At 67.4% G+C, this 55,881-nt stretch carries 58 protein-coding genes and 1 pseudogene (1 of these 59 running past the window's edge); 39 read left to right on the top strand and 20 right to left on the bottom strand.

What is annotated here, in order from left to right; all coding sequences use genetic code 11:
• On the bottom strand, positions 1-1,176 hold the 5' portion of the coding sequence (locus TX88_RS21710; protein WP_044519979.1) for a lipid-transfer protein. 15 nt of this gene lie to the left of the window's left edge; only the first 1,176 of its 1,191 coding nucleotides appear in the window; the start codon lies at positions 1,174-1,176; the stop codon falls past the left edge of the window.
• 15 nt (positions 1,177-1,191) lie between these two features.
• Positions 1,192-1,581 carry a hypothetical protein gene (locus TX88_RS21705; RefSeq protein ID WP_044519978.1) on the bottom strand — a complete coding sequence of 130 codons (390 nt, stop codon included), beginning with the start codon at positions 1,579-1,581 and terminating at the stop codon, positions 1,192-1,194.
• A 69-nt stretch (positions 1,582-1,650) separates the two neighbouring features.
• Here TX88_RS21705 and TX88_RS34575 point away from each other — a divergent pair, with 69 nt between their 5' ends.
• Positions 1,651-1,791, top strand: coding sequence for a hypothetical protein (locus TX88_RS34575; protein WP_167333305.1), 141 nt, complete (start codon positions 1,651-1,653; stop codon positions 1,789-1,791).
• Between the two features lie 30 nt (positions 1,792-1,821).
• Positions 1,822-2,874, top strand: coding sequence for an NAD(P)H-dependent amine dehydrogenase family protein (locus tag TX88_RS21700; protein WP_044519977.1), 1,053 nt, complete (start codon positions 1,822-1,824; stop codon positions 2,872-2,874).
• 26 nt (positions 2,875-2,900) lie between these two features.
• On the opposite strand, the gene TX88_RS21695 is transcribed toward TX88_RS21700, so the two are convergent.
• Positions 2,901-3,956 (bottom strand): zinc-binding dehydrogenase, encoded by a 1,056-nt coding sequence (locus TX88_RS21695; protein ID WP_044519976.1) that lies wholly within the window; start codon positions 3,954-3,956, stop codon positions 2,901-2,903.
• Between the two features lie 65 nt (positions 3,957-4,021).
• Between TX88_RS21695 and TX88_RS21690 the strand changes: the two genes are divergently transcribed.
• Positions 4,022-4,876 carry a class II glutamine amidotransferase gene (locus tag TX88_RS21690; RefSeq protein ID WP_044519975.1) on the top strand — a complete coding sequence of 285 codons (855 nt, stop codon included), beginning with the start codon at positions 4,022-4,024 and terminating at the stop codon, positions 4,874-4,876.
• 35 nt (positions 4,877-4,911) lie between these two features.
• Positions 4,912-5,769: a patatin-like phospholipase family protein gene (locus TX88_RS21685; protein ID WP_044519974.1), complete on the top strand. Its 858-nt coding sequence runs from the start codon at positions 4,912-4,914 to the stop codon at positions 5,767-5,769.
• 1 nt (position 5,770) lies between these two features.
• On the opposite strand, the gene TX88_RS21680 is transcribed toward TX88_RS21685, so the two are convergent.
• Entirely contained in the window at positions 5,771-6,820 is a 1,050-nt protein-coding gene (locus tag TX88_RS21680; protein WP_044519973.1) for a patatin-like phospholipase family protein, read from the bottom strand.
• An 18-nt stretch (positions 6,821-6,838) separates the two neighbouring features.
• On the opposite strand from TX88_RS21680, the gene TX88_RS21675 reads away from it, so the two are divergent.
• The gene (locus tag TX88_RS21675) at positions 6,839-8,548 is read left to right on the top strand and encodes a SulP family inorganic anion transporter (RefSeq protein WP_044519972.1); all 1,710 of its coding nucleotides are present in this window, start codon (positions 6,839-6,841) and stop codon (positions 8,546-8,548) included.
• On the opposite strand, the gene lpqV is transcribed toward TX88_RS21675, so the two are convergent.
• Positions 8,545-9,003, bottom strand: coding sequence for a lipoprotein LpqV (lpqV, locus tag TX88_RS21670; RefSeq protein WP_044519971.1), 459 nt, complete (start codon positions 9,001-9,003; stop codon positions 8,545-8,547). The genes TX88_RS21675 and lpqV overlap by 4 nt on opposite strands.
• A gap of 118 nt (positions 9,004-9,121) precedes the next feature.
• Here lpqV and TX88_RS21665 point away from each other — a divergent pair, with 118 nt between their 5' ends.
• Together TX88_RS21665 and TX88_RS21660 are read left to right on the top strand one after the other, a co-directional pair.
• Complete coding sequence (locus TX88_RS21665) at positions 9,122-9,640, top strand: cysteine dioxygenase (RefSeq protein ID WP_044519970.1); 519 nt, start codon at positions 9,122-9,124, stop codon at positions 9,638-9,640.
• A gap of 2 nt (positions 9,641-9,642) precedes the next feature.
• Positions 9,643-10,011, top strand: coding sequence for a rhodanese-like domain-containing protein (locus TX88_RS21660; RefSeq protein WP_044519969.1), 369 nt, complete (start codon positions 9,643-9,645; stop codon positions 10,009-10,011).
• A gap of 11 nt (positions 10,012-10,022) precedes the next feature.
• On the opposite strand, the gene TX88_RS21655 is transcribed toward TX88_RS21660, so the two are convergent.
• Genes TX88_RS21655 through TX88_RS21645 form a run of 3 tightly spaced genes read right to left on the bottom strand, consistent with a single transcriptional unit; the run spans position 10,023 to position 13,555 of the window.
• The gene (locus tag TX88_RS21655) at positions 10,023-11,723 is read right to left on the bottom strand and encodes an alpha/beta hydrolase (protein ID WP_044519968.1); all 1,701 of its coding nucleotides are present in this window, start codon (positions 11,721-11,723) and stop codon (positions 10,023-10,025) included.
• A gap of 9 nt (positions 11,724-11,732) precedes the next feature.
• Positions 11,733-12,509 carry an enoyl-CoA hydratase gene (locus tag TX88_RS21650; protein WP_044519967.1) on the bottom strand — a complete coding sequence of 259 codons (777 nt, stop codon included), beginning with the start codon at positions 12,507-12,509 and terminating at the stop codon, positions 11,733-11,735.
• Positions 12,506-13,555 carry an enoyl-CoA hydratase/isomerase family protein gene (locus TX88_RS21645; protein WP_044519966.1) on the bottom strand — a complete coding sequence of 350 codons (1,050 nt, stop codon included), beginning with the start codon at positions 13,553-13,555 and terminating at the stop codon, positions 12,506-12,508. Before TX88_RS21645 ends, TX88_RS21650 begins: the two co-directional genes overlap by 4 nt.
• 174 nt (positions 13,556-13,729) lie before the next feature.
• Between TX88_RS21645 and TX88_RS21640 the strand changes: the two genes are divergently transcribed.
• Both TX88_RS21640 and TX88_RS21635 read left to right on the top strand, forming a co-directional pair.
• Positions 13,730-14,578, top strand: a complete 849-nt coding sequence (locus tag TX88_RS21640) for a Bax inhibitor-1/YccA family protein (protein ID WP_044519965.1) — start codon at positions 13,730-13,732, stop codon at positions 14,576-14,578.
• 208 nt (positions 14,579-14,786) lie between these two features.
• Positions 14,787-15,662, top strand: a complete 876-nt coding sequence (locus tag TX88_RS21635) for an endonuclease domain-containing protein (RefSeq protein WP_044519964.1) — start codon at positions 14,787-14,789, stop codon at positions 15,660-15,662.
• 37 nt (positions 15,663-15,699) lie between these two features.
• Here the strand turns inward: TX88_RS21635 and TX88_RS21630 are convergent, their stop codons facing one another.
• Both TX88_RS21630 and TX88_RS21625 read right to left on the bottom strand, forming a co-directional pair.
• Positions 15,700-16,917: an acetyl-CoA C-acetyltransferase gene (locus tag TX88_RS21630; RefSeq protein WP_044519963.1), complete on the bottom strand. Its 1,218-nt coding sequence runs from the start codon at positions 16,915-16,917 to the stop codon at positions 15,700-15,702.
• 44 nt (positions 16,918-16,961) lie between these two features.
• The gene (locus tag TX88_RS21625; protein ID WP_409365888.1) at positions 16,962-17,936 is read right to left on the bottom strand and encodes an SGNH/GDSL hydrolase family protein; all 975 of its coding nucleotides are present in this window, start codon (positions 17,934-17,936) and stop codon (positions 16,962-16,964) included.
• A gap of 192 nt (positions 17,937-18,128) precedes the next feature.
• On the opposite strand from TX88_RS21625, the gene TX88_RS21620 reads away from it, so the two are divergent.
• From TX88_RS21620 to TX88_RS21600, 5 genes and pseudogenes are all read left to right on the top strand, one after another.
• Positions 18,129-19,166 carry an alpha/beta hydrolase gene (locus tag TX88_RS21620; protein WP_044521573.1) on the top strand — a complete coding sequence of 346 codons (1,038 nt, stop codon included), beginning with the start codon at positions 18,129-18,131 and terminating at the stop codon, positions 19,164-19,166.
• Positions 19,167-19,195: 29 nt separating this feature from the next.
• Positions 19,196-20,590 carry a cystathionine beta-synthase gene (locus TX88_RS21615; RefSeq protein WP_044519961.1) on the top strand — a complete coding sequence of 465 codons (1,395 nt, stop codon included), beginning with the start codon at positions 19,196-19,198 and terminating at the stop codon, positions 20,588-20,590.
• A 269-nt stretch (positions 20,591-20,859) separates the two neighbouring features.
• Positions 20,860-21,945, top strand: a complete 1,086-nt coding sequence (locus TX88_RS21610; protein WP_044519960.1) for a DUF2189 domain-containing protein — start codon at positions 20,860-20,862, stop codon at positions 21,943-21,945.
• A gap of 130 nt (positions 21,946-22,075) precedes the next feature.
• On the top strand, positions 22,076-22,612 hold the full coding sequence (locus tag TX88_RS21605; protein ID WP_044519959.1) for a TM2 domain-containing protein: 537 nt from the start codon (positions 22,076-22,078) through the stop codon (positions 22,610-22,612).
• Between the two features lie 61 nt (positions 22,613-22,673).
• A pseudogene (locus TX88_RS21600) lies at positions 22,674-23,829 on the top strand (cystathionine gamma-synthase).
• 12 nt (positions 23,830-23,841) lie between these two features.
• Here the strand turns inward: TX88_RS21600 and TX88_RS21595 are convergent.
• The 3 genes from TX88_RS21595 to TX88_RS21585 all read right to left on the bottom strand — a co-directional run bounded on the left by TX88_RS21595 (position 23,842) and on the right by TX88_RS21585 (position 25,706).
• Positions 23,842-24,513 carry a GOLPH3/VPS74 family protein gene (locus TX88_RS21595; RefSeq protein ID WP_044519958.1) on the bottom strand — a complete coding sequence of 224 codons (672 nt, stop codon included), beginning with the start codon at positions 24,511-24,513 and terminating at the stop codon, positions 23,842-23,844.
• Positions 24,514-24,549: 36 nt separating this feature from the next.
• Complete coding sequence (gene greA, locus TX88_RS21590; protein ID WP_044519957.1) at positions 24,550-25,044, bottom strand: transcription elongation factor GreA; 495 nt, start codon at positions 25,042-25,044, stop codon at positions 24,550-24,552.
• Between the two features lie 239 nt (positions 25,045-25,283).
• Positions 25,284-25,706: a DUF4307 domain-containing protein gene (locus TX88_RS21585; RefSeq protein WP_044519956.1), complete on the bottom strand. Its 423-nt coding sequence runs from the start codon at positions 25,704-25,706 to the stop codon at positions 25,284-25,286.
• 111 nt (positions 25,707-25,817) lie between these two features.
• On the opposite strand from TX88_RS21585, the gene mca reads away from it, so the two are divergent.
• From mca to TX88_RS21565, 4 genes are read left to right on the top strand one after another with little or no spacing between them, the layout of a single operon-like run.
• Positions 25,818-26,684, top strand: a complete 867-nt coding sequence (gene mca, locus TX88_RS21580) for a mycothiol conjugate amidase Mca (protein WP_044519955.1) — start codon at positions 25,818-25,820, stop codon at positions 26,682-26,684.
• A complete protein-coding gene (locus tag TX88_RS21575) occupies positions 26,681-26,968 on the top strand; it encodes a hypothetical protein (protein WP_044519954.1) in 288 nt (95 codons plus the stop codon). Before mca ends, TX88_RS21575 begins: the two co-directional genes overlap by 4 nt.
• Entirely contained in the window at positions 26,949-28,958 is a 2,010-nt protein-coding gene (locus TX88_RS21570; protein ID WP_167333304.1) for a thioredoxin domain-containing protein, read from the top strand. Before TX88_RS21575 ends, TX88_RS21570 begins: the two co-directional genes overlap by 20 nt.
• 10 nt (positions 28,959-28,968) lie before the next feature.
• Complete coding sequence (locus TX88_RS21565; RefSeq protein WP_044521572.1) at positions 28,969-29,343, top strand: nuclear transport factor 2 family protein; 375 nt, start codon at positions 28,969-28,971, stop codon at positions 29,341-29,343.
• A 47-nt stretch (positions 29,344-29,390) separates the two neighbouring features.
• Here TX88_RS21565 and trhA read toward each other — a convergent pair whose 3' ends face one another.
• Positions 29,391-30,134: a PAQR family membrane homeostasis protein TrhA gene (gene trhA / locus TX88_RS21560; protein WP_044519952.1), complete on the bottom strand. Its 744-nt coding sequence runs from the start codon at positions 30,132-30,134 to the stop codon at positions 29,391-29,393.
• Positions 30,135-30,190: 56 nt separating this feature from the next.
• Here trhA and TX88_RS21555 point away from each other — a divergent pair, with 56 nt between their 5' ends.
• The 6 genes from TX88_RS21555 (at position 30,191) to TX88_RS21530 (ending at position 35,664) form a co-directional block, all read left to right on the top strand.
• Positions 30,191-30,982 carry a (2Z,6E)-farnesyl diphosphate synthase gene (locus tag TX88_RS21555; protein ID WP_044519951.1) on the top strand — a complete coding sequence of 264 codons (792 nt, stop codon included), beginning with the start codon at positions 30,191-30,193 and terminating at the stop codon, positions 30,980-30,982.
• 15 nt (positions 30,983-30,997) lie between these two features.
• Positions 30,998-32,371 carry a hypothetical protein gene (locus TX88_RS21550; RefSeq protein ID WP_044519950.1) on the top strand — a complete coding sequence of 458 codons (1,374 nt, stop codon included), beginning with the start codon at positions 30,998-31,000 and terminating at the stop codon, positions 32,369-32,371.
• A 134-nt stretch (positions 32,372-32,505) separates the two neighbouring features.
• The gene (locus tag TX88_RS21545) at positions 32,506-32,931 is read left to right on the top strand and encodes a hypothetical protein (RefSeq protein WP_044521568.1); all 426 of its coding nucleotides are present in this window, start codon (positions 32,506-32,508) and stop codon (positions 32,929-32,931) included.
• 119 nt (positions 32,932-33,050) lie between these two features.
• Entirely contained in the window at positions 33,051-33,464 is a 414-nt protein-coding gene (locus TX88_RS21540; protein WP_044519949.1) for a hypothetical protein, read from the top strand.
• A gap of 67 nt (positions 33,465-33,531) precedes the next feature.
• On the top strand, positions 33,532-34,104 hold the full coding sequence (locus TX88_RS21535) for a hypothetical protein (protein ID WP_044519948.1): 573 nt from the start codon (positions 33,532-33,534) through the stop codon (positions 34,102-34,104).
• A gap of 87 nt (positions 34,105-34,191) precedes the next feature.
• Positions 34,192-35,664, top strand: a complete 1,473-nt coding sequence (locus tag TX88_RS21530; protein WP_044519947.1) for an FAD-dependent oxidoreductase — start codon at positions 34,192-34,194, stop codon at positions 35,662-35,664.
• Here TX88_RS21530 and coaA read toward each other — a convergent pair.
• Entirely contained in the window at positions 35,636-36,574 is a 939-nt protein-coding gene (gene coaA / locus TX88_RS21525; protein ID WP_003884290.1) for a type I pantothenate kinase, read from the bottom strand. The genes TX88_RS21530 and coaA overlap by 29 nt on opposite strands.
• A gap of 30 nt (positions 36,575-36,604) precedes the next feature.
• On the opposite strand from coaA, the gene TX88_RS21520 reads away from it, so the two are divergent.
• The 13 genes from TX88_RS21520 (at position 36,605) to TX88_RS21460 (ending at position 48,901) form a co-directional block, all read left to right on the top strand.
• Entirely contained in the window at positions 36,605-37,837 is a 1,233-nt protein-coding gene (locus TX88_RS21520) for a hypothetical protein (protein WP_044519946.1), read from the top strand.
• Between the two features lie 213 nt (positions 37,838-38,050).
• Positions 38,051-38,458, top strand: coding sequence for a hypothetical protein (locus tag TX88_RS21515; protein ID WP_162563193.1), 408 nt, complete (start codon positions 38,051-38,053; stop codon positions 38,456-38,458).
• Positions 38,459-38,694: 236 nt separating this feature from the next.
• Entirely contained in the window at positions 38,695-39,006 is a 312-nt protein-coding gene (locus TX88_RS21510; RefSeq protein ID WP_162563188.1) for a hypothetical protein, read from the top strand.
• A 43-nt stretch (positions 39,007-39,049) separates the two neighbouring features.
• Positions 39,050-39,568 carry a hypothetical protein gene (locus tag TX88_RS21505; RefSeq protein ID WP_044519943.1) on the top strand — a complete coding sequence of 173 codons (519 nt, stop codon included), beginning with the start codon at positions 39,050-39,052 and terminating at the stop codon, positions 39,566-39,568.
• Positions 39,569-39,578: 10 nt separating this feature from the next.
• Positions 39,579-41,042: a glycine hydroxymethyltransferase gene (locus tag TX88_RS21500; protein WP_044519942.1), complete on the top strand. Its 1,464-nt coding sequence runs from the start codon at positions 39,579-39,581 to the stop codon at positions 41,040-41,042.
• A gap of 67 nt (positions 41,043-41,109) precedes the next feature.
• Positions 41,110-41,937, top strand: coding sequence for an acyl-ACP desaturase (locus TX88_RS21495; RefSeq protein ID WP_044519941.1), 828 nt, complete (start codon positions 41,110-41,112; stop codon positions 41,935-41,937).
• 200 nt (positions 41,938-42,137) lie between these two features.
• Positions 42,138-43,451 (top strand): RNA 5'-3' helicase PhoH2, encoded by a 1,314-nt coding sequence (locus TX88_RS21490; protein ID WP_044519940.1) that lies wholly within the window; start codon positions 42,138-42,140, stop codon positions 43,449-43,451.
• An 81-nt stretch (positions 43,452-43,532) separates the two neighbouring features.
• Entirely contained in the window at positions 43,533-44,417 is an 885-nt protein-coding gene (locus TX88_RS21485; protein WP_044519939.1) for a polysaccharide deacetylase family protein, read from the top strand.
• Positions 44,418-44,487: 70 nt separating this feature from the next.
• A complete protein-coding gene (locus tag TX88_RS21480; protein ID WP_044519938.1) occupies positions 44,488-45,471 on the top strand; it encodes an Acg family FMN-binding oxidoreductase in 984 nt (327 codons plus the stop codon).
• Positions 45,472-45,493: 22 nt separating this feature from the next.
• Positions 45,494-45,943, top strand: coding sequence for a universal stress protein (locus tag TX88_RS21475; RefSeq protein ID WP_049925249.1), 450 nt, complete (start codon positions 45,494-45,496; stop codon positions 45,941-45,943).
• Between the two features lie 10 nt (positions 45,944-45,953).
• The gene (gene dosR, locus TX88_RS21470; RefSeq protein ID WP_044519937.1) at positions 45,954-46,592 is read left to right on the top strand and encodes a hypoxia response regulator transcription factor DosR/DevR; all 639 of its coding nucleotides are present in this window, start codon (positions 45,954-45,956) and stop codon (positions 46,590-46,592) included.
• 83 nt (positions 46,593-46,675) lie between these two features.
• Positions 46,676-47,134 (top strand): pyridoxamine 5'-phosphate oxidase family protein, encoded by a 459-nt coding sequence (locus TX88_RS21465; RefSeq protein WP_044519936.1) that lies wholly within the window; start codon positions 46,676-46,678, stop codon positions 47,132-47,134.
• A 42-nt stretch (positions 47,135-47,176) separates the two neighbouring features.
• Positions 47,177-48,901: a sensor histidine kinase gene (locus tag TX88_RS21460; protein ID WP_044519935.1), complete on the top strand. Its 1,725-nt coding sequence runs from the start codon at positions 47,177-47,179 to the stop codon at positions 48,899-48,901.
• 86 nt (positions 48,902-48,987) lie between these two features.
• Here TX88_RS21460 and TX88_RS21455 read toward each other — a convergent pair whose 3' ends face one another.
• Together TX88_RS21455 and glpX are read right to left on the bottom strand one after the other, a co-directional pair.
• Positions 48,988-50,403 carry a class II fumarate hydratase gene (locus tag TX88_RS21455; RefSeq protein ID WP_044519934.1) on the bottom strand — a complete coding sequence of 472 codons (1,416 nt, stop codon included), beginning with the start codon at positions 50,401-50,403 and terminating at the stop codon, positions 48,988-48,990.
• An 18-nt stretch (positions 50,404-50,421) separates the two neighbouring features.
• Positions 50,422-51,450 carry a class II fructose-bisphosphatase gene (gene glpX / locus TX88_RS21450; protein ID WP_044519933.1) on the bottom strand — a complete coding sequence of 343 codons (1,029 nt, stop codon included), beginning with the start codon at positions 51,448-51,450 and terminating at the stop codon, positions 50,422-50,424.
• Between the two features lie 55 nt (positions 51,451-51,505).
• Between glpX and TX88_RS21445 the strand changes: the two genes are divergently transcribed.
• Together TX88_RS21445 and TX88_RS21440 are read left to right on the top strand one after the other, a co-directional pair.
• Positions 51,506-52,144 carry a DUF4245 domain-containing protein gene (locus tag TX88_RS21445; protein ID WP_044519932.1) on the top strand — a complete coding sequence of 213 codons (639 nt, stop codon included), beginning with the start codon at positions 51,506-51,508 and terminating at the stop codon, positions 52,142-52,144.
• A 23-nt stretch (positions 52,145-52,167) separates the two neighbouring features.
• Complete coding sequence (locus tag TX88_RS21440; protein WP_044521559.1) at positions 52,168-52,971, top strand: dienelactone hydrolase family protein; 804 nt, start codon at positions 52,168-52,170, stop codon at positions 52,969-52,971.
• Here the strand turns inward: TX88_RS21440 and TX88_RS21435 are convergent.
• The 3 genes from TX88_RS21435 to TX88_RS21425 all read right to left on the bottom strand — a co-directional run bounded on the left by TX88_RS21435 (position 52,968) and on the right by TX88_RS21425 (position 55,826).
• Positions 52,968-54,155 (bottom strand): AI-2E family transporter, encoded by a 1,188-nt coding sequence (locus TX88_RS21435; RefSeq protein ID WP_044519931.1) that lies wholly within the window; start codon positions 54,153-54,155, stop codon positions 52,968-52,970. The genes TX88_RS21440 and TX88_RS21435 overlap by 4 nt on opposite strands.
• Positions 54,156-54,219: 64 nt before the next feature.
• Positions 54,220-55,065: an SDR family NAD(P)-dependent oxidoreductase gene (locus TX88_RS21430; protein ID WP_084622050.1), complete on the bottom strand. Its 846-nt coding sequence runs from the start codon at positions 55,063-55,065 to the stop codon at positions 54,220-54,222.
• Positions 55,062-55,826, bottom strand: coding sequence for an SDR family NAD(P)-dependent oxidoreductase (locus TX88_RS21425; RefSeq protein WP_044519930.1), 765 nt, complete (start codon positions 55,824-55,826; stop codon positions 55,062-55,064). The genes TX88_RS21430 and TX88_RS21425 overlap by 4 nt, the downstream gene beginning before the upstream one ends.
• Positions 55,827-55,881: the final 55 nt, after the last annotated feature.

The raw sequence follows: 55,881 nt of genomic DNA, 5'->3' as shown, positions 1-55,881 counted from the left end.
CTGGTAGGCGGTCACGACCGCCGCGCCGCCGAGGCCGATGTTGTGCTGCAGGGCCGCGTTGACGCCGTCGACCTGACGCTTGTCGGCGGTGCCGCGCAACTGCCAGGTCAGCTCGGAGCACTGGGCCAGGCCCGTCGCGCCGAGCGGGTGGCCCTTGGAGATCAGCCCACCGGAGGGGTTGACCACCCAGCGGCCGCCGTAGGTGGTGTCGTTGTTGTCGATCAGCCGCGGCGCCTCACCCTCGCCGCACAGGCCCAGGGCTTCGTACAGCAGCAGTTCGTTGGCCGAGAAGCAGTCGTGCAGCTCGATGACCTGGAAGTCCTCAGGCCCGAGGCCGGACTGCGCGTAAACCTGCTGGGCAGCTTTGACATTCATGTCGTAGCCGATGATGTTGGCGGCGCTGCCGTCGAAGGTCGAGGCGAAGTCGGTGGTCATCGCCTGCCCGACGATCTCGACGGCCTGCGAGGCGAGTCCGTGCTTGTCGACGAAGGCCTCACTGGCCACGATCGCCGCACCCGAGCCGTCCGAGGTGGGGGAGCACTGCAGCTTGGTCAGCGGGTCGGAGATCATCTTGGCGGCCAGGATGTCGTCGAGCGTGTACTCGTCCTGGAACTGCGCGTACGGATTGTTCACCGAATGCTTGTGGTTCTTGTAGCCGATTTTCGCGAAGTGCTCGGCGGTGGTGCCGTACTTCTTCATGTGCTCGCGGCCGGCCGCGCCGAACATCCACGGCGCGACGGGGAAGGCGAACTCGTCGATCTCGGCCAGCGCCTTGACGTGCTTGCCCAGCGGGGACTCGCGGTCCTGCGCGCCGCCGCCGAGTGAGCCCGGCTGCATCTTCTCGAAGCCGAGCGCGATCGTGCAATCCGCCAGGCCGCCGCGAATCGCCTGTGCGGCAAGGTAAAGCGCGGTCGATCCGGTGGAGCAGTTGTTGTTGACGTTGACGATCGGGATCCCGGTCATGCCCAGTTCGTAGAGCGCGCGCTGCCCCGAGGTGGAATCGCCCGAGCAGTACCCGACATAGCCCTGCTGCACCTGGTCGTAAGAGATGCCCGCGTCCTCGAGTGCCTTGGTGCCGGACTCGCGCGCCATGTCCGGGTAGTCCCAACCCTCGCGCCGCCCTGGTTTCTCGAATTTCGTCATCCCCACACCGACGACGAACACTTTGTTAGCCATGCAACGGAACTTACTTCATCGCGAAACTGGGTCAACCGTCTTCAACTGGAGTTGCCGCAGCCGCACCACCAACGCCGCCGCGGCCAGCAGTGATAACACCCCAAGCTGCCACCAGTTCGCCGGATTGCCGCCATCGCGGTCGAGGAAGTGGTTGACCGCGTGCAGGGTGTTGGCGACCAGGAATCCCGTCAGCACCACGGCGATCACGTCGCGCCACCAGAGCGCGAACAGCATCGTCACGGCGATCCCGATCTGGAACACACCCGCGTCGTGCAGGAAGTGGACGTGATTGGGCCAGTTGGCCCACTGCGCGAACGACGCCGGGTCGATGCGCATCCACACCCCGGTCACCAGCATGCTCAACGCCGCCACCACCACGACGGCCTGAATGAATTTCGTCTGCATATCCGTCAGACGGGGTAGGCGGTGCAGATGTGACAGTCACATCTGGCCGGCCTGCCTCGTCGAAGTGCTATGACCTATCTCGCCGACCATTCCCTTTTGCTGACGGTGCCCGCGTTTCTGCCCGCGGTCCTGGTGGTGCTTCTGATCTCGTACGTGGCGCGGCGCGAACATACTTCCGCTGACGACGACGGTGGTGTAGACCTGAAGTAGAACGTGTTCTAGTTCTGCCGAGGAGGGTCTGTGGCGTTACGCGTCGTGCAGTGGGCAACCGGTGGGGTCGGCGTGGCCGCGATCAAGGGTGTGCTCGAACACCCTGACCTGGAGCTGGTCGGCTGCTGGGTGCACTCGGACGCCAAGAACGGCAAAGACGTCGGCGAGATCATCGGCACCGACCCGCTGGGTGTCACGGCCACCAACAGCGCCGAGGAGATCCTGGCGCTGGACGCCGACGCGGTGATCTACTCGCCGCTCATTCCCAACCCCGACGAGGTCGCGGCGTTGCTGCGCTCGGGCAAGAACGTGATCACCCCCGTCGGCTGGTTGTACCCGAGCGAGAAGCAGGCCGCGCCGATGCGGGCCGCCGCGCTGGAAGGCAACGCCACGCTGCACGGCACCGGCATCGCGCCCGGCGGGATCAGCGAGAAGTTCCCGCTGGTGCTCTCCGCGATGGCCACCGGGGTGAACTTCGTTCGCGCCGAGGAATTTTCCGACCTGCGCACCTATGAGGCACCCGACGTTGTGCGCCATGTCATGGGATTCGGCGGCACCCCCGACACCGCGCTGAGCGGACCGATGCAGAAGATGCTCGACGGCGGTTTCATCCAGGCCGTCAAGATGGTCGTCGACCACGTCGGGTTCAAGATCGACCCGCGGATCCGCGCCACCCAGGAGATCGCCGTGGCCACCGCGCCCATCGACTCGCCGATCGGCGTGATCGAACCCGGCCAGGTCGCCGGCCGCAAGTTCCACTGGGAGGCCCTCGTCGACGGCGAACCCGTCGTGCGGGTCACGGTGAACTGGCTGATGGGCGAGGAAAACCTCGACCCCGCATGGAATTTCGGCCCGGCGGGGCAGCGTTACGAGATGGAGGTCCGTGGTAACCCGGACTTCACCGTCATCATCAAGGGCTTCCAGTCCGAGGCCGGTGAGGAGGGCCCGGAGTCCGGCGTCGTCGCCACCGCGGCGCACTGCGTCAACTCGGTCCCCGCGGTCTGCGCCGCGGCACCCGGTGTGGTGACCTACCCCGACCTGCCGCTGATCAGCGGTAAGGCCGCTCCAAAACTCGCCGGCTGAGCCGGCCATCCGGCCCGAGCTAAGGCTCAGGGCCGCACCAGGATTCGGATCGGATTGCCCTCCTGGCGTTCCAGCTTGTCGATGCCCAGCGCGATGTCCTCCAGGGACACGATCTCGCTGATCGAACGGGACAGGTCCAGCCTGCCCAGAGACACCAGCGTCGCCAAGGTGGAGATGTCGACGTTCTGGTAACCCAGGTGCCCCAGCACCCGCTTCTGGGTCAGGCCGAACATCGACGTCGGGCCGATCGTGGGTTCCTGCGCGCTCATCCCGACCGCGACCAACCGCCCGCCGACCGTCAGCTGACCCAGCGCCTGCTCGAACGTCGACTTGAGGCCCACCGCGTCGAACGCCACATCCAGCCCGCGGCCCCCGGTGACCTCGGCGATCTTCTCGCCGAGCCGCTCGTCGCCGGCGTCGAACGCATAGTCGGCACCGAGTTCCAGGGCCCGCTCCAGCACCTCGGGTTTGATGTCGACGGCCACCACCGGCACCGCGCCCACCAGCCGGGCCAGCTGGGCGATGTGGGTGCCGACCCCGCCCAGGCCCCACACGCCGACCGACTCGCCGATCCCGACCTTGCCGGTGCGCACCACCGCGCCGTACGGCGTCGACACCGCATCGGCGAGGATCGCGGCCTGCTCCAACGGCACGTTGTCCGGCACGCGCGTGAGCCCGACCGCCTGAGCCAGCGTGTATTCGGCCCACGCCCCGTCATAGGCGAAGGCCATCAACCGGATTCGCATGCAGTTGGCGATATCGCCGCGCCCGCAATTGGGGCATTCCATGCAGGGCCGGCCGGCGGCGACGATGACGCGGTCGCCTTCGGCCCAGCCCGTGACGTCCGGGCCGAGCCTGGCGATGGTTCCGGACGCCTCATGGCCCTGTGTGACCACCGGGGCCTGCGCGGGGAAGGTCCCGTTGATCAGGCTCAGATCGGAATGGCAGATCCCGCAGAACGCCACCTTCACCAGAACCTCGCCCGGGCCTGGCTCGGGAATCGGAACATCTTCCACCACAACCCGTTTGGTGTCGGCGTAGAAGCGCTCCGCCCGCATGGTAGGCCCGAGGTCGGATGTCATGGTGTCTCCCTCTCTCGCCCGGCTACTATCGGAAATCATGGCACTTCATCGGGTGGGCTGAGGTCATGTGCCGATTGTTCGGTCTGCACGCCGGTCGCCGGCTGGTGCCGGCGACCTTCTGGCTGCTGGATGCGCCCGACAATCTCGCCGAGCAGAGCAGGCGTAACCCCGACGGCACCGGCCTGGGCGTGTTCGGTGCCGACGGCGTCGCCGCGCTGCACAAGGAACCCGTGGCGGCATGGCAGGATTCCGAATTCGCCACCGAGGCACACGATGTCACCGCGACGACCTTCATCGCGCATGTCCGCTACGCCTCGACGGGGGCGCTCGATGTGGCGAACACCCATCCCTTTCTCCAAGAGGACCGGATCTTCGCGCACAACGGTGTCGTCGAAGGCCTGGATACGCTCGACGAGCGGATCCGCGAGCTCGGGGTGGCGGACCTCGTCGGAGGCCAGACCGACTCCGAGCGCGTCTTCGCCCTCATCACCGCCGCCGTCCGGGCTCATGACGGTGACGTCGGCGCTGCCGTCGTCGACGCCATCGGCTGGCTGGCCGACAACGTGCCGATCTACGCCGTCAATCTCCTGCTCAGCACCGCCACCGACATGTGGGCCCTGCGCTACCCGGACACCCACGAGTTGTATGTGCTCGACCGCAGGCACCCCGATCAACGGCGCCTGCGTCTGCGCAGCTCCCGGATCCGGGCCGAATCCGAGCACCTGACCTCGCAGCCGTCGGTGCTGTTCGCCAGCGAGCCGATGGACGGCGAGGACTGGCGGCTCATCGCCCCCGGCGAACTGGTGCACGTCGACGCGGATCTGCGGATCGACACCCGGGTCGCGTTTCCGGATCCGCCTCGCCACCTGCTACACCGCGACGACCTGTCCGCGCAGGTGGCCGCATCGCAGCACGCTTAGCTGCGACTTTCGGGGCCCTGGCAGACTCGACCTTCGTGACTTCCAAACGTGCACTGGTCCTCGCCGGTGGCGGTATCGCAGGGATCGCCTGGGAGACCGGCATCCTGCAGGGCATCGCCGACGAATCTCCCGAAACCGCCGACGCGCTGCTCACCGCCGATGTGCTGGTGGGTACGTCGGCGGGTTCGACAGTGTCCGCGCAGATCGGCAGCGGCGTGCCCCTGGCGGAGCTGTTCGAGCGCCAGATCGGTGCGGAATCGGCCGAGCTGGACCCCGCGATAAGCATCGACACCGTGACCGACCTGTTCGTCAAAGCCGTGCTGACGCCCAACATCACCAAGGCGCAGAAGCTGCAGCAGATCGGTGCCGTCGCGCTCGACACCGCCACGATCGACCCGGCGGTCCGGCGCAAGGTCATCGAAGCCCGGCTGCCGTCGCACGACTGGCCGGACCGGGTGCTGCGGATCTCGGCCGTCGACATCGACACCGGCGAGCTGGTGACGCTGGATCGCGACTCCGGGGTGTCGCTGGTCGACGCTGTCACCGCCAGCTGTGCGGTGCCCGCGGTGTGGCCCGTCGTCACGATCGGCGGCCGCCGGTTCATGGACGGCGGCATCGGCAGCGCGGTCAACATGGCGCTGGCCGCCGACTGCGACACCGTGGTGGCGCTGGTGCCGCAGGGCCGCTCGACACCGTCGCCATTCGGTAGTGGCGCGGCGCAGGAGGTCGACGGCTTCGACGGACGGTCGCTGGGGATCTTCGCCGACGACGACGCCCTGGCGGCCTTCGGTGAGAACCCGCTCGACCCGGAGTGCCGGGTGCCGTCGGCGCACGCCGGGCGTGCTCAGGGCCGGCGGGTGGCCGCTGAGGTCGCCGCCTTCCTCAAGGGTTGATTCAGCCGTCGAGCGCCCGGGCGGCCAGCTGCCGCCCCACCTCGATGACCTCTGCGGCGCGGTGGAATTCCAGGCTGCGGCACGCGGTGCGCGGTACCTCGATCAGCAGGTCGGGCGGGTAGGCGGCGAGTGTGTGCCGGGCCAGTGCGGCCTGGGCGATGTCGATGGTGCGGTTCATCACCTCGAAGCTGCCCAGCTTCGGCACATCGGCCGGCTCGGGTACCTCAGGCCCATCTGGATCGTCGACCGGGCTGTCGGGGTCCTCATCGGCCGGTTCGGAACTGTCCTCGGGCGGGATCGACGCCCCGAACCGGCTGAGCACGGCCCGAGCGGTCGGCCGGTCCAGCATGGCCCGCACCGACGCCGTGTCCAGCACGGCCGAGGTGCTGCGCATCATGCGGTTCAGCCACTCGGTGGTGGGGCGCCGTTCCGGATCCTCGGGTGTGGGCGCGGTGCCCGGGTCGCCGCCGGACAGGCTGACCGCGATGGTGAGGTCGGCGTTGACCGCGGCGATCGGTGCCATGGGCAACGGGTCGAGGATGCCGCCGTCGCCGAGAAGCCGGCCGTTGAGCACGTGCGGCGCGATCACTCCGGGGATGGCGATCGATGCCCGGATCGCGGAATCCAACGGGCCGCGTTGCAGCCACACCGATTTGCCCGCGATCAGGTCGGTCGCGACCGCGGTGTAGGGGATCGGCAGTCCTTCGATCGTGGCGTCGCCGATGATGTCGCGGACCGCGTCGAGAATCTTCTCGGCGCGCAGGATCCCGGCCGCCGAGATCGACGGATCCAGCAGCCGCAACACCGCCCGCTGAGTCAAAGTCCGCGCCCATTCGGCGAACTCGTCGAGCTTGCCTGCCGCGTGCAGGCCGCCGACCAGCGCGCCCATCGACGACCCGGATACCCCGACGACCTCGTAACCGCGGTCGTGCAGTTCGTTGATCACGCCGATGTGCGCGTAGCCGCGAGCTCCGCCACTGCCGAGAGCCAGAGCAACACGCATACCTCCATTGTGGTGCAACCGGTGAAGTGCCGCCCCAGACGGCCTCATCCGTGACAGGGTTGACCCGTGGGTGCGCCAACATTCGCTCGGAAACTGGGCCGTCCCAAGCCCCGTGATGTCATCGCAGGACTGGTCACGGGTCTGTTCTCCATACCCGAGGGCATGGCCTACGCCAGCATCGGCGGGTTCAACCCCGTCACCGGCATCTACGCCGGCATCATGCCCGGCATCATCGGGTCGCTGTTCGCCCGCACGGTACTGATGGTGACGACGCTGACGAGTGCGATCGCGCTGACGTCGCGCAGTGTGCTCAAGGAGGCCGGGCTGGATCCGCAGGATCCGGCCAACGTGGCCGCGCTGGCCCTCGTCGTCGGCGCTGTGATGCTGCTGTTCGGTCTGCTGCGGTTCGGCTCGATCATGAACTTCGTCTCCAACGCCGTGATGACCGGCTTCTCCACCGGGATCGCCCTGCAGATCGTGGCCGGCGTCCTCGGCGACGCCACCGGTTACAAACCGCAGAGCGGCAACACCATTGGCAAGTTCATCGACTCGCTGGCGCACATCGGGCTGTGGCATCCGGCCGCCGTCGCGGTGGCGCTGGGCACGGTCGCGGTGTGGGCGGTGTTCCACTTCATCAAGCCGCTCGAATCGTTTGCGACGCTGCTGGCGCTCGTCGTGGTGACCGCGGTGGTGGCCGTCGCGCACATCGACGTCGAAACCGTCGGTGACATCGCGTCGATCGCGAACGCGCTTCCGCCGGTGACGGTTCCGAACTTCGCCGCGATGCCCGAACTGATCGTGGGCGGCGTGGCCGTGGCCCTCGTCGCGCTGGCTCAGGCCGCGGGAATCTCTGCCGCGGTACCGAACCCGGACGGCAGCCGCACCAACATGAACGGAGACTTCCTGGCGCAGGGCGCGGCGAATGTGGCGGGCGGACTGTTCGGTGCGCTGCCGGCCGGCGGCTCGCTGTCACGCACCGGGGTGGCGACGTCGGCGGGTGCCCAGACCCGGTGGGCCGGCATCTTCGCCGGGCTCTGGCTTGCCCTGCTGGTGCTCGTCGCCGGCTCGGCCGCGGAGATCATCCCGATGCCCGTGATCGGCGGGCTGATCCTGGTGATCGGAGCCGAACTCATCGTCGGCCGGCTGCCCGACATCAAGCTGGTGCTGCGGGTCGCGCCGCTGTCGGCGGTGGCGATGCTGGTCACCTTCGCCGCCACCACCCAACTACCGCTGCACACCGCGATCGTCATCGGCGTGATCACCTCGCTGGTCCTCTACTGCGCCAAGGTGGCCGAGACCGCACAACTGGTCGCGCTGACACCGGCACCGGACGGCGGCTGGCAGCAGGCCCCCGTGCCCGAGCGGTGCGCCAGCAACGACGTCACCGTGCTGCACTACGCCGGGGTGGGACTGTTCGCCGAGGTGGCCCGGATCGACGAGACATGGCCGCGCGCCGACGGCACCACAAACGCCGTCGTGGTGCTCAGCCTGCGGGCGCTGCCCGACGTGCCGTCGTCGGTGACGATCAAGGCGCTACGCCGATGGGCCGGCCAACTGACGGCCAACAACGGCCGGTTGATCATCTCCGGGGTCAACCCCGGCACCGCGGAGGTGCTGCGGCGCGGTGGACTCGATGACCTGCTGGGCGACGACGGTGTCGTGCCGGCGTCGGATCGGATCTTCGGCGCCCTCGACGTGGCCGTCGAGCGGGGCCGCGCCTGGGTGGCCGCTCAGACCGGCAAACCGGGGGATTCGCCGCAGCGTGATTCGAACTAGCTGCAGAGCTCGTCGGCCGCTGCCCGCGCCGCGACGATGACCGCGGCCTGACGCCCCGGCTCGAGCTGGCCCCACGCCACGTTGTACGTGCCCGGCCCCGGTGCCGCATCGGGGGCCTGCACGCTCGCCAGATACGGCTCGATCTGTGCCTTGAGGTCCCCGCCCTTGGTCTCCATCCAGAGCTTCGCGGCGTGACAGGCCTGGAAGTACTCCTCCTCGGTGGACTGCGCATCCGCGCCGACGGCGGTAGTGACCCCGCCGGGCGACGTCGCAACCTCACCGGGCTTGGCCGTCGGCGTCGCCGCCTCGGCGGTCGTCGTCGCCTGTGGGGAAGGTGCCGTGGATGCCCCGGACTGGTCCTTGCCAGCGTCCGTCGAGCATCCGATCAGCAGGCTCAGGCCGGCCGCAGCGGCGGCTCCGGCGGTCAGGCGGGTGGTCCACGTGTAACGGCGCATCCCGCCAATCTATGCAACACTGGCGGCCGTGACGGAAGGGACCGGATTCCAGGAGTGTTGTCGGGCTTGCTAGCGCGCCCGTCTGCCCTGTTCCGCCGTCATCCTTGGAGTTTCTCTCATGCTGTCCACGCTCGCGCCCGTTCCTGCTGTCTCCGCGCCCACGCGGCTGCGATTGCCCGACCTTCTGCACGCCACCGACCATGCCGCCGACGAAGTGCTGTCCGGCCGCTACGACCGGCTGTTGCGGAGACTGCCCAAGGAGGACCGCTGGTACACGCGGTTGTCCGGTGACGACGAGATCGAGGTCTGGCTGATCAGCTGGGTGCCCGACAAGTCGACCGAACTGCACGACCACGGCGGATCCCTGGGTGCGCTGACCGTGGTGTCCGGCGCACTGCGCGAAACTCGTTGGGACGGCGAGATTTTACGGAAGCGACGGTTCACGGCAGGCGATCAGGCGGCGTTCCCGTTGGGGTGGGTGCATGACGTGGTGCATGCGCCGGCGGCCATCTCGGGTCCGACGCTGAGCGTTCATGCGTACTCGCCGCCGTTGACCGCGATGTCCTACTACGAGGTGACGCCGCAGAACACCTTGCGCCGCAACCGCACCGAACTCACCGACGCGCCGGAGGGATAGCGATGAGCCGCATCGACACCGTGCTGGAGCAGGCCCGCACCCGGCTGCACCGGCTGCCCGCTTCAGAACTTCCCGACGCGCTGGATTCCGGTGCCGTGCTGGTCGACATCCGCCCGGCCGCCCAGCGCGCCGCCGAGGGCTCGGTGCCCGGCGCGCTGGTCATCGAACGCAACGTGCTGGAGTGGCGCTGCGATCCGACCAGTGACGCGCGGATTCCGCAGGCCGTCGACGACGACGTCTACTGGGTGATCCTCTGCTCGGAGGGCTACACCTCGAGCCTGGCCGCCGCCTCGCTGGTCGACCTCGGTCTGCACCGGTCCACCGACGTCGTCGGCGGCTATCACGCGTTGGTCGCCGCCGGCCAGGTGTAAACAGCCGGCGCTCAGGCGTTCTCGTTGCTGCTCAGCATCGGGCGCAGCTTTGCGGTCATCTCCGGTGTCCACCCCGGCGGCTGCAGCACTGCGGCCCACGCATCGGCCACGTTCTGTACGTAGACGTGGCCGTGCCCGTCGGGAACGTCCACGGCCACTGCCATGTCCGCCGACACCTGGAGGAACGTCACCACCGGAATCCACTCCATGCGGCGGGACACGTCGTACCCACGGGGTTCCCGCAGCCAGTCCGGCTTGGCGAACAGCAGGTCGGGCGTCCACCAGGAGATCGGGTCGGACGCGTGCTGCAGATACACCGCGCGGGGGTGGCCCCACGGCGCTTCGGGCCGGTTCAGATTCTCGTCTTTCGCGACGAATCGGACGTTCTCGCCGTTGTCGTAGATGGGCAGCCACTCCGGTGAACCGGCGTCGCGATCGCGGGTGAGCGTGGTCCAGATGGTGTTCTTGAACGTCGGACCCGAGAACAGCGCGCCGTCGGTGCGGGCGACCAGATTGTTCAGCGACAGGAACGGGGCCTCGCCGCCGAACGATCCCAGGCTTTCGCCGAACACCACCAGCTTGGGCCGCTTGTCCTCGGGCATCGCGCGGACCAACGTGTCGACGGCCTCGAACAGCGCCTGTCCGGCCTGGCGCGCGTTCTCCTGGTCGACCAGGAACGACAGCCAGCTCGGCAGGAACGAGTACTGCATCGAGACGATCGCGGTGTTGCCGTTGTACATGTACTCCAGCGCCGAGGCCTCGGCCTCGTTGATCCAGCCCGTGCCCGTCGTGGTCGCCACTGCGATCACCGCGCGGTTCAGCCCGCCGGTGCGCTGTAATTCCCTGGCGGCCAACGCCGCCGTCGCCTTGATGCCGTCAGCGGAATGCAGTCCGGCGTAGGCCCGGATCGGCTCGACCGCGATTTTGCCGCTGAACCGCGAAAGCTGTTGCACGGTAGGGCCGGCCGAGACGAAAACCCGGCCCTGATGGCCCAGCGATTCCCAGCTGGCCAGCGACTGCGGGCCGCCGGAGCGTAGCGGTGACATCGGGGCGGGGAAGTCGGGATCGTTCTCGTCGTTGACGGCCGCGAACGTCCGGTTGATGGTGTCCATCGCCACCCGGACCACCACACCGTTGAGCAACGCGATGCTCAACGCCAGCAGCAACGCCACCACCACAACGGCCGAAACCCGTGGCGGCAGAAAGCGATCCAGCTTGCGATCCAGGAACCGCACCAGCCTGCCGATCAACTGGCCCACCTCGACGAACGCGAACAACACCACGAGCGACAGCACCGCCGTCAACGGGTGGTCCCAGAACTTCAGCCGGGGCACACCCATGAAGTCGCGGATCTCGTCCTGCCAGACGTGGAAGTAGACGATCATCAGGACCTGGCCGACGATGCCGACGGCCAGCAGGGACAGCCAGGCCCACTTCGGTGCCCGCGGACTGGATTCCGCCGAACGCATGTAGCGCACCAGCCATACGCCGAACACGCCCAGCCCATAACCGGTCGCACCCGCCGCGCCGCTGACCAGACCCTGGAACAGCGGGCCGCGGGGCAGCAGCGACGGCGTCAGCGAGAACCAGACGAAGACCAGGCCGAACGCCGTCCCGAAGAACGTGTAATGACGGGCCCACCAGACAGGTTTGTCTGCGTCACCTGACTGGACTTCGGGTGCGTCGGCCTCGGGTTCGGCGGTCTCGGTCACCCGTCGACCTTAGCGATGGGTGAAGTTTGCGGCGCGCTTCTCCGAGAACGCCGCCATGCCTTCCTTCTGATCGGCAGTGGCGAACGCCGAGTGGAACAGCCTGCGCTCGTAGAGCAATCCCTCGGCCAGGGTGGACTCGAAGGCGCGGTTGACCGCTTCCTTGGCCATCCGCGAGGCCGACAGCGACATCCCGGCGATGGTCGCGGCCACGGCAAGCGCCTCGTCGATCAGTGAATCCGCGGGCACCAGGCGCGAAACCAGGCCTGCGCGCTCGGCTTCCACGGCGTCGATGGTGCGGCCGGTGAGGATCAGATCCATCGCCTTGGCCTTGCCGATCGCCCGCGTCAGCCGCTGCGAACCGCCCATGCCCGGCAGTACACCCAGCTTGATCTCGGGCTGACCGAACTTGGCCGAATCCGCGGCGATCAGGATGTCGCACATCATCGCCAGCTCGCAGCCGCCGCCCAGCGCGTACCCGGCGACCGCGGCGATCGTCGGGGTGCGGGTCGCGGCGAACTTCGACCACAGCTCGAAGAAGTCGGCCGAGTACACGTCGGCGAACGACAGCTCGGCCATCTCCTTGATGTCGGCTCCGGCGGCGAAGGCCTTCTCGTTGCCGGTGACGATGATGGCGCCGACGCTCGGGTCACGGTCGAGTTCGGCTGCGGCGGTGGTCACTTCGGTCATGACCTGGGTGTTGAGCGCGTTGAGCGCCTTCGGCCGGTTCAGCGTGATGGTGGCGACCCGCTCGACGCGGGTCACCAGGATCGTCTCGAACTCACTCATTTGTTCTCCTCCTGGAAGGTCAGGTCGGGGTCTGCCGGAATGAAGTACGCCTCGACGTCGGCGGGGGTGACCGCTGCGATCGAGGCGGGGGACCACTGCGGGTTGCGGTCCTTGTCGACGAGCTGGGCCCGGATGCCCTCGACGAAATCATGGGATTTCACCGACGCGCACGAGGTCCGGTATTCCTCGCGCAGCACGTCCTCCAGTGTCTCCAGCCCGGCCGCGCGGCGCACCGCTTCGAGCGTGACGGCCAGGGCGATGGGGGAGCGGGTGGCGATGAGCTTGGCGGCATCGTGGGCAGCGGTTGCGTCGTGGCCGCCCAGCGCGGCGAGGATGTCGGCGACGTTCTCGCCCGCGTAGCACTCGTCGATCCAGCCGCGCTGATCCAGCAGCGGGCTCGCGGGCGGTTCGAGGGCATAGGTGGCCAGGGCGTTCTGAACGCCGTCGGCGATGAGGGACTCCGTGAAGTCGGCCAACTTGTCGTGTGGCACGTAGTGATCGGCGAAACCCATGGCGATCGCGTCGGCCCCGGAGAACGGTGCACCGGTGAGCGCGGCGTGCAATCCCAGCGCACCGGGAGCCCGTGACAGCAGATAGGTGCCACCGACGTCGGGGATGAAGCCGATGCCGACCTCGGGCATCGCCATCTTCGTGGTGTCGGTGGCGATGCGGACGCTGCCATGGGATGCGACGCCAACGCCGCCGCCCATCACGATGCCGTCCATCAACGCCACGTACGGCTTGGGATAGCTGCCGATGTAGGCGTTGAGCAGGTATTCGTCGTACCAGAACCGACGCGCGTCGGCGCCGCCCTCCTTGGCGCTGTGATAGAGCGCCACCACGTCGCCGCCCGCGCACAGGCCGCGTTCGCCGGAACCGGTGAGCAGCACGGTGTGAACTGTGTCGTCGTTCTCCCAGGCGTGCAGCGCCTCGGACATGCCCGCGACCATCGCATCGTTGAGCGAGTTGATCGCCTTGGGCCGGTTCAGCGTGAGGATGCCGACGCCGTTGCGGACACTTACTAGGACGTCCTCGTTTTCTGTCACGAGTTGCAATCTAGTTCGGGCCCCCAGGGACGGTGCGCTACGGGTAGGGTTTGCCTCAAGATCAAACCTGGAAGTTTCCTGGGAGTCTTTTGGCCTCGCCGGGAACCCGCCAGGAACATCGATCGTTGAGCTACTAGTTCGTAAGCGAACATCTCATAGGAGAGGAACCCGACGGTGCGCGAATCCAGCAACCCGGTATTCCGCAGCCTGCCGAAGCAGCAGGGCGGATACGCACAATTCGGTACCGGAGCCGCAGGCTACGGTGCACAGCAGGTGCATGCGCAGCCCTACGCGCAGGAGTACCTCGAGCAGCCGCAGACCGGTGTTTCTCGGCCGCTGACCATCGATGACGTCGTCACCAAGACCGGCATCACCCTCGCTGTGCTGTCGGTCGTCGGAGTCATCTCCTACGTGCTGGTGGCAGGCAACCTCGCGCTGGCGACGCCGTTCGCCCTCGTGGGCGCGCTCGGCGGATTGGCGCTCGTCCTCGTCGCGACGTTCGGCCGCAAGCAGGACAGCCCGGCCATCGTGCTGAGCTACGCGGCGCTGGAGGGCCTGTTCCTCGGTGCCATTTCGTTCATCATCGCCAACATCACCTCGGTCGGCGGCGTCGGCATGATCGCGCAGGCGATCGTCGGCACCATGGGCGTGTTCTTCGGCATGCTGGTCGTCTACAAGACCGGCGCCATCCGCGTGACACCCAAGTTCACCCGCATGATCGTCGCCGGCATGTTCGGCGTCCTGGCGCTGATGTTGCTCAACTTCGTGCTCGCGATCTTCGGCGTCGGCGGCGGTGCGGGCCTGGGCCTGCGTGACGGCGGCATGCTCGCCATCGGCTTCTCGCTGCTGTGCATCGGCCTGGCGGCGTTCAGCTTCCTGATCGACTTCGACGCCGCCGACCAGATGGTCCGTGCCGGCGCGCCGGAGAAGGCCGCGTGGGGCATCGCCCTGGGCCTGACCGTCACCCTGGTCTGGCTGTACATCGAGATCCTGCGGTTGCTGTCGTACTTCAACAACGACTAGCAACCCTGCCCCGAGAAAGGCGTCCGCGATTGCGGGCGCCTTTTTCTTTTGCGCCGAGGCGCCGAGTGTGCGCTGAGAGTGTGAATTCGGGCGATTTCACACTCTCAGCGCACACTCGGCGTCGGTGGGCTATCCACAGCGTGCAGTTCATCCCCAGATGTCGTAATCGGTTGAGCCAGCGTCAGGTTGGTGGGGTGAAGGTAGGACGATGCGCACTCCATTCGTCGGCAGTGAGGCCGTCGCGGCGGGGTTGGTGCGCAAGCACCACCTACGCAGTCGCAGTGGGCCTTTCACCGCTGTGTTCCCGGATGTCTACACCCTGCGCGATGTCGAGATGACGATTCACGATCGGGCAACTGCGGCCTGGTTGTGGTCGCGTCGCGGGGGAGTGGTGGCAGGACTCAGCGCGTCAGCGCTGCACGGTGCTCAGTACGTCGACGGCACGCTGCCGATCGAGTTGATCTGGCGGAATCGTCGGCCGCCGCGCGGCATCGTCACACACAAGGTGGGCGAACTCGCCGACGACGAAGTGACCGAACGTCGCGGCCTTCCGCTCACCACACTGGTGCGGACGGCATTCGACATAGGCAGGCGTAGAAACCTCGATGATGCGGTTGCGCGTCTTGACGCGCTCGGCAATGCCACGCGATTGAGGGCCGACGACGTGTTGGCATTCGCCATGGAGAGGCATCGAGGCGCCCGTGGAATGCGGCAGTTGGTCAGTGCGCTCGAACTTTACGATCCGGGTTCACAATCGCCGAGGGAAACGTGGCTGCGGCTCTTGCTGATTCGGGCCGGGTATCCGCGACCGATGACACAGATTCCCGTGACGAGCGTCGACGGGTGTCGGCGGTACTACCTCGACATGGGGTGGGAAGAACACAGGCTGGCTGTGGAGTACGACGGTGACCACCATCGTCTGGACCCAGGGCAGTTCGCCCACGACATTGTTCGCTCAGAGGATCTCGATGAGCTCGGCTGGACGCGAGTCAGAGTCGCCAAGCGGCACTCGACTGCAGATGTTCTCGGGCGAGTTGCCCGGGCTTGGACCGCGACTGTGCACTCAGATCGTGAGATTGCGTGAATTCACGATCTGAGTGCACGGTCGGCGAAAAACAAAATTAGGAGAGGCGCTCCACAACCATCGCCATACCCTGGCCGCCACCGACACACATGGACTCGACGCCGAAGGTCTTGTCGTAGGTGGACAGGTTGTTCAGCAGCGTGGCGGTGATGCGGGCACCGGTCATGCCGAACGGGTGGCCCAGCGCGATCGCGCCGCCGGAGACATTCAGCTTGTCCTCGTCGATGCCGAGTTCACGGGCCGAGCCGAGCACCTGCACGGCGAAGGCCTCGTTGATCTCGACCAGGTCGATGTCGGAGATCTTCTTGCCTGCCTTGCCGAGGGCCTTCTTGATGGCCTCGATCGGGCCCAGGCCCATGATCTCCGGGGACAGGCCCGAGACGCCGGTGGAGACGATGCGCGCCAGCGGGGTCAGCCCCAGCTCCTTGGCCTTGGTGTCGCTCATGATGACGACGGCGGCGGCACCGTCGTTCAGCGGACACGCGTTGCCCGCGGTGATGGTGCCGTTGGGCCGGAACACCGGCTTGAGCTGGCTGATCTTGTCGTAGGTGGTGCCGGCGCGCGGGCCGTCATCGGTGGAGACCACGGTGCCGTCGGGCAGCGTGACGGGAACGATCTCGCGCTCGAAGAATCCGTTCTTGATGGCCTCTTCGGCGCGGTTCTGCGACCGCACGCCCCAGTGGTCCTGGTCCTCCCGGCTGATACCGGTGAAGGTGGCGACGTTCTCGGCGGTCTGGCCCATGGCGATGTAGACGTCCGGGATGAGGCCGTCTTCGCGCGGGTCATGCCACTTGATGTCGCCCTCGGCCTGCGTGATCGTGCGGGCCTGCGCCTCTTCGAACAGCGCGTTCTTGCTGTTGGGGGCACCGTCGGCGGCACCGACGCCGAAGCGGGAGACCGTCTCGACACCCGCGGAGATGAACACGTCACCCTCGCCGGCCTTGATGGCGTGGAAGGCCATCCGGGTGGTCTGCAGCGACGACGAGCAGTACCGGTTGACGGTGGTGCCGGGCAGGAAGTCGTAGCCGAGCTCGACGGCCACGGCGCGGGCGATGTTGTAGCCGGCTTCACCGGCGGGCTGGGCGCAGCCCATCATCAGGTCGTCGATGTCCTTGGGATCCAGCGACGGCACCTTGTCCAACACGGCGCGCACCATCTGCGCGGCCAGGTCGTCGGGACGCATGGTGGCCAGTGAGCCCTTGACGGCCCGGCCGATCGGAGAGCGGGCAGTGGCAACGATGACGGCTTCAGGCATGACGGCTCCTGCTAATCGAATGGCTTAGAAAACTCAGATTGAAACTAGCCCGCGGGTACCACGATGGGTGCGGGCACCCCGGTTGAGCGGCGCCACAGCCTGCTGACACTGCCCAGGCGGGTCAGCAGCGTCCCGGTGTCGGCGGCTCCCGATTCCAGCGCCGCGTCACCGTCCCACTCGCCGAGGAGAGTGCACAGCGCGGGCAGCAACTGCTTGGCCGCCAGTGCGTATCCGGCCGCCGACGGATGGAACATGTCCTCGGAGAACAGCAGGTCAGGGGCCTTGTGGAAGTCCCGGGCCAGGAGATCGGAGAACGGCACGGGTATGCCGCCGGCCGCTCGCACGGCGCCGGCCTGGGCGCGGGCAAGGCGCAGGCCGAGGTTGCGCGCGACGGTGCGCAACGGTTGAGGGATGGCGGTGATCACCCCGAAGTCAGGGCAGGTGCCGACCACGACGACGGCTCCCGCCGCCCGTAACCGGCGGACGGCGTCGCCGACCCGTCGCGCCGACGGCCCGATGCCGTTGGGTTTGGTGATGTCGTTGGCGCCGATCATGATCACGGCGGCATCCGGCGGCGGACCCGCGACGAACATGGCGTCGATCTGGCCGGACAAGCCCTTGGACGTGGCGCCGACAATCGCCTTGGTGCTCAAGCGGACTCGTTTGCCGAACTGCTCGGCCACGCCGCGCGCGATCAGCACTCCCGGCACCTCGTCGGGCACGCGGCAGCCGTATCCGGTGGCCGTGGAGTCGCCGAAGATCATCAGATGCAGGTCGAACGGGACTCCGCGTTCCCATTTCTCGACCGGCCCGCCACCGGGGAGGTACACGCCGTCGGCGCGGGGCGGGATGTCCCAGGACTTGGGTATGACCTGACGTGCCTTGTCAGCCTGCCCACTGAGCAGGTTGCGTGCTCCGATATAGGCCGATCCGGTAGACGCCAGCGTCGCCGCAGCGGCGAGGGCGATTGTCGAACGGCGCGGGACGCGCACGTGAGGAGCACTTCGGCTTGAACCCACGTGATCAGTCTAAGGCGATCGGACGGGTTGTCTGCGTGGCGCTTCAGCGTGGCGATCACGGTGCTGTATCAAGTCCGGTATCAATTCAGTTTATTTGACTGTTGAACTGTTTACGGATGTCAAGCTAAGTTACCCGGGTTGTCTGAGTGACGAAGCTCACCTAGCACTACAAAGACGTAGGAAGTGGTGACGATGACTGCACCGAGCAAGGTAGCCAGGTCTCATCATGCTGGAATAACCCCAGCTAGGGCCCTCCGCGGGCGTAGGTTTCCGGTCAGTGACGGCGCGCCCGTCGAGGTGGTCGAGGACGGCCCGAGCCTGGCAGGGCGATTGGTTTCGCTGGCGGCCATGCTGACAATCAAGCCGACCTTGGCAATTGGTAGCCACGTACCGCATCTGCCGTGGCCGTTCGGGCTGGTCAATTTCGCCGCCCGGCTGATCCGTCCCGTGCCCGGGACCATCAAGGCCACCATCGCGCTGCCCAACTGCAAGGCGCAGCTGGTGCGCGCCGACGGTGTGCTGCCGGCCGACGGGAAACGCAGCGTCATCCTGTACCTGCACGGCGGTGCGTTCCTGGCCTGCGGGGCCAACACGCACTCCGGGATCGTCACGGCGCTCTCGGGGTACGCCGACAGTCCGGTGCTCGTAGTCGACTACCGGATGGTGCCCAAGCACTCGGTGGGCACCGCGATGGACGACTGTTACGACGCCTACCGCTGGCTGCGGATGACCGGCTACGAGCCGGACCAGATCGTGCTGGCCGGCGACTCCGCGGGCGGCTACCTGTCGCTGGCGCTGGCCGAGCGCCTGGTCGACGAGGGCGAGATGCCCGCCGCGCTGGTGACGATGTCGCCGCTGTTCGAGATCGACAACGAGTCACGGGCCAACCACCCGAACATGCACACTGACGCGATGTTCCCCGCCAAGGCCTTCGACGCCCTCGTCGAACTGATCGAGGCGGCAGCCAAGCGCAAGGGCGAACAGGTCTATGAACCGCTCGACCATGTCGAGTCCGGTCTGCCCCGCACGCTGATCCACGCGTCGGGCTCGGAGGTTCTGCTCAGCGATGCGCGAAAGGCCGCGCACATGCTGGCCGCCGCCGGGGTTCCCGTCGAGCTCCGGATCTGGCCCGGTCAGATGCATGTCTTCCAGCTCGCGTCGCCTCTGGTGTCCGAAGCGAAGCGCTCGTTGCGCCAGATCGGCGAATACATTCGAGAGGCCACCTGGTGAGGTTTCGGCGGGCCTGAGACCATTGACGCATGCGCATCGCCAGGCACATCAGTGAGCTCATCGGCAATACCCCGCTGGTCCAGCTGAACTCAGTTGTCCCCGAAGGGTCCGGCAGGGTCCTGGCCAAGATCGAGTACCTGAACCCCGGCGGCAGCTCCAAGGACCGCATCGCGGCCAAGATGATCGACGCTGCCGAGGCCAGCGGTGAGCTCAAGCCGGGCGGAACCATCGTCGAACCGACGTCCGGCAACACCGGCGTCGGTCTGGCGCTCGTGGCCCAGACGCGCGGTTACAAGTGCATCTTCGTCTGCCCCGACAAGGTCAGCGAGGACAAGCAGAATGTGTTGCGCGCCTACGGTGCTGAGGTCGTGGTGTGCCCGACGGCGGTGCCGCCGGACCACCCGGACAGCTACTACAGCGTCTCCAACCGTCTCGTCGAGGAGATCGACGGCGCCTGGAAGCCCGACCAGTACTCCAACCCGATGGGTCCGGAAAGCCACTACGAGACGACGGGTCCGGAGATCTGGGCCGACACCGACGGCACGGTCACGCACTTCGTGGCGGGCGTGGGCACCGGCGGCACCATCACGGGCACCGGCCGCTACCTCAAAGAGGTATCGGACGGGAAGGTGAAGATCATCGGCGCCGATCCGGAGGGCTCGGTGTACTCGGGCGGAACCGGGCGCCCCTACCTGGTGGAAGGCGTCGGCGAAGACTTCTGGCCGTCGGCCTATGACCCTTCGGTGCCCGACGAGATCATCGCGGTCTCCGACAACGATTCGTTCGACATGACCCGGCGACTGGCCCGCGAAGAGGCACTGCTGGTCGGTGGATCCTGCGGCATGGCAGTGGTGGCCGCGATCGAGGTGGCCCGCAAGGCCGGCCCGGACTCGGTGGTCGTGGTGCTGCTGCCCGACGGCGGACGTGGTTATCTCTCAAAGATTTTCAACGACGCATGGATGTCGTCCTACGGGTTCCTGCGCAATCGGCTGGACGGCTCGATCGAGCAGTCGACCGTCGGCGACGTACTGCGCGGCAAGTCCGGGGCGCTGCCCGACCTGGTGCACACCCACCCGTCGGAGACGGTGCGCGACGCGATCGGCATCCTCCGCGAATACGGCGTCTCGCAGATGCCGGTGGTCGGCGCCGAGCCTCCGGTGATGGCGGGCGAGGTCGCAGGCAGTGTGTCCGAGCGCGAACTGCTGTCCGCGGTGTTCGAGGGCCGGGCGAAGCTGGCCGATGCGGTCGCCGAGCACATGAGCCCGCCGTTGCCGCTGATCGGTGCGGGGGAGTTGGTTTCGACCGCGGCCAAGACGCTGCGTGAGTGCGACGCGGTGATGGTGGTCGAGGAGGGCAAGCCCGTCGGGGTGCTCACCCGCCACGATCTGCTCGGCTTCCTCTCCGAGGGCGGCGGCAGGCACTAGACACGTCGCGGTGCCTCGTGCCGCGTGGAATACCTTGTCTCCAGCTACTTCTCAGCTAGGGTGAGCTGGCCTAGGGCTGGCAAACTCAGTAGCCACCACCGCCCATGGCGACGGCCGTCCCGCTGTGCCCGGCGAATGCGCTCGTGTTGACCTGTCAAACGGGGTTGACGGTGCGTAATCTGCCTGTGGAGCAGTCTGTACATCTAGGTGCTGGCAGAAAGTAGCGTCCGTACGCGGAGCGCTATCGGCAGATGAGGAGAGCTTTCGACGTGACCGATCAACCGCCCCCGCCCGGGAATTACCCGCCGCCGCCAGAGGGTGGATATCCGCCTCCGCCTCCGCCTCAGCAAGGTGGCTACCCGCCGCCGCCTCCTCCCGGTGGTGGCTACCCGCCGCCGCCTCCTCCCGGTGGTTACCCGCCGCCCCCGGGACAGGGCGGTTACCCGCCTCCGCCCCCGCCGCAGGGTGGCGGCTACCCACCGCCCGGTGGCTATCCCCCGCCCGGCGCATATCAGGCCCCCGGCGGCTATCCGCCGCCCGGATATCAGGCCCCGGGCTACCCGCCCGCCGGTGGCCCCGGCTTCGGCGTCGCGCCCTACAACATCGGTGACGCGTTCTCTTGGGCCTGGAACAAGTTCCTCAAGCATCCGGTCGAGCTGATCGTCCCGGGTCTGGTGTTCGGGGCGGCGTCAACTGCCGTCTGGGTTGTCATCACGCTGATCGCAGCCGCGGTGTCGCCCGAGTCCACCAGCAGCTACGAGAGCTATGAAGACGGCTTCAGTTTCGCGGCCTCGTCGAACAACCTCTCGGTGGCGGGTGCCATCGTGATGTTCATCGGCGGGATCGTGATGCTGATCCTCACCGGGTGGATCGCCGCGGCCTACACCGCGGGTCTGCTCGACATCGCCAACGGGCAGCCCGTGTCGATCGGATCGTTCTTCAAGCCGCGCAATGTCACCAACGTGATCCTTGCGACGGTGATCGTCGGTGCGATCACGTTCGCGGTCAACTTCGTGTTGCAGCTCCCGACGATGTTCATGCCCGGGCTCTGGTTCCTGACCATGCCGCTGTCCTTCATCGCCGATGTGGCCATCGGTGTGCTGTTCCTGTTCACGACGGTGGCCGCAGTGGACCGCAACCTCAAGGCAGTCGACGCGGTCAAGGCAAGCTTCGAACTCGTGAAGCCCAACTTCGGCACGGTGCTGCTCACGGTGCTCGTGATGCTCGCCATCGCGATCGTCGGCGCGATCCCGTGCGGGCTCGGCCTGATCGTGGCGATCCCGCTGATCCTCCTGATCCAGGTGTACGCCTGGCGTCGGCTCAGCGGCGGCCCGGTGGCAGCGCTGTCGCAGTAGCAGAACCGAACTCGACGCCCACGGCGCACAGGGCAGAAATGCCTGCGCCGTGGGCGTTGTGGTCGTGACATCATGTGAGCAAGCCTGCCGATCCCATCCGCTCGGTGCATTCGAGAAAGTCGTGGCCCCAATGTCTATGCCAAATCCGCCCGGAGATATGTACGGGATGCCTCCGCAGGGCATGCCTCCCCAGGGGGTGCCTCCGCAGGGCATGCCGCCGCAGGGTGTTCCTCCGCAAGGCATGCCGCCGCAAGGGGTTCCGCCGTACGGCGGGTACGCGCCCCAGGGGCCGCCGGCCGGATATTCGCCGCAGGGCCCGCCGCCCGGGTACCCGGGGCAGCCGCAGCCTTACGGTGCCTATCCCGTCGACCCGTCGGCGCCCTACGGTCGTGACCCGCTCACCGGTGAGCCGCTGTCCGACAAATCGGCCATCACCGCCGGCCTCCTGCAGTTCTTTCTGGGCGGTTTGGGCGTCGGACGCTTCTACATCGGTTCCACCAACATCGGTGCGATCCAGTTGGGTTTGACCATTCTCGGCATCGTCACGTCGTGGCTGATCGTCGGAATCTTCATCTGTCTCGGCGTCGGAATCTGGGCCCTGGTGGACTCGGTGATGATGTTCACCCGCTCGATTCCCGACCAGTACGGCAGGAAGCTGCGTAGCTGAACCGTCGGAGGCGGTGGTGGGCCGGGCGCGCTCGCGCCCACCCCGATAGGCTCGACCCGTTATGAGTGAACAGCGCAGGTGGCACGGTCTGGCCACAAAAGCCATCCACGCCGGTTACCGACCCGACCCGGGCACCGGAGCCGTCAACACCCCGATCTACGCGAGTTCGACCTTCGCCCAGGACGGCGTCGGCGGACTGCGTGGCGGATTCGAGTACGCCCGCACCGGCAACCCGACGCGACAGGCCCTGGAAGCGGCATTGGCCGCGGTCGAGGAAGCCGCCTACGGGCGCGCGTTCAGCTCGGGTATGGCCGCCACCGACTGTGTGCTGCGCGCGGTGTTGCGGCCCGGCGACCATGTGGTGATCCCCGACGACGCCTACGGCGGCACGTTCCGGCTCATCGACAAGGTGTTCTCGCAGTGGGGCGTCACCCACCACCCCCGTCCCGCTGAGCGATCTGGACGCGGTGCGGTCGGCGCTGACCCCGCGCACCCGGCTGATCTGGGTGGAGACACCTACCAACCCGCTGCTGAGCGTCGCCGACATCCCCGCGATCGTGCAGATCGCCTCGTCCTCGGGCGTCAAGGTGTTGGTGGACAACACTTTTGCCTCCCCGGCGCTGCAGCAGCCGCTGCTGCTGGGCGCCGACATCGTGTTGCACTCGACCACCAAGTACATCGGTGGACACTCCGATGTGGTGGGCGGCGCGCTGCTGACGAACGACGAGGAACTCGACGCGGCATTCGCGTTCCTGCAGAACGGTGCCGGCGCGGTGCCGGGGCCGTTCGATGCGTACCTGACCATGCGTGGACTCAAGACGCTGGTGCTGCGGATGCGTCAGCACAGCGAAAACGCCGCGCTGATCGCCGAATTCCTCGACGGGCACCCAGCGGTGGAGACCGTGCTCTATCCCGGGCTGGTCAGCCACCCCAACCACGATGTGGCGGCCCGTCAGATGTCCGGTTTCGGCGGCATGGTGAGCCTGCAGCTGCGCGGTGGACCTCGTGCCGCACGTGAACTGTGCTCGCGTACAGAGCTTTTCATTCTCGCCGAGTCGCTCGGCGGAGTGGAGTCGTTGATCGAGTACCCCGGCGCCATGACCCACGCGTCGACCGCGGGTTCACAGCTCGAGGTGCCCGACAATCTGGTGCGACTGTCGGTGGGCATCGAGCATGCCGCCGATCTGCTGGCCGATCTGGAGCAGGCCCTGTCCTAGGGCCCGTGGCGGCTAGGCCATCAGGGCCGGACGCAACGCCGACGTCGTCACTGCCAGATTCATCTCCGGTAGTGACGACGCGGTCTCGTCCACCCAAATGCCCGTGGCGATTTCGGTCGACCGGGCATGCACCCAGCGCCAGCCGCGGTCGTTGAGGCTCAGGACGGCGCCAAGGCCGTCCACCGCGTGCAGCAGGCAGATGATCGCGGCGATCGCAGGCACCGGGTTGTCGCCGTCGAACAACGCGGCCAGCAGGGCGGCACGGGTCTGGCTGACCCGATCCCGGTTGGTCAGCGGCCAGCAGTAGACCGTCCTGCCCGGAAAGCCCTTGCCGGGCATGCGGACTCGGCGGATCTGCCCGAGGCGCTCGAGATGCAGTTCCAGGGTGGGCTGGGTGTGCCTGCTCAGCTTGGCCAGCGCGGTATCGGCCGCAAGCGGCCGGCGTTGGAGTAGTTCGAACGCCGGGTCGCCGACCGGATCGACGGGCCAATCGCCGGCGAGCGCGATCAGCCGACCGGCCTCGATCGGTTCGCCGGCCATGGCAGGACGGATCCGGCACGCGTACGCCAGATCCAGCAATACTGCGGCGCTGAGGAGTTTCTCCCTGCGGTGACGGTCGAGCCCGGGCTGCGCGGCTGCGTTGTCCAGCAACAGCAAGAACAGGTCTTCGGCGATTTGCGCCATTTCCCCGACTGTAGTGCTTCGACCCGGGCCGTCCCGTCAGGCGTGGTAGGGCTCGGCGCTGACCAGGGTGACCGTGACGGTGTTGCCGTTGGGCACGGTGTAGGTGCGCGACTCGCCGACCTTGGCGTCGATCAGTGCACTGCCCAGCGGTGAGTTGGGGGAGTACACCTCGAGCTTGCCGTCGCTGATGCCCTCCTGGCGGGTGGCGATCAGGAACGTCTCGGTGTCGCTCTTGTCGTCGTCGTAGTAGACCTTGACGACCGAACCGGGCAGCGCGACGCCGGACTGCTTGGGTGCCTCGCCGACCTTGGCGTTGTTGAGCAGCTCCTGCAGCTGGCGGATGCGGGCCTCCTGCTGGCCCTGCTCCTCGCGGGCGGCGTGGTAGCCACCGTTCTCGCGCAGGTCGCCCTCTTCGCGACGGTCGTTGATCTCGGCGGCGATCACCGGCCGGTTGGCGATCAGCTGATCCAGCTCCGCCTTCAACCGGTCGAATGCTTCCTGAGTGAGCCAGGTGACCTGTGTGTCGGTCATGTTCTCGCGCTCCTGTCTGTCTTGCTCTTGCGGCGCTCTTGCGCCTTCCTCGCGTACGAAGTCAGTTGTTTCCGGCCGGGGACAGGCTGCGTGTATTGCCGCGGGCGTCAGCACCGAACTGAGTGCTAATGCAGCAATACACGGCCCCAGCTAGGAACCGTGTATCGCACAATCGTACCACCGAGCGGCCAACGAATCTTCATTTAATCGCTGTCCGAGCAGGGTTGCGGACGTCAAAATCAGGGCGCTACCAGGTAGGACGGCACATCCGTACCGCAACCGTAGACATCGCCGATCACGGGGGGTCGGCTGGATTTCACTTCCGTCGTCACCTGAACCACCGTCTGATCGGACGGACCGACCAGGACTTCCCGCCGGCCGGTCTCGCTGCCGTCGATGGAGCGGGCCCGGACGATGCACACCACCGGCTTCGACGGGTCGGGGCGGGTCACCCCGATCGTCACCGACACGGTCTGGTTGTCGACCAGTTCATAAGCTGAGAGCTCGCCTTTCACCTCGCCGGTGCCCAACCGCTGGAAGGCCACGATCGCGAGGATCACACCCGCCACCACCACCAGTCCGACCAGCGCGAACGTGATCCATCGCCGGGTCCGGCGGGACATTTGGCGGGATCCGTAGCGGGCGGCGGGGCGTTCGATCATCAGAACTGGAACTATAGGGCCAGGCAAATACGTGACCGAAGCCCAGGGAGCGGGCCGAGGACTTGGGTACAGGGATTAGGTAAGAGGACGCCGTAGTTAGATGAAAGCGAAATGAGTGAACTGCGGTTGATGGCGGTGCATGCCCACCCGGACGACGAGTCCAGCAAGGGGGCGGCAACCACCGCGCGCTATGCGGCTGAAGGTGTGCGCGTCATGGTCGTGACGCTCACCGGTGGTGAGCGCGGCGACATTCTCAATCCGGCGATGGACCTCCCCGAGGTCCACGGCCGGATCACCGAGGTGCGCCGCGACGAGATGGCCAAGGCGGCCGAGATCCTCGGCGTCGAACATCACTGGCTGGGATTCGTCGACTCGGGTCTGCCCGAGGGCGACCCGCTGCCCCCGCTGCCCGACGGCTGCTTCGCGTGTGTGCCGCTCGCCGAGCCGGTCCGCCGCCTGGTCCAGGTCATCCGGGAGTTCCAGCCGCACGTGCTGACCACCTACGACGAGAACGGCGGCTACCCGCACCCCGATCACATCCGCTGCCACGAGGTATCGGTGGCGGCCTACGAGGCGGCCGCCGACCACCGGCTGTACCCCGAGGCCGGGGCGCCGTGGAGCGTGTCGAAGCTCTACTACAACCACGGCTTCCTGCGTCAGCGGATGCAGCTGCTGCAGGACGAGTTCGCCAAGAACGGCCGGACGGGTCCGTTCGGCAAATGGCTTGAGCACTGGGACCCCGATCACGACATATTCGCCAAGCGGGTCACCACCCGTGTTGAATGCTCGGAGTACTTCAGCCAGCGTGACGATGCGCTGCGCGCACATGCGACCCAGATCGACCCGAAAGGCGATTTCTTCCATGCGCCCATCGAGTGGCAGCAGCGGCTCTGGCCGACGGAGGAGTTCGAGTTGGCGCGGTCGCGTGTGCCGGTGAACCTGCCGGAAGACGATCTGTTCACCGGGATTGAGAAATGATCGACACTTTGACCGCAGTGGTCACACTGCTCGCAGAGGAACCGCGAAACACGGGGCCGGAGTTCGGTAAGGCGACCCCGCTCGGGCTGCTCATCACGGTGGCGCTGCTGATCGGAACCTTCGCGCTGGTCTGGTCGATGAACCGGCACCTGCGCAAGCTGCCCGAGTCCTTCGACCGGGAACACCCGGAGCCCGATCAGGCGGCCGATGAATGCACCGTCGAGGGGGACCCCGATCGCGCCGATGGCCATCAAGGTCAGCCACGTGAGCCCGGTAGCGGGTAACACGCTCGGCGGGTCCACCAGCCCGTACCTCCGCCAGCACGCCGACAATCCGGTGCACTGGCGAGAATGGACGCCCGAGGCGCTCGCTGAAGCCGCCTCGCGGGACGTCCCCATCCTGCTGTCCATCGGCTACGCGGCATGTCACTGGTGCCATGTGATGGCGCACGAGTCGTTCGAAGACGCCGACGTGGCGGCTGTGCTCAACGACGGATTCGTCTGCATCAAGGTCGACCGCGAGGAGCGGCCAGACCTGGATGCGGTGTACATGAATGCCACCGTCGCGTTGACCGGGCAGGGCGGCTGGCCGATGACGTGTTTCCTGACCCCCGACGGCCGGCCCTTCTTCTGCGGCACGTACTACCCGAAGCTGGGGTTCCTGCAACTGTTGGACGCGGTCGCCGAAACCTGGCGGGACCGGCGTGACGAGGTCGAGCGGGCCTCGGACCAGATCGCCACCGAGCTGCGTTCGATGTCGGCGGGGCTGCCCGGCGGCGGGGCGCCGGTGGGACCGGAACTGTGCGACCACGCGGTGGCCGCGGTGCTGCACGACGAGGACGAGACGTACGGAGGCTTCGGCGGCGCACCCAAGTTCCCGCCCTCGGCGTTGTTGGAAGGGCTGCTGCGCCACCACGAACGCACCGGGTCCGCCCCGGCGCGCGCGGCCGTGGAGCGCACGTGTTCGGCGATGGCTCGCGGCGGCATCTACGACCAGCTGGCCGGTGGATTCGCCCGCTACAGCGTCGACCCGCACTGGGTGGTACCGCACTTCGAGAAGATGCTGTACGACAACGCGCTGCTGCTGCGGGCGTACGCACATCTGGCGCGTCGTACCGGGGATCCGTTGGCGCGCAGGGTGACTGAGGAGACCGCAGCATTCATCATGTCGGACCTGGGTGCCGGCGGAATGTTCACCTCGTCGCTGGACGCCGATGCCGGTGGGCGCGAAGGGCTTACCTACGTGTGGACGCCGGCCGAACTGCGCTCGGTACTGGGGGATGACGACGGAGCCTGGGCGGCTTCACTTTTCGGGGTGACGAAAGCCGGCACATTCGAGCACGGTGCCTCGGTGCTGCAACTGCACCGCGATCCCGACGACGCAGCCCGCTTCGAATCGGTGCGGGCGGCGTTGTCGGCGGCCCGCGCGCTGCGAGCCCAGCCCGCGCGCGACGACAAGGTGGTGACCGCGTGGAACGGCCTGGCCATCACCGCGCTGGCCGAAGCCTCGGTCGCGCTCGAGCGGCCCGAATTCCTTTCCGCGGCACTCGAATGCGCGCGCCGGTTGCTGGATCTGCACATGGTGGACGGCCGGCTGCGCCGCGCCAGTCTGGGCGGCCGGGTCGGGGAGAGCGCGGCGATCCTTGAGGATCATGCCGCGCTGGCCACCGCATTGATGACGCTGTACCAGCTCACCGGATTCGGCTTGCCCGAGGCGGTTCGCCTGGTGGATCTGGCGCTCGAACATTTTGCCGACCCGGATCAGCCCGGGCGCTGGTTCGACACCGCCGATGACGCCGAGCAACTCATGGTGCGTCCCGCCGATCCGATCGACGGTGCGACGCCGTCGGGTGCCTCCCTGATCGCCGAGGCGCTGCAGGTCGCGGGGTACCTGACAGGGTCTTCGCGCTATGTGGATGCGGCGCAGGCGACGTTGTCGTCGGCCACGCCGATCCTCGCGCGCGCGGCCCGGTCCGGGGGACACTGGCTCGCGGTCGCCGAGGCGCAGGTCCGCGGCCCGATCCAGATCGCAGTCGCGGGCGATCCGTCGTCGCCGCTGTTGGCCGCCGCGCGCCGGCTGGCACCGGGTGGGGCGCTGGTGGTCGGCGGTGAGGTCGACTCCTCGGAACTGCTCACCGGGCGCGATCGCGTGGACGGCGCCGACGCCGCCTATGTCTGTCGCGGCACGGTGTGCGACCTGCCCGTCACGACGGTCGGAGAGCTTGCTGTCTCGCTGGGTGGTGAACCGCCGGACGGCGGAAGTGGTGCCGTGTAGCCTCGCGGCCATGAGCCACGATGCCGCCGCCCTGGAGTCCTTCGTCAAGCGCTATCTCGACACCGTTGCCGGTGGGTCCGCGGCCGAGGTCGCCGCGCTGTACGCCGACGACGCCACGCTGGAGGATCCGGTGGGCAGCGGGGAGGTGCACATCGGGCGCCAGGCGATCGAGGGCTTCTACAAGAACCTGACCGCCGCCGGCGGCGAGATCACCACCGAGCTGCTCAAGTTCCGCCCCGGCGGACATGAGGCGGCCTTCCTGTTCGCGATCGTCGTCGGCGGGGCCATGCGCATCGAACCCATGGAGGTGATGACGTTCGACGCCGAGGGCAAGATCACCGCGATGAAGGCCTACTGGACGGCGGCCGACATCACCCAGCTGTAGATACGTGCGAGAGCCCCGCATCGCTTCGGCGATGCGGGGCTTTTGTGTCAGAAGACGGCGAACCACATGGCGATGTAGTGGCAGATCGCCGCTACCGCCGTGCAGGCGTGGAAGAACTCGTGATGACCGAACGTCGTCGGCCAGGGATTGGGCCACTTGAGCGCGTAGAGCACGCCGCCGATGCTGTAGAGCGCGCCGCCGACGATCAACAGCACCACCGCGGCCACACCGGCCCCGTGCATGATCGGTCCGATGAACCAGGCCGCGACCCAGCCCAGCAGGATGTAGAGCGGGACACCGAGCCAGCGTGGTGCCGACGGCCAGAACATCTTGAGCAGCACGCCCGCGATCGCCCCGCCCCAGACGATCCAGAACAGCACCATGCCTTTGGATTCGGGCAGGGCCAGCAGTGCGAACGGGGTGTAGCTGCCGGCGATGAAGATGAAGATCATCGAGTGGTCGAGGCGCTTCATCCACTTGCGGGCGTTGGCGGATTTCCAGTTCACCCGGTGATAGGTGCCGCTGACGGTGAACATCGCCACAATCGTGAAGGTGTAGAGCAGCGTGGCCAGTCCGGCCCGGGTGGATTCCAGCGACCACGACACCGACACCAGGGCCGCACCCGCGATGAATGCGATCACCGCCGAATACACGTGGATCCAGCCCCGTGCGCGCGGCTTGCCCAGGAACTGGGCGACGCCCTCGGCGACCGCCTCGGGCAGATCTTCCGCGGGCCGGTTCAGTGCGGCCGCTGAGCGGTAGGGCTTGGTGCTACCCGTCGGCGCAGTCATGTCACCTCCATTGAGAACCGTGGTGTACCCCGACGCTCACAGTAGTCTGGACTCTCGTGGACATCATTCCCCCGCGGCTCAAAGAACCGGCCTATCGGCTCTACGAGATGCGGTTGCGTCAGGAACTGGCGCAGTCCAGATCAGAACTGCCCCGCCACATCGCGGTGCTGTGCGACGGCAACCGCCGCTGGGCGCGTGACGCGGGTTACGACGACGTCAGCATCGGCTACCGGATGGGTGCCGCCAAGATCGCCGAGATGCTGCGCTGGTGTCAGGCCGCGGGCATCGAGATGACGACCGTCTACCTGCTGTCGACGGAGAACCTGCAACGCGATCCCGAAGAGCTGTCGGCCCTGCTCGAGATCATCACCGACGTGGTCGAGGAGATCTGCGCCCCGTCGAACACCTGGACGGTGCGCACCGTCGGTGACCTGGAGTTGTTGGGGGAGGAGCCGGCCCGCAGGCTGCGGGAGGCCGTCGAATCGACCAACGGCAGGGGCGGCAAGTTCCATGTGAATGTCGCCGTCGCGTACGGCGGCCGTCAGGAGATCGTCGACGCCGTGCGCTCGCTGTTGTCGAAGGAACTGGCCAACGGTGCCACCGCCGAGCAACTCGTCGAAGCCGTCACCGTCGACGCGATCTCGGAGAACCTCTACACCTCAGGCCAACCCGACCCGGACCTCGTCATCCGCACCTCGGGTGAGCAACGGCTCAGCGGATTCCTGTTGTGGCAGAGCGCATATTCGGAGATGTGGTTCACCGAGGCGTACTGGCCCGCCTTCCGCCGCGTCGACTTCCTGCGCGCACTGCGCGATTACACGGCCCGGCATCGCAGATTCGGCAAGTAGTGCCAAACTGAACCTATGGCTGCGCTGTCGGCAGTGGTCTTCACGCTCAGCTGGTGGCTGGGTCTCTACCTGCTCGCCCGCGACCCGCGTAAGCCCGTCCTCGTCCTCGCGGCGATCGGGCTGACCAGTTTCGCGGTGGTCGTCGCGCTCGACGCGGTCCGGCTCGTCACCGGCTCGGAAGTGCTCAGCCGCATCGAGATCTATCTGGTGGCGGTGCCGGGAATCGCCTGGTTCGCGGTCATGGTCGAACTCGCCCGGCCGGCCGACACCTTCCGGTCCCGCGCGGGTGAGATCGCCGCGATCTTCGCGGTCGCCGTTCTGGCTTTGGCCGGGGCGGGACTGGCGGGCAGCGTCGACGGTCCGCTGCGGACCGGTCACTGGGTGATGTTCGCGGTGATCTCGCTGTCCTCGCTCGGGGCGATGATCAAGGCCGTGGTCGGCGGCGCCAAACCCGGGTCGGTGGTGGGCTTCATCATCGTCGCGACGCTGTTCTTCGCACTGGGCAACGCCATCCTGGTGATCCCGCTCGGGCTGGTACCCAGCTGGCTGGCGCTGGCCTCCACCGGATTCGACGTCGCGCTGCTCGGTGTCGCCGTCGCGATCTGGGACGCCTTCGACGAGGGCCAGGCGCTACGCGCGGACATGCGCCGCTCGATCATCGGCACGCTGGTGATCGCGGTTCCGTTCGCCGCGCAGGCCCTGATCGGCATGACCGTGCTCGACGCCGGGACCGGCCGTACCGTCATGACGATCCTGCTGTTCACCAGCCTGGCGGTCGCGGTCGCAGTGGAAGTGCTCGCCGATCCACTGGCCGGGTTGTTCGACCGGTTGGCCTTTTCCCGGTCCCCGGACCTGCGGGCCGACCGTGAGGCACTGCGCCAGACCGAGGCCGCGTTGCCGCTGCGATCGGATCACCCCCTGGGCGGCATCGACGACGACGCCTTCACGCGGCTCACCCGGCGCGCCCTCGGCCACTACGGCGACCTGTCCAAACTGGTGGCCAGCCCCTTGACCGCGCTACCGACGATCGATGCCCGGCTGGCCGAGCGCGGGGCGCCGGACCAGCCGCTGGAACGCGCGAACGAACTCAAGGCGCTGCTGGCCGACCGTATCGCCGCGCTCAAGCCCCGCGACAGCGGTGACTTCGGCACCACCGAGCAGTGGCGCCACTACAACTCGCTGTACTTCCCCTACGTCGTCGGGGTCCGCGCGTACGCGCAGAACGCCACCGCCGCCGGGCTCGATCCCGTTGCCCGGCAGGCCTGGCAGTGGTTCGTCACCGAGGTGCCGCAGCGCTCGCTGCACAACTGGCAGAACGCTGCGGCGCGGGTGATCGCCGCGGACCTGCGCGGCGACTTGGCGCCGGTGGCCGGCTCGGCCGGCCGATAGGTTCGCGTCGCCGAAAAATGCCCTGACCAGGGCTTGGCAGTCCTTGGCAGTGTTTGGCGTCGATCTGGCAGCACCTCGTGAGCAAGGTCGGAGGTGTTCCACCCATCGACACCCTCATCGCCGAGGAGCCAGACATGACCGCCACCCTGCACCAGCCACTGGCCGACCCGACAGCCGGATCGGCCCTGGGAGATTCCCTGCTGCGGTTCGCCCTGCGCGCCGATGCCACCGTGTGCGCCGGCGTCGGACTGCTGGTGGCCATGGCCGCCGATCAGCTGGCCCGCATCGCGGGCGTGTCCGCCACCGCCGGGTGGTTCGTCGGCGCCGCGCTGGTCGGCTACGGCGCCCTGCTGTACGTCCTGGCCGCGGCCACGCACGTCCGGCGGGTGGGCATCGTCGTGCTCGCCGGCAACCTGGCCTTCGCGGTCGCGACGGTCGTCGCCATCGTGACCGGCTGGTTGCCGTTGACCGGGACCGGTGTCGAGATGGTGCTCGGATTCGTCAGCGCCACCGTCGTATTGGCCTGGCTGCAATACCGCGGAGTGCGCCGTCTGGCGTGACTCCTTCCCGAGCCGGTGCGGGGTGCCGCCGGAAGAGGTTACGGCGAGTATCCCCGCACCGTGCTCCATCGCACGAAGTGAATGCACGACAAGAAAACACACCGGAGAGAAGGAGAATCATGACCGCCATCACCGCCACCGGAGCCGCGGGCACCAGGAAGTCAGCGGACTCGCTGCTGCGCCTGGCCATGCGGCTCGACGCAGTCCTCGTCGGCATCAGTGGGATCGCGCTGCTGGCCGCGGCCGGGTGGTTCGCCGATCTCACCGGTCTGCCGAAATCCGTCGAGTACGGGGTCGGCATCTTCTCGGTCGTCTACGGCATCGCGGTGTTCGCCCTTGCCGGGATCGAGCGGGTGCGTCCCGCAGGCATCGGCACCGTGATCGCCAACGCCGCCTGCACGGTGATCGCACTGGCCGCAGTCTTCACCATGACCCTGACCACCGCGGGCGTGGTCTTCGTCATCGGCACCGGCATCTACACGCTGGCGATGGCCGAACTGCAGTACGTCGGGGTCAAGCGGATCCCGGCCTGATAGACCTGCGATCGCCCAGAACCGTTGCGGTTCTGGGCGATCTGCGTGCGTAGCCGATAATCGTCGAGTGGAACTGCACTGGACACCAGAGCACACCGAGCGGTTGCGGGCGGTACGGGTCGGGTGGGACGGAACCGAGGTGGGCGCGCCGTGTTTTCCGCCGGACTGGGAGACCGAACCCGGCGACCTCGATCTGCTGCGCATCGCCACCGGGTTCGGCACCTGTGCCGCAGGCGAATACACCTACGAGCGTCCGCCGGTCGACCATGAGTACTCGTTCTTCGTGGAGAAGCTGCCGGAGTTCGGGTCGTTCGGCCTCACCGATCAGCACCGCACCCTGCTGGCCAACATGAGCTGGGAACTGTCCGATCCCTATTTCGGCGAGGAGGTACCCGGCTGCGATCCCAAGCGGCCGTACGGCGACTTCACCTTCTACCAGCTGGAGATGGCGCTGCACCTGGGGCTGATCCCGCCGAAGAAGCCCGAGGGGGAGGATCCGATGACCCCCGAGCTGGTCACCGCGATGACCGAACTGCACCAGCGCATGCAGCCGGCGCTCCAGGTGTTCCTGCAGCATTTCGCGATCGCCGACGGCGATCGATTCGTGGGCAACGAGTGGGGCGGCTGGGAACGCGCCTGAGCGACGCCGATTCGGGTAGCCGACTACTCACGACCATCACGAGCGAGGGTCGCAGACTGAAGTCAGGGGGAGTGACTGGAGGCTGCGATGACCACAACAGCTGCGGACAGCTGCGATGTCTGTATTGTCGGCGCCGGCCTGTGCGGCATGAACGCACTGTTCGTGGCGAGCAGATATCTCAGACCCGACCAGAAGATCATCCTGATCGACCGTCGCCCGCGGGTCGGTGGCATGTGGGTGGACACGTACCCGTACGTGCGGCTGCACCAGCCCCACCCGATGTTCACCGCCGGCGACATCAAGTGGACGCTGGGCCGCGAACCGTCGTACCTGGCCACCAAACCGGAGGTGCTCGACCACTTCGCGCACTGCCTGCAGCAGATCGAACAGCGGGTGCGCGTCGAGGAACGGTTCGGCTGGAGTTTCGAGAAGGACGAGCCGGACGAGGGTGGTGTGCGGGTCACCTGCCGCGACGCCGACGGGCAACCGCACACCGTCCGGGCCGACCGGTTGATCAAGGCCTACGGAGTTCGGGTGACGCCGAACGACGCGCTCGAGCTGTCCAGCGACCGGGTGCGGTCGGTGTCACCGGACTCGTGTGATGTCCGCTCCGGGGAGATCCACGACAGCGACACCCCGGTGTGGGTGATCGGTAGCGGTAAGACCGCCATGGACACCGCACACGCACTGATCGGGTCAAGTCCGGGGCGCGAGGTGAACATGGTGGCCGGCTCGGGCACCTTCTTCTCCAACCGGGATCAGCTTTTCCCGGTCGGTGCCCGGCGCTGGTGGGGTGGGGTCGCATTGACCAAGATGGCCATCGAGATGACCCGGCTCTTCGACGGCACCAACGAGGACGAGGTCGCCGGCTGGTATCAGTCGACCTACGGCACCTACCCGACACCGCGGGCCGCCCACTTCCTGGCCGGGGTGCTGTCCGAAGCCGAGAACGCCGCCATCGCCGCGGGCCTGAACGACGTGGTGATGGACCACCTGGTCGACGTTGTCGACAGCAACGGCTCCGCCGATCTGGTGTTGCGCAGCGGGGCCAGGAAAACCGTCTCGCCGGGCAGCTGGATCGTGAACTGCACCGGATACCTCAGCAAGGGCGAATATCCCTACGAGCCGTATGTATCCGGCGACGGTTCAGTCCTGTCGCTCCAAATGCGTTCCGCCACCATGCATCTGACCTCGTACGCAGCCTACTTCGCAACTCACCTGATGTTTCTGGGCAAGTTGAACACGGTGCCGCTCTACGAACTCGATATTCAGGACCTGGTGCAGAAGTCCAAAAAGGCAGTGGTGTACGCGATGTTCACCCTGGCTCAGTACAACCTCAGTCTCATCACGGATGCGGTGCCGGTCAAGGTGTTCCGTGAATGCGGCCTGGACTTCAACCGCTGGTATCCGATGCCGCGTCAGTTGTCGGCCACCAGCCGGTTCCTGGCGACTCACCACCGCGACCGGGAGCACCTGCGTCGCACGCTGGACACGGTGGGGGAGCGCTTCGATGTCCGATGCGGACCGTTGATCACAACTTCCGCAGCCGCAGCCGGTTGATCGAATGGTCGGAGTCCTTGCGCAGGACCAGGGTGGCCCGCGGCCGGGTCGGCAGGATGTTCTCGATCAGGTTGGGCCGGTTGATGGAATGCCAGATGTCGCGCGCGGCGAACACCGCCTGCTCATCGGTCAGCGTCGAGTAGTGGTGGAAGTGCGAGGCCGGATCGGCGAACGCCGTCGAGCGCATCGTCAGGAACCGGGAGATGTACCACTGCTCGATGTCTTCGATGCGCGCATCGACGTACACCGAGAAGTCGAACAGATCCGAGACCATCAGCGCAGGCCCGGTCTGCAGGACGTTGAGCCCTTCCAGGATCAGGATGTCCGGATGCCGCACCACCTGCTTCTCACCCGGCACGATGTCGTAGAGCAGGTGTGAGTACACCGGCGCACAGACTTCGTCGGCACCCGATTTCACCGCGGTGACGAACCGCATCAACCCGCGCCGGTCGTAGCTCTCCGGGAACCCCTTGCGGTGCATGAGGTTCCGGCGGTTGAGCTCCTTGTTGGGGTAGAGAAATCCGTCGGTGGTGACGAGGTCGACCCGGGGGTGGTGGCCCCAGCGGGCCAACAGGGCCTGCAGCACGCGGGCGGTGGTCGATTTCCCGACCGCCACACTGCCCGCGACGCCGATGACAAACGGCACCGGCCGGTCCGGATTCTGCTGCGGCTCACCGAGGAACTCCGCCGTGGCGGCGAACAGGCGCTGACGGGCGGCCACCTGAAGGTGGATCAACCGGGCCAGGGGCAGATAGACCTCTTCGACCTCGAGGATGTCGAGTTTTTCGCCCATACCCCGCAGGCGCAGCAGCTCATCCTCGGTGAGTTTCAGCGGTGTCGACATGCGCAGTGCACGCCATTGACTTCGGTCGAACTCCACATAGGGGCTCGGCTCGCTCGGCCGCGGCATTCGGTCAGTCTTACATCTACGGTTGTGGGCATGGGAAACGGGATGGACTTGGGAATCGGCTCGGGGACGGACTCAGCCGATTTCGTCCGCGAGTACCTGCTGCTCGGACTGCGCTTCGATCGTGTCGAGGACGGCTACGTCGACTCCTTCACCGGTGACCCGCAGCTGCGGCGCGCGGTCGAGAACGAGCCCGCGCCCGACCCGGCCGAGCTGGCCCGCCAGGCCGATCGGTTACTGACCCGGATCCCCGACGACCTCGACCACGACCGGGCCGAATACATCGCCGCGCACCTGCGTGCGCTCAACTGTGCGGGCCGAAAATTCGCCGGTGAGCAGGTCGGTTTCGTCGACGAGGTGCAGGCCTACTTCGACGTGCGGATCGGCAAGGGCGATCCCGAGCGCTACCGCCAGGCCCACGCCAAACTCGACGATGCACTGGGCGGCACCGGCCCGTTGGCCGAGCGAATTCAGGCGCACCGCACCGGAGACGAGATCCCGCCGGCCCGGCTGGAGGAGTGCATCCACGCGTTCTCCTCGGCCCTGCGCGACAAGGTGCGCGCCGCGTATCCGCTGCCCGAGACCGAGACCATCACCTATGAGGTGGTCACCGACAAACCATGGTCGGGGTTCAACTACTACCTGGGCGACTACAAGTCGACCGTTGCGGTCAACGCCGACCTCAAACAACAGATGGCCAATCTGCCCCGGCTGGTGGCCCATGAGTCCTACCCGGGCCATCACACCGAGCACTGCCGCAAAGAGGCCGGCCTGGTGGCTCGCGACGGCGAACTGGAACAGACGATCTTCCTCGTCAACACCCCGCAGTGCCTGATGGCCGAGGGCCTGGCCGACCTGGCGTTGCATGCCATCGTCGGGCCGGGCTGGGGGGCATGGGCCGCCGACATCTACGCCGACTTGGGGCTGCGGTTCGACGGTGAGCGGGCCGAGGCGATCTCGGAGGCGGTGGCCGGGCTGGCCGACGTGCGCCAGGACGCGGCGCTGATGCTGCACGACGAGCATCGCGACGTCGACGAGGTGGCGGAGTTCCTCAAGAGGTGGCTGCTGGTCGACGACGACCGGGCCAGGCAGTCGCTGCGGTTCCTGTCCTCGCCGCTTTGGCGGGCCTACACCAGCACCTACATCGAGGGTTACCGGTTGCTGCGGGCGTGGTTGGACGACCGGCCCGAAGGTGTGACGCTGGCCCAGCGCTTCGGTCGGCTGCTCGACGAGCCGCTGATTCCCTCGACGTTGCGGGCTTCCTGAGCCGATCGGCCTCCGGGGGCTCGGCAGCAAAGTTATCGATCCGATTTCGACGCCGCCGTGATGGCCGTCCCGCGTTTGCCTGCCGGCGTTCGATGTTGTGTCGCCTCTCACGTATGACGCCGGTCTCAAGTGGTTGAACGGCCTAGTTACTGGTCAGTAACATTGTTGCCGTAGGGCTCGGTGGTAGTGCCGGGTCGGGCAAAGGAAATGACCATGGCAGCAACAAGGGAAAGTCTGAACAGGATCAAGCGCGCGGCCGGCGTGGTCGTGGTGGCGGGTGCGATGGCACTTGCCGGCATCCTCGGCTCTGGCGCGGTGGCCAACGCCGGACCCGTCACGAAGGTTGGCAGCGATCCGGTGGCGCCGGTCAGCCCTGGCGGCAAGAAGGCGCCCTTCACCAAGGTCGGTAGCGATCCGGTGACGTCCGCCATCTCTGGCATCTCCGGCGTCCCCACCATCTCCGGCTCCGAGATCCCACCTCTGGTCAGCCCGTGGCCAGGTGGCGCGTGGGCCGGCCACGACTGGAGCAAGGGATACCCCGGCGGCGGTTTCGCCAACGGCAAGGGCGGCGGCGCTGCCATCCACGGCAGGGCCGGCGGCGCCTGGAACCACAGGGACTGAGAAACGTTTGCTGACGAGCGCTCTGGAATTCGGCGCTCCCGCCGGCCGGGCGCTTGTCCTGGCATTCGACGCCTTCCCGGAAACGGCGGTTGCAACTGCAAATACTGACCTTGATTTGCGGTACTTCCCGTCGCCGGTAGGCACCTCTCCAGCTGGTTGATCGGCCCCTTCGGCGAAGCGTAAAATATTTGCTGAACATCACGGCGACAAAACCGGGTGGCAGCAAGGGAGTCGACATGGCTGCAACGAGGACGAAATCGAACCGGGTGAAGTTGATGACCGGCGTGATCGTGGTGGCGGGCTCGATGGGGCTGGCCGGTCCTACGGCGGTGGCCAATGCCGATCCCGTCGTCGTTCTGAATGGCGAAACGGTGGATCCGCCAACACCTGGCCTCGTGATCCCGTGGCCCGGCGGCGCCAGGGCCGGCCACGACTGGAGCAAGGGGTGGCCCGGTGGTGCCTGGGCCGGTCATGACTGGAGCAAGGGGTGGCCGGGCGGCGGTTTCGCCAACGGAAAGGCCGGCGGCGCTTGGAACCACACCAAGTGATCTGCTGCTGATCCCGTCGGCATCGCGGGCTTAGGCTCCGACGATGTCGTCTCTGCGGCGAGACATCCCCGCCATCGCCACCCCGATCAACCTTCTGCTGGTGCTCTGGATGGCCGTCGGGCGGGGCCTGTTCGTGCCGCTCGGCTGGATGATGGTGTTCGTCATCCTCTGTTCGCCTGTGCTCGTGCTCTCTCTGGTGGCGACCACCAGGATGATGCGTCGGCTACCCGGGCCGGAACTCACCTCCGGGCAGGCCTGGGCGCAGATCGTGGTGTGGTCGGCGATGTTCGGCTTCGGCTTCTTCGGCGCCGACGGAGGCGACAGTGGCACCACCCCGTCGATCCTGATGAAGCTGCTCGGTGAGCGGCCGTGGGCGGAAACCGTGAGCCTGCTGCTCTGGTGGGGCTGCGTTTTCGTCGGGCCCGCCGCGTGGTTCGTGCTGCTCTCGAAACTGACCAAGGGCCTCGCGGTCGCGTCGCAACCCCAGCGGCCGTACCCCCAGCCCGGTTATCCCGGCTATCCAGCCCCGGGCCCGATCAACGGCGACATCCGCCCCGACTAGGCTAAAAGGCATGGCAGCAGACTCGTCATCCACCTTGCCCGCGGCTTCCGGCGCTGATTACGCCGACACCTCAAGCGCCGCCTACCAGGCCGCGTTGCAGGTCATCGAATCCGTCGAGCCCCGGGTCGCGGCAGCCACCCGCAAAGAGCTTGCCGATCAACGTGATTCGCTCAAGTTGATCGCCAGTGAGAACTACGCCTCCCCGGCGGTGCTGCTCACCATGGGCACCTGGTTCTCCGACAAGTACGCCGAGGGCACCGTCGGGCACCGCTTCTACGCGGGCTGCCAGAACGTCGACACCGTCGAGGCCCTGGCCGCCGAGCATGCGCGTGAACTGTTCGGCGCCCCCTACGCCTACGTCCAGCCGCACTCCGGCATCGATGCCAATCTCGTTGCCTACTGGGCCATCCTGGCCACCAAGGTGGAGGCACCGGGCCTGGCCGAACTGGGCGCCAAGCACGTCAACGACCTGTCCGAGGCGGACTGGGAGACCCTGCGCAACAAGCTGGGCAATCAGCGCCTGCTCGGCATGTCCCTGGATGCCGGCGGGCACCTGACCCACGGCTTCCGGCCCAACATCTCGGGCAAGATGTTCCACCAGCACAGCTACGGGACCAACCCCGAGACGGGTTTCCTGGACTACGACGCGGTGGCCGCGGCGGCTCGCGAGTTCAAGCCGTTGGTGCTGGTCGCGGGCTACTCGGCCTACCCGCGCCGGGTGAACTTCGCCAAGATGCGCGAGATCGCCGACGAGGTCGGCGCCACCCTGATGGTCGACATGGCGCACTTCGCCGGGCTGGTCGCGGGCAAGGTGTTCACCGGTGACGAGAACCCGGTGCCGCACGCCCACGTCACCACGACCACCACCCACAAGTCGCTGCGCGGACCGCGCGGCGGCATGGTGCTGGCCACCGAGGAATTCGCGCCTGCCGTGGACAAGGGTTGCCCGATGGTGCTCGGCGGGCCGCTGAGCCACGTGATGGCGGCCAAGGCCGTCGCGCTGGCCGAGGCGCGCCAGCCGTCGTTCCGGACCTACGCCCAGCAGGTCGCCGACAACGCCCAGGCGCTGGCCGACGGCTTCGTCAAGCGGGATGCGGGCCTGGTCACCGGTGGCACCGACAACCACCTGGTGCTGCTCGACGTGCGTTCGTTCGGTCTGACCGGCCGCCAGGCCGAGTCCGCTCTGCTGGACGCGGGCGTCGTCACCAACCGCAACGCGATCCCGGCCGACCCCAACGGCGCCTGGTACACCAGCGGCATCCGGCTGGGCACCCCGGCGCTGACGAGCCGCGGATTCGGCGCCGACGACTTCGACCGGGTGGCCGAGCTGATCGTCGACGTGCTGTCCAACACGCAGGCCGAGGGGACCTCGAAGGCCAAGTACAAGTCGGCCGACGGAACCGCTGATCGGGTGCGCGCGGCCTCGGCCGAGCTGCTCGACGCCAACCCGCTGTACCCGGGCCTCACACTCTGAGCTGGGGTGCCGCGACACACAGGGACCTGAGTTTCGGAAACCTGTAAACCCGGGTTACAGTTACCGCATGGCACAGAAACCTGTCGCTAATGCGCTGACCTTGGAGCTTGAGCCCGTTGTCGAGGCCGAGCTGCGTCGCCACCTGGATACCGAGGATCTCTGGTACGCGCACGATTACGTGCCGTTCGACCAGGGCGAGAACTTCGCCTTCCTCGGTGGCCAGGACTGGGATCCGTCGCAGGTGACCCTGCCCAAGACGATCACGGACGCCCTGGAGATCCTGCTGATCACCAAGGACAACCTGTCCGGATACCACCGCGAGCTCGTCGAGCACTTCATCCTCGAGGACAAGTGGGGCCGCTTCCTGGGTCGCTGGACCGCCGAGGAGCACCTGCACGCCGTCGCGCTGCGCAACTACCTCGTCGTCACCCGCGAGATCGACCCGACGGCCAACGAGGACGTGCGCGTCGAGCACGTGATGAAGGGCTACCGCGCCGACAGCTACAGCCAGATCGAGACGCTGGTGTTCATGACGTTCTTCGAGCGTGCGCACGCGGTGTTCACCCGCAACCTCGAAGCGCAGATCGCCGAGCCGGTGTTGAAGTCTCTGGTCGGCCGCATCGTCCTCGACGAGGAGCGGCACGAGGAGTTCTTCGCCAACCTGGTGTCGCACCTGCTGGGCACCCACCGCGACGAGACCGTGGCGGCCATCGCGGCCAGGGCCCGCGAGCTGGACGTGATCGGTGCGGACATCGATGCCTATCAGGACAAGGTCGCCGTGGTGGCCGAGGCCGGCATCTTCGACAAGGCCGATCTGGCGAAGGTCATCTCCGACCGGATCACCGCCTGGGGACTGGCCGACGAGGCTGCGCTCCAGGAGTTCATCAACACGTAACGCGCCGGGCGCCACGCGCGCGGCGCGCCAGCCAGCAACCCCGCTGAGGCGGGAGTAGCGTCGAATCCGATGGCTAGCGACATGCTCTGCTGTCCGGACGGTACCGATCGGTTAGATCTCGAGAGGACCGGCTCCGGTCCTGGTGCCGCAGTGTCCACCGAGCAACTCGTGTGGGGCCGCGCGGGTTCTAGGAGCGCCACGTGACTGATACTCCTGTCCGTACCTATGTGCTCGACACATCCGTGTTGCTGTCCGATCCATGGGCATGCACGCGGTTCGCCGAGCATGAAGTGGTGGTCCCGCTGGTCGTGATCAGCGAGCTGGAGGCCAAACGGCATCACCATGAGCTGGGCTGGTTCGCTCGGCAGGCGTTACGGATGTTCGATGATCTGCGGCTTGAGCACGGACGGCTGGATCAGCCGATTCCTGTTGGCGCAGAAGGCGGCACACTGCAGGTCGAGTTGAATCACATCGACCAGTCGGTGTTGCCGACGGGCTTCCGTACCGAGACCAACGACACCCGGATCCTCGCGTGTGCGGCCAATCTCGCTGCGGAGGGTAAGCATGTCACGCTGGTGAGCAAGGACATCCCGCTGCGCGTCAAAGCCGGTGCGGTTGGCCTGGCTGCCGACGAGTACCACGCGCAGGATGTCGTGGTGTCCGGGTGGACCGGGATGACCGAATTCGATGTGGCGCCAGAGGATATCGACACGCTGTTCTCCGACGGCGAGATCGATCTGACCGAGGCTCGGGATCTGCCCTGCCACACCGGAATTCGGTTGCTGGGTGGCAGTTCGTCGGCGCTCGGGCGGGTCAACGCCGAGAAGCGTGTGCAGCTGGTGCGTGGTGATCGCGAAGTGTTCGGCCTCCGGGGAAGGTCAGCCGAGCAGCGCGTCGCCCTCGATCTGCTGCTCGACGAGTCTGTCGGCATAGTCTCGCTCGGCGGCAAGGCAGGCACCGGCAAATCCGCGCTCGCTCTGTGCGCGGGTCTGGAAGCCGTGCTGGAACGGCGAACTCAGCGCAAGGTCGTGGTGTTCCGTCCGCTGTATGCGGTCGGCGGACAGGATCTCGGCTACCTGCCGGGCAGTGAGAGCGAGAAGATGGGTCCGTGGGCCCAGGCTGTCTTCGACACCCTCGAAGGGTTGGCCAGCCCGGCGGTGCTGGAGGAGGTACTCGCCCGCGGAATGCTGGAAGTGCTTCCGCTGACGCACATTCGGGGCCGGTCCCTGCACGACTCGTTCGTCATCGTCGATGAGGCGCAGTCACTGGAACGCAATGTGCTGCTGACCGTGCTGTCACGGCTCGGTGCGGGCTCGCGGGTGGTGCTGACCCACGACGTGGCCCAGCGCGACAACCTGCGGGTGGGCCGCCACGACGGTGTCGCGGCGGTGATCGAGAAGCTCAAGGGCCACCCCTTGTTCGCCCACATCACGCTGCAGCGCAGTGAACGTTCGCCGATCGCCGCGCTCGTCACCGAGATGCTGGAGGAGTTCAGCCCCGGCGCCCTGCCCTGAGCCCCTGAGTGATTTGGGTGCGTTTACCGGCGCTCATCGCCGGTAAACGCACCCAAATCGCCGGCCCGGTAGGCTGCCGGGGTGGCGAGGCTCCCCAACAGTCAGGCGTGGCGGTGGACGGTAGTCGGCGTGACAGCCGCCGTCGTGGTCCTGGTGGTGGGGGCACTCACCGGGCACATCCACCGGGACGGCCCCGATGACGTGGACTGCGCCGAGGAGAAGTGCATCGCACTGACCTTCGACGACGGGCCCGGGCCGTACACCGACCGGCTCCTGCAGATCCTCAAGGACAACGACGCAAAGGCGACGTTCTTCCAGATCGGCAACAAGGTCGCCGCCAATCCCGAGGGTTCCAAGCGGGTGGTCGAGGCCGGGATGGAATTGGGCAGCCACACCTGGGAACACCCCAACATGACGACCATCCCGCCGGAGGACATCCCGGCCCAGTTCAGTAAGGCCAGCGACGCCATCGAGGCCGCAACGGGCCAGCGGCCGAAGCTGGTGCGCACGGCGGGCGGGCTGATCAACGACCAGGTCCTGGCCGAGGCCCGCAAGCAGGGGTTGGCCGACATCAATTGGGACGTCATCCCGTTCGACTGGGCCAACGACGCCAACACCGCCGCCACCCGGTACATGCTGATGACGCAGATCAAGCCGAACAATGTCGTACTTTTTCATGACACCTACTCGTCCACCGTGGATCTGGTGCAACAGTTCATCCCCGTGCTCAAGGCCAATGGCTACCACCTGGTGACCGTCAGCCACATGCTCGGTGAACGTGAGCCCGGCACCAGCTACGGGAGCCGCGACAACGGGCCGCCCGTGCCGCCGGCCGAGGCGCTCAAGGACATCCCGCCGGAGGAGATCCCACCGTTGCCCGCGACACCCTCGCCCGCTCCGATGCCGAACTTCCCGATCACCGACATCCCCGGGGCGAATTCGGGCGGTCCCAACAACGGGGCATGAGACGCACATCGCGTCGGTTTGAGGACCAAAGACCCTAACCGGCGGGCCCGGGCACGACGAGGCTTGAAGTATGCCCGACACGATGTCCGATACAGCGACCCTCACCCGTGCGGTGCAGCTGGCATCGCGTGCACCCTCCCTGCACAACACCCAACCCTGGCGCCTGGTGGCCGAACAGGACTGCCTGCACCTGTTCCTCGACCCGTACCGGGTGGTGAGTGCGACCGACCGGTCCTCGCGTGAAGCGGTCATCAGCTGCGGAGTGCTCCTGGACCACCTGCGCGTCGCCATGGCCGCGGCCGGCTGGGATACCGCCGTCGACCGCTTCCCCAATCCGAACGACCCCGACCACCTGGCGACGCTGCAGTTCTCGCCGATGTCCTTCGTCACCGACGCCCACCGGCGGAGGGCTGACGCGATCCTGGCCCGGCGCACCGACCGGCTGCCCATGACCGGGTACGCGGACTGGGATGCCTTCGAGGTACTGCTGCGGGCGCGGTTGGCCGAAGGCCCGGTACACCTGGACGTGCTGGCCGAGGAGATGCGCGAAACCGTGGCCGAGGCCGCCGAGCTGACCGAGTCGCTGCGGCTCTACGATTCTGCTTACCACGCCGAACTTGCCTGGTGGACAACACCGTTCGCGACCGAAGACGGTATCCCGCAGAGCTCGCTGGTGTCGGCCGCCGAAAGTGAGCGCGTCGCGGTGGCACGCACTTTCCCGGTCACCTCACACACCGATCGGCGCCCCACAGTTCGCGACGATTCGGCCACCCTGGTGGTGCTGTCCACCGACGGCTACAGCCGGGCGGACGCCCTCGATGCCGGCGAGGCGCTCTCGGCGCTGCTGCTGGAATGCACGGTGTCGGGCCTGGCCACCTGCCCGGTGAGCCACGTGACCGAACTGCACGCCAGCCGCGACATCATCGCGACCCTGACCGGCCGCGACGCCTGTCCGCAGTTGCTGGTGCGGATCGGCATCGCCCCGACGATCACCGACGCGCCGCCGCCCACTCCGCGCCGCGCCGTCGAGGCCTTCCTGACCTTCGAATCCTGACCGTCCCGATAGGAGCTGACCCATGACAGACACCCTGATCGATCCCGCCTCCGCCACTGCTCTCACCGCTGGTGCGGCCGTCGTGGTCGAAGCCGACGGCCGCACCGCCAGCAACGACGCCCTGCACACCGCGATCGACGAAGCCGTGCGGCTCGGGGCGCCTTTGCGGGTGCTGACCACCTGGGGAGCCCGGCACCGTGAGATGTACGACGAGACCGCCGTCGCCGAGCGCGACCGGTTGTCGGCCGCACAGCTCGAGCGCCGCCTGAACCGTGCGCTGAAGCGTTCGCCAGACCTCGATGCGCAGAGCATCGACGGCTACGGCAGCATCGCGGAATACCTGACGGCACATCCGGAGTCGGCCCAGGTGCTCGTGCTCGGTGCGGACCAGCAGGATTCGGCCGGGCTGCAGAGCGCCGTGGCGCGTTCGGGTTGCGCGGTGCTCACTTGCGATCGGCGCCCCCGATTGTGAGACTCGGGGGATGATCAGAGTTTTTCTGGTCGATGACCATGAGGTGGTTCGCCGCGGGCTGATCGACCTGCTCAGCGCCGACCCGGAGCTGGATGTGATCGGCGAGGCCGATTCGGTGGCCCAGGCGCTGGCCCGGGTGCCCGCGCTGGCGCCGGACGTCGCGGTGCTCGATGTCCGGTTGCCCGACGGCAACGGTATCGAGCTGTGCCGGGAACTGTTGTCGCGCATGCCCGATCTGCGCTGCCTGATGCTGACCTCGTTCACCTCCGACGAGGCCATGCTGGATGCCATCCTGGCCGGCGCCAGCGGCTATGTGGTCAAGGACATCAAGGGCATGGAGCTGGCCAAGGCGATCAAGGACGTGGGGGCCGGGAAGTCGTTGTTGGACAATCGCGCCGCCACGGCCCTGATGGCCAAGCTGCGTGGGGACGCCGAGCGTTCCGACCCGTTGGCCGGGCTGACGCAGCAGGAGCGGGTGCTGCTGGATCTGCTGGGGGAGGGGCTGACCAACCGGCAGATCGCAGCCCGGATGTTCCTCGCCGAGAAGACCGTCAAGAACTACGTGTCGCGGTTGTTGGCAAAGCTCGGCATGGAACGCCGCACACAGGCCGCGGTATTCGCCTCGACGCTGGACCGCCACCGCCAGTAGTCCTGGCTCCCAGGGTCTTTGGTCCCTAATGGTCGGGGCTTTCGCCCATGGTGCCGCGATCCTCGCGGCAATAATCTCGGGCTATGAGCCATGATGTCGACACCGTCTCGGGATCCGGAACGTCAACGCGCAGTGAGCCGGTCTCGATTCTGTCCGAGCGCGAGAACTGGGAGCTGCTGGGCAGTGTGTCGCTCGGCCGCCTCGTCACCGCGGTCGACGACGAGGCACACGTCTTCCCGGTGAACTTCGTGGTGCAGAACCGAACCATCCTGTTCCGCACCGCGGCGGGCACGAAACTGATCAGTGCCGCGATCAACAACCAGGTGGTGTTCGAAGCCGACGATCACACCGCGGCCGAAGGCTGGAGCGTGATCGTGCGAGGTGTCGCACGCACCCTGCGCACGGACGAGGAACTCGACGAAGCCGAGCAGGCCCAGCTGCTGCCGTGGACGGCGACGGCGAAGACGCACTATGTACGCGTGTCACCGGTCCGGGTCACGGGTCGCCGGTTCCGGTTCGGACCTGAACCGGTGGCGGGGTGACGACCCGGACGCGCTTGGTGCGTTGCAGCCGGTAGTGCCAGCATGGTGGACGTGACTGGTCACGGTGCCCACCCCGACGATGAACAGCGAACTCCTCCGTTGCGGAACACCCTCTCGCAGCTGCGGTTGCGCGAATTGCTCACCGAGGTCCAGGACCGCGTCGAGGAGATCATCACCGGCCGCGACCGGATCGACGGCCTCGTCGAGGCCATGCTGGTGGTGACCTCGGGCCTGGACCTCGAGCTCACGCTGAGCACCATCGTGCGGACCGCGATCGAGCTGGTCGACGCCCGCTACGGCGCGTTGGGTGTGCGTGGCGACGACCACGAGCTGACCGAGTTCGTCTATCAGGGCATCGACGACGAAACCCGGGCCGTGATCGGGGATCTGCCCGAGGGGCGTGGTGTGCTCGGCGTACTGATCGACGATCCGAAGCCGATCCGCCTCGACGACATCCGCCGGCATCCCGCTTCGGTCGGGTTCCCGCCCAATCACCCGCCGATGCGGACCTTTCTCGGTGTCCCGGTGCGGATCCGCGACGAGGTGTTCGGCAACCTGTACCTCACCGACAAGACCAACGGGCAGCCGTTCAGCGAGGACGATGAGGTGCTCGTCGAGGCCCTGGCCGCGGCTGCCGGTGTCGCCGTGGAGAACGCGCGGCTCTACCAGCTGTCGCGCGACCGGCAGGCCTGGATCGCGGCGACCCGCGACATCGGCACCGAACTGCTGAGCGGCACCGAACCGGCGACGGTGTTCCGGATGGTGGCCGACGAGGCGCTCAAACTGACCGGTGCGGACCGCATCGTGGTCGCCGTACCCGAAAGCGAGGTCCCGGCCGGCGAGGCCGACGCCCTCGTGGTGGCCGCCACGGCGGGCAGCCCGACCACCATCGATTCGATTCCGGTGGGCCGGCACGCCGCCGGGGACGCGGTCGGCGAGGCGTTCCGTGACGGCACCCCGCACCGGCTGGACCGCCTGGAGCTGGACGGCTCGGGTGGCCCGGCGCTGGTGCTGCCGCTGCGTACCTTCGACACCGTGGCCGGGGTACTGGTGGCCGTGCGTGCCGACGGCGCCCGGACTTTCACCGCTGAGCAACTCGACATGGCCGCGGCGTTCGCCGACCAGGCCGCGGTGGCCTGGCAGCTGGCCAGCTCGCAGCGCAGTGTGCGTGAGCTGGAGATCCTCGCCGACCGCGACCGGATCGCCCGGGACCTGCATGATCACGTGATCCAGCGCCTGTTCGCGGTGGGCCTCTCGCTGCAGGGCACGATCCCGCGGGCACAGTCGTCGGAGGTCCAGCAACGGCTCACCGACACCGTCGACGATCTGCAGGCGGTCATCCAGGAGATCCGGACCGCGATCTTCGATCTGCACGGCGCCCAGGCCGGTACGACGCGGCTGCGGCAGCGCCTCGATGAGGTGATCGCCCAGTTCGCCGACGCACCGATCCACACCAGCACGCGGTTCGTCGGGCCGCTGTCGGTGGTCGATGCGACCCTGGCCGATCATGCCGAGGCGGTGCTGCGCGAGGCGATCAGCAACGCGGTACGTCATTCCGGGGCAACCGAACTCGCCGTTCTGGTGGAGGTGGCCGACGACCTGTCGGTCGAGGTGTCCGACAACGGCTGCGGGATCGCCGCCGAGGTCACCGAGAGCGGCCTGGGCAATCTGCGGGCTCGTGCCCTCAGTGCCGGTGGCCAGTTCACCATCACCGACCGGCCCGGTGGCGGAACCGTGTTGCGTTGGGCCGCACCGCTTCCCGAGTGATATTTACCTGGCGAGCAGACGCAAATGTCCCCGACACGCCGGGCGTGCGGGGACATTCACGTCTGCTCGGGCAGAGAAGGCGAGGGCTACTCGCCGTCCTTGACCTTCGCCATGGCGAGCACGTCGAGGCGCTTGTCCAGCTCGGCCTCCGACAGCTTGTCGCCGATCAGGCCGCGGTCGATCACGGTCTGGCGGATGGTCTTCTTGTCCTTGAGGGCCTGCTTGGCGACCTTGGCGGCCTCCTCGTAGCCGATCGCCGAGTTCAGCGGCGTCACGATCGAGGGGGACGACTCGGCCAGGGTGCGCAGGTGGTCCTCGTTGGCGACCAGGCCGTCGATGCACTTGGTGGCGAACAACTTCGACACATTCGCCAGCAGGGTGAACGACTCCAGCACGTTGCGCGCCATCATCGGGATGTACACGTTCAGCTCGAAGGCGCCCGACAGGCCGCCGACGGTGACCGCGGCGTCGTTGCCGATGACCTGGGCGGCCACCTGGGTGACCGCCTCGGGCAGAACGGGATTGACCTTGCCCGGCATGATCGAGCTACCCGGCTGCAGGTCCGGCAGCTGGATCTCGCCCAGGCCGGTCAGCGGGCCCGAGCCCATCCAGCGCACGTCGTTGGCGATCTTGGTCAACGAGGCCGCGATGGTCTTCAGCGCGCCGGACGCCTCGACCAGCCCGTCGCGGGCCGCCTGGGCCTCGAACGAGTCTGCGGCGGTGCGCAGTTCGGCCAGCCCGGTCTGGTTGACCAGCACCTCGACCACCTTGGGGCCGAAGCCGTCGGGGGCGTTGAGCCCGGTGCCGACCGCGGTCCCGCCGATGGCGAGCTCACCCAGGCGGGGCAGCGTGGCCTTGACCCGCTCGATGCCGGCCTCGACCTGACGGGCGTAGCCGCCGAACTCCTGGCCGAGCGTCACCGGCACCGCGTCCATCAGGTGGGTGCGGCCGGACTTCACCACGGTCTTCCACTGCTTGGCCTTGGCGGCCAGCGACTCGTGGAGCACCTCGAGCGCCGGAATCAGGTGGCGCACAGCGGCTTCGGTGGCGGCGATGTGGGTGGCCGTCGGGAACGTGTCGTTGGAGCTCTGCGACATGTTCACGTCGTCGTTGGGGTGAACGGTCACGCCGTTGCGAGCGGCGATCGAGGCGATGACCTCGTTGGCGTTCATGTTCGAGCTGGTGCCCGAGCCGGTCTGGAAAACGTCGATCGGGAACTGATCGTCGTGCAGGCCGTCGGCGATCTCGCCTGCGGCGGCGATGATGGCGTCGGCCTTCTCGGCGGCCAGCAGGCCCAGGTCCTTGTTGACCTGCGCGCAGGCTGCCTTCAGCAGGCCCAGCGCGCGGATCTGGGTGCGCTCCAGCCCGCGGAAGGAGATCGGGAAGTTCTCCACGGCCCGCTGGGTCTGCGCCCGCCACAGGGCGTTGACCGGCACGCGGACCTCGCCCATGGTGTCGTGCTCGATACGGAATTCACCCTCGACAGCGTTGTCGGTGCTCATACTGGCCTTTCTAGCGAGTTACGGGAGCGGGTAGGCGGCGGTCTTGTCGCCGGTGAAGTCGATGGCGGAGTACTCGTTGAGTTTGGTCAGCCGGTGGTAGGCCTCGATCATCCGGACGGTGCCGGACTTGGACCGCATCACGATGGACTGGGTGGTGCAGCCACCGGGGTAGTACTGCACGCCCTTGAGCAGGTCACCGTCGGTGACGCCCGTCGCGCAGAAGAAGACGTTCTCACCCGAGACGAGGTCGTCGGTCGAGAGCACCTGGTCCAGGTCGTAGCCGGCGTCGATGGCCTTCTGGCGTTCGGCGTCGTCGGTCGGCGCCAGCTGGGCCTGGATGGCGCCGCCCATACAGCGGATCGCGGCCGCGGCGATGATGCCCTCGGGCGTCCCGCCGATGCCGGCCAGGATGTCGGTGCCCGAGTTGGGGCGGCAGGCCGAGATCGCACCGGCGACGTCACCGTCGGTGATCAGCCGGATGCGGGCACCGGCGGAGCGGGCATCTTCGATCAGCTGGGCGTGCCGCGGCCGGTCCAGGATGCACACGGTCAGGTCGCTGACCGAGGCGCCGCGCACCTTGGCCACCCGCCGGATGTTCTCGCCGATCGGGGCGGTGATGTCGATGGCGTCGGCGCACTCGGGGCCGACGGCGATCTTGTTCATGTAGAACACCGCCGACGGGTCGAACATGGCGCCGCGCTCGGCGACGGCGAGCACCGAGATGGCGTTGGGCATGCCCTTGCTCATCAGCGTGGTGCCGTCGACCGGGTCGACGGCGAAGTCGCACTCCGGTCCGTCGCCGTTGCCGACCTCTTCACCGTTGAAGAGCATCGGGGCTTCGTCCTTCTCGCCCTCGCCGATCACCACGACGCCGCGCATCGACACCGAGTTGACCAGTTCACGCATGGCGTCGACGGCGGCCCCGTCCCCGCCCTCCTTGTCGCCGCGACCGACCCAGCGGCCTGCGGCCATGGCGCCGGCCTCGGTCACCCGGACGAGTTCGAGGGCAAGGTTGCGATCCGGGGCTTCTCCCCGCGTGGGACTCATGGCCCAGATTGTCCCAGAACGTGGTCAGCGTTTGGGAGCTGGGATACTGACGGACATGTCCACCGAGCCGACGTCTGAGCCAACCCCGGTCCCGAAGCCGGCAAAGCCGCGGTTGCTGCAGGACGGCCGGGACATGTTCTGGTCGATGGCCCCGCTGGTCGTGGCCTGCATCGTCCTGGCCGGAATGCTGGGCATGTGCTCGTTCCAGGCGGGTGGGCCCGGGGCCGGCCCTGCCCCGGAATTCGATGCGCCGGCCGCCCTGCAGGCTGACGCCGACACCCTGAAGATCCCGATCCGGCTGCCCCAGCTGCCCGAGGGTTGGCAGCCCAACTCCGGCAGCCGCCACGGCATCGACGGCGGTCTGACGCTGCCCGACGGCCAACATGGCCGCGCGGTCTCCTCGCGCATCGGCTACCTGGCACCTAACGGGAAGTACCTGAGCCTGACCCAGAGCAATGCTGACGAGGCCGCCCTGGTGGCCTCGATCAAACCGGATTCGTATGCATCCGGCACCGAGGACGTCGACGGGGTGACCTGGGTGGTCTACGAGAGCAGCGACCCGGAACCGGTGTGGACGACGAGGCTGCGCGGACCGGCGCAGGTTGCCATCACGGGCGCCGGTGGTACTGATGAGTACCGTACGCTGGCGAGTGCGACGCAGAAGCAGTCGCCGCTGCCGATCAAGAGGCCGTGACGCACTACCGGATGGAGCCCGCGTTGTCGTCGCCAGTTGCAGATCTCACCGGGTGGACCGCCACCCCGTTCACCGCCGCCGATCAGACCTACGACGTGTACCGCAAGGGCGAAGGCCCCGGTGTCGTCCTGATTCCCGAGATTCCCGGCCTGCATCCCGGCGTCCTCGCGCTGGGCAATCATCTGGTGGACAACGGTTTCACGGTGGCCGCGCCGTCGCTGTTCGGTACCCCCGGCGCGGCCGCGGTCCGGCCGGGTGCCATTCCGGTCATGGTGAAAGCTTGCGTGACAAAGGAATTCGCGGCATTCGCGACAAACGCCGACCGTCCCGTCGCGCACTACCTGCGGGCCCTGGCCCGCGATCTCAACGCCAACACCCCCGGTAAGGGCGTCGGCGTCATCGGGCAGTGCTTCACCGGCGGGTTCGCGCTCGCGGCCGCGGTGGACGACAGCGTGCTGGCGCCGGTGCTGAGTCAACCGTCGGTGCCGGTGGCCCTGACCGCGGCGCAGAAACGCGATCCGGGCATGTCGGAGGCCGAGCTCAAGGTCATCGAACAGCGGGTCGCCAACGACGGTTTGTGCGCGCTGGCCCTGCGGTTCAGCCAGGACCGGATGGCCCCCGGGGAGCGGTTCGCCACCCTCAAGGCCCGGCTCGGCGACGCCTTCGAGGTCATCGAGATCAACTCGAAGAAGGGCAATCCCGACGGCATCCCGGCGTCCGCGCATTCGGTGCTCACTGATCAGGTGCGCGAGGTCGACGGGCATCCCGCGTATGAGGCGCGCAAGCGGGTGGTGGCGTTTCTCACCGAGCGGCTGAGCGCGAACTAGCTCTCGGCTTTGGCTTTTGATTCGGCTCGGGGTGCATCGGTCTTGCCCCCGAGCCGTTTCTGAACCCAATCCCACAGCCGTCGCCATGGGCGTTGTCCCGGCTCGTCGGGTTCGGTCGTCTCGAGCTCGACGCCCTTGAAGACCGCCAGGTAGACGCTGACCGTGGTGACGATGATGATCATCAGCACCGGCCCGATCACCAGACCGAAGAATCCGAACATCGAGATGCCGGCGAACACCGCCAGCAGCATGAGCGCGGGATCCAATCGGGCGGCCTTGGGCACCAGCCAGGGGCGCAGCAGGTTGTCGATGTTGGTGACCACCAGCAGATGGAACGCCACCACGAAGATGCCGCCGATGATGTTGCCGAAGAACACCATTCCGATGCCGAAGGGAATCGTGACGATCCCGCCGCCGAGCGGGATGACAGACAGTGCGGTCAGCAGGATCGCGAAGACGAAGAAGCCGTTGTGAAATCCCGCGATGTAGATCGAGATGGCACCGGCCACGCCCTGGCAGAACGCGATCACGAACTGCCCCTTGACGGTTCCCTTCACCATGGCGCCGGTCTTGGCCAGGTACAGGTCGGTGATCTCCTCGCCGAGCGGGTTCAGCCTGCGGATCAGCGTGGCCAGCTCGGAGCTGTTGACCAGCATCGAGATGAACACGTACAGGAAGATGATCGACGCCGTGATCGCGCCGACCATGCCGCCGACCGCGCCCTGCAGAATGCCCAGCAGCCACTCGCCGATGTGTTGGGAAAGCTTGACCACGGTGTCGCGCAACGAATCCGCGGTGAGGTGGATGTCCAGGAACGGCACCCGTCCCAGCAGGGAGTTGACCAGCTGCAGGGCCCGGTCGCCGAGCGTGCTGACATCTGTGTCGGCGATCCAGGTGCTGACCGTGTTGACGAGCTGGGTCACCTGGACGATGGCCATGAACACCACCAGCGATACCGGGATGATCACCATCAGGATGGCGACCAGCACCGTCAGCGTGGCCGAAAGGCCGGTGCCCATGCGGCGCTGAAACCGTTGATACAGCGGCGTGAACAGATACGCGCCGACCGCGGCCATCACGATCAGGACGAAGAAGCCGCGCAGGAAGTAGGCGCCGAGCAACACGGCCAGCACGGTCACGACTGCCAGTGCCCGCTTCTGGGTGAGGCTGAACTCGTCTTTCATCGGGCCCCTTCCCGCCGTTGGGGTGACCCTATCGCCACGCCGGCGTGACGGTCGGCATTGAGCGTCACTCCAGGGTGACGTTGGTGCCCGGTGTGGAGCGGTGGGCGGCCTGGCCGGCGCGTTGGGATGCGACGAATTTCATCGAGAGCCGTTGCATCAGGCCCGGAGCCAGCCGGGCGATCAGCCAGGAGGCATGGGCGCGACGGGGTTTGACGAGGATGGCCTTGTTGCGGGCGATGGCGCGCAGGGTGTCGGCGGCCAGCCGGTCGGCATCGTAGGCGGTCTTGACCCCTTGGCCTTGCAGGAAGTAGTCGCGCCCGACGAAACCGCCGACCGCACCCTTGTCCAGGATCGGGGTCTCGACCGCGGCCGGGCACACCGCCAGCACGCCCACGCCATGGGCGGCGGCTTCCGAACGCAGGGCCAGCGACAGCCCGACGACGGCGTGCTTGGTCATCACATAGCTGGTGAGCTGGCCCGCGGCGGCCAGGCCTGCCATCGAGGCGGTGTTGATGATGTGGCCGTGGCCCTGCCGGATCATCTGCGGATACGCCGCGGCGACACCGTGGACGACGCCGCGCACGTTGATGTCGATGATGGCGTTCCACTGATCGAGGGTCAGCAGTTCGGTGTCGCCGCCCCAGACGATGCCGGCGTTGTTGAACATCAGGTCGAGTTGTCCGGCCCGCTCCACGACACCGTCGACCGCGGCCTGGACGGCGGCCGCATCGGTGACGTCCAAGCGTGCTGACCGGGCGCCGAGGGGTGCCGCAGTGCCGGCCGCGGCGTCCTCGTCGATGTCGGTACAGAGCACCTCGGCGCCGGCGGCGACCAGCGCGCGGCACATGGCCGCGCCGATGCCGGATCCGGCGCCGGTGACCAGCGCCTGCTTGCCTGCGAGGCTCGTCACGCCTGGGCCAGCTTCATGACGTGTCCGAGGATGTCCGGGTAGCGTTTGAGGTGCGCGCCGCCGTTCAGGTCGAGTACTTCGCCGGTCAGCCACGACGCCTGCGGTGAACACAGGAACACCACGGCGGCGGCGATGTCCTCGGGGGTCCCGCTGCGGCCCAGTGCGGTGTTCTCGACGTACTCCTCGACGACGCCGGGGATCATCGCCGCGGGATCGGTCAGCGGGGTCTTCACGAATCCCGGCGCGATCGCGTTGACCCGGATCCCGCGGGGCCCCATTTCCAGCGCGGCCACCTGGGTCAGCATCGACAACCCGGCCTTGGCCGCGCAGTAGGCGCTCATGCCGGCCGCGGGCTGGCGCCCGTTCAGAGATGAGATCGACACCAGCACACCGCCTTCGGGCAGGTTGCGGCCGGCGTGCTTGGCGACGATGAATCCGCCGTTGAGGCAGACGTCGACGACAGACCGGAAGTCCTCGACCGCCAGGTCGGTGATCAGGCCGACATTGCTGAACCCCGCGCAGTTGAGGACGATATCGACCGGCCCGGCCGTCTCGAACAGCTTCTGCACCGAGTCCTCGTCGGTGACGTCGGCGTAGGAGCTGGTGTGCGGTGCACCGAGTTCGGAAGCCCGGGCTGCGGCGCCGTCAGCGTCACGGTCGGCCACCACGATGCGGCAGCCGTCGGCGGCCAGGGCCTGCGCGCTGGCCCACCCGATTCCTGAGGCCCCGCCGATGACGATCGCGACGCGTTGGGTGCTCATGCCTGACTCCCGTCTGTGTCGTGCTCCTCGCGCGAGCGCTCGTCGGCGCGATGAT

The organism is Mycolicibacterium septicum DSM 44393 (genome assembly GCF_000455325.1).
GTDB classification, from domain to species: Bacteria; Actinomycetota; Actinomycetes; order Mycobacteriales; family Mycobacteriaceae; genus Mycobacterium; species Mycobacterium septicum.
The sequence above is the reverse complement of the archived record's forward strand: the minus strand, read 5'-3'. Positions and strand labels throughout refer to the sequence as shown.

Excerpts from the sequence above, each read along its gene's own strand:
- TX88_RS21705 (WP_044519978.1), bottom strand. The coding sequence starts at position 1,581 with ATGCAGACGAAATTCATTCAGGCCGTCGTGGTGGTGGCGGCGTTGAGC.
- TX88_RS34575 (WP_167333305.1), top strand. The coding sequence starts at position 1,651 with ATGACCTATCTCGCCGACCATTCCCTTTTGCTGACGGTGCCCGCGTTT.
- TX88_RS21695 (WP_044519976.1), bottom strand. The coding sequence starts at position 3,956 with ATGACATCCGACCTCGGGCCTACCATGCGGGCGGAGCGCTTCTACGCC.
- TX88_RS21690 (WP_044519975.1), top strand. The coding sequence starts at position 4,022 with ATGTGCCGATTGTTCGGTCTGCACGCCGGTCGCCGGCTGGTGCCGGCG.
- TX88_RS21680 (WP_044519973.1), bottom strand. The coding sequence starts at position 6,820 with ATGAGGCCGTCTGGGGCGGCACTTCACCGGTTGCACCACAATGGAGGT.
- lpqV (WP_044519971.1), bottom strand. The coding sequence starts at position 9,003 with ATGCGCCGTTACACGTGGACCACCCGCCTGACCGCCGGAGCCGCCGCT.
- TX88_RS21665 (WP_044519970.1), top strand. The coding sequence starts at position 9,122 with ATGCTGTCCACGCTCGCGCCCGTTCCTGCTGTCTCCGCGCCCACGCGG.
- TX88_RS21660 (WP_044519969.1), top strand. The coding sequence starts at position 9,643 with ATGAGCCGCATCGACACCGTGCTGGAGCAGGCCCGCACCCGGCTGCAC.
- TX88_RS21650 (WP_044519967.1), bottom strand. The coding sequence starts at position 12,509 with ATGAGTGAGTTCGAGACGATCCTGGTGACCCGCGTCGAGCGGGTCGCC.
- TX88_RS21635 (WP_044519964.1), top strand. The coding sequence starts at position 14,787 with ATGCGCACTCCATTCGTCGGCAGTGAGGCCGTCGCGGCGGGGTTGGTG.
- TX88_RS21630 (WP_044519963.1), bottom strand. The coding sequence starts at position 16,917 with ATGCCTGAAGCCGTCATCGTTGCCACTGCCCGCTCTCCGATCGGCCGG.
- TX88_RS21620 (WP_044521573.1), top strand. The coding sequence starts at position 18,129 with ATGACTGCACCGAGCAAGGTAGCCAGGTCTCATCATGCTGGAATAACC.
- TX88_RS21615 (WP_044519961.1), top strand. The coding sequence starts at position 19,196 with ATGCGCATCGCCAGGCACATCAGTGAGCTCATCGGCAATACCCCGCTG.
- TX88_RS21605 (WP_044519959.1), top strand. The coding sequence starts at position 22,076 with ATGTCTATGCCAAATCCGCCCGGAGATATGTACGGGATGCCTCCGCAG.
- TX88_RS21595 (WP_044519958.1), bottom strand. The coding sequence starts at position 24,513 with ATGGCGCAAATCGCCGAAGACCTGTTCTTGCTGTTGCTGGACAACGCA.
- greA (WP_044519957.1), bottom strand. The coding sequence starts at position 25,044 with ATGACCGACACACAGGTCACCTGGCTCACTCAGGAAGCATTCGACCGG.
- TX88_RS21585 (WP_044519956.1), bottom strand. The coding sequence starts at position 25,706 with ATGATCGAACGCCCCGCCGCCCGCTACGGATCCCGCCAAATGTCCCGC.
- mca (WP_044519955.1), top strand. The coding sequence starts at position 25,818 with ATGAGTGAACTGCGGTTGATGGCGGTGCATGCCCACCCGGACGACGAG.
- TX88_RS21575 (WP_044519954.1), top strand. The coding sequence starts at position 26,681 with ATGATCGACACTTTGACCGCAGTGGTCACACTGCTCGCAGAGGAACCG.
- TX88_RS21565 (WP_044521572.1), top strand. The coding sequence starts at position 28,969 with ATGAGCCACGATGCCGCCGCCCTGGAGTCCTTCGTCAAGCGCTATCTC.
- trhA (WP_044519952.1), bottom strand. The coding sequence starts at position 30,134 with ATGACTGCGCCGACGGGTAGCACCAAGCCCTACCGCTCAGCGGCCGCA.
- TX88_RS21550 (WP_044519950.1), top strand. The coding sequence starts at position 30,998 with ATGGCTGCGCTGTCGGCAGTGGTCTTCACGCTCAGCTGGTGGCTGGGT.
- TX88_RS21545 (WP_044521568.1), top strand. The coding sequence starts at position 32,506 with ATGACCGCCACCCTGCACCAGCCACTGGCCGACCCGACAGCCGGATCG.
- TX88_RS21540 (WP_044519949.1), top strand. The coding sequence starts at position 33,051 with ATGACCGCCATCACCGCCACCGGAGCCGCGGGCACCAGGAAGTCAGCG.
- TX88_RS21530 (WP_044519947.1), top strand. The coding sequence starts at position 34,192 with ATGACCACAACAGCTGCGGACAGCTGCGATGTCTGTATTGTCGGCGCC.
- coaA (WP_003884290.1), bottom strand. The coding sequence starts at position 36,574 with ATGCCGCGGCCGAGCGAGCCGAGCCCCTATGTGGAGTTCGACCGAAGT.
- TX88_RS21520 (WP_044519946.1), top strand. The coding sequence starts at position 36,605 with ATGGGAAACGGGATGGACTTGGGAATCGGCTCGGGGACGGACTCAGCC.
- TX88_RS21515 (WP_162563193.1), top strand. The coding sequence starts at position 38,051 with ATGGCAGCAACAAGGGAAAGTCTGAACAGGATCAAGCGCGCGGCCGGC.
- TX88_RS21510 (WP_162563188.1), top strand. The coding sequence starts at position 38,695 with ATGGCTGCAACGAGGACGAAATCGAACCGGGTGAAGTTGATGACCGGC.
- TX88_RS21505 (WP_044519943.1), top strand. The coding sequence starts at position 39,050 with ATGTCGTCTCTGCGGCGAGACATCCCCGCCATCGCCACCCCGATCAAC.
- TX88_RS21500 (WP_044519942.1), top strand. The coding sequence starts at position 39,579 with ATGGCAGCAGACTCGTCATCCACCTTGCCCGCGGCTTCCGGCGCTGAT.
- TX88_RS21495 (WP_044519941.1), top strand. The coding sequence starts at position 41,110 with ATGGCACAGAAACCTGTCGCTAATGCGCTGACCTTGGAGCTTGAGCCC.
- TX88_RS21480 (WP_044519938.1), top strand. The coding sequence starts at position 44,488 with ATGCCCGACACGATGTCCGATACAGCGACCCTCACCCGTGCGGTGCAG.
- TX88_RS21475 (WP_049925249.1), top strand. The coding sequence starts at position 45,494 with ATGACAGACACCCTGATCGATCCCGCCTCCGCCACTGCTCTCACCGCT.
- dosR (WP_044519937.1), top strand. The coding sequence starts at position 45,954 with ATGATCAGAGTTTTTCTGGTCGATGACCATGAGGTGGTTCGCCGCGGG.
- TX88_RS21465 (WP_044519936.1), top strand. The coding sequence starts at position 46,676 with ATGAGCCATGATGTCGACACCGTCTCGGGATCCGGAACGTCAACGCGC.
- TX88_RS21460 (WP_044519935.1), top strand. The coding sequence starts at position 47,177 with ATGGTGGACGTGACTGGTCACGGTGCCCACCCCGACGATGAACAGCGA.
- TX88_RS21455 (WP_044519934.1), bottom strand. The coding sequence starts at position 50,403 with ATGAGCACCGACAACGCTGTCGAGGGTGAATTCCGTATCGAGCACGAC.
- glpX (WP_044519933.1), bottom strand. The coding sequence starts at position 51,450 with ATGAGTCCCACGCGGGGAGAAGCCCCGGATCGCAACCTTGCCCTCGAA.
- TX88_RS21445 (WP_044519932.1), top strand. The coding sequence starts at position 51,506 with ATGTCCACCGAGCCGACGTCTGAGCCAACCCCGGTCCCGAAGCCGGCA.
- TX88_RS21435 (WP_044519931.1), bottom strand. The coding sequence starts at position 54,155 with ATGAAAGACGAGTTCAGCCTCACCCAGAAGCGGGCACTGGCAGTCGTG.
- TX88_RS21425 (WP_044519930.1), bottom strand. The coding sequence starts at position 55,826 with ATGAGCACCCAACGCGTCGCGATCGTCATCGGCGGGGCCTCAGGAATC.